51 protein-coding genes and 3 tRNA genes (2 of these 54 running past the window's edge) are annotated in these 55,818 nt (G+C 66.9%); 36 read left to right on the top strand and 18 right to left on the bottom strand.

Going from position 1 to position 55,818, the window contains the following annotated elements; genetic code table 11:
- The 7 genes from VXJ37_RS14605 to VXJ37_RS14575 all read left to right on the top strand — a co-directional run.
- A protein-coding gene (locus VXJ37_RS14605) for a glycosyltransferase (RefSeq protein ID WP_331323750.1) crosses the window boundary here: on the top strand, positions 1–588 show its 3' end. It extends 678 nt beyond the left edge of the window; only the last 588 of its 1,266 coding nucleotides appear in the window; its start codon lies beyond the left edge, outside the window; the stop codon is at positions 586–588.
- Positions 585–1,310 (top strand): D-sedoheptulose-7-phosphate isomerase, encoded by a 726-nt coding sequence (locus VXJ37_RS14600; RefSeq protein ID WP_331323749.1) that lies wholly within the window; start codon positions 585–587, stop codon positions 1,308–1,310. Before VXJ37_RS14605 ends, VXJ37_RS14600 begins: the two co-directional genes overlap by 4 nt.
- Positions 1,307–2,725, top strand: coding sequence for a PfkB family carbohydrate kinase (locus VXJ37_RS14595; protein WP_331323747.1), 1,419 nt, complete (start codon positions 1,307–1,309; stop codon positions 2,723–2,725). The genes VXJ37_RS14600 and VXJ37_RS14595 overlap by 4 nt, the downstream gene beginning before the upstream one ends.
- Positions 2,726–2,761: 36 nt before the next feature.
- Positions 2,762–3,472 (top strand): SDR family oxidoreductase, encoded by a 711-nt coding sequence (locus VXJ37_RS14590; protein WP_331323746.1) that lies wholly within the window; start codon positions 2,762–2,764, stop codon positions 3,470–3,472.
- 87 nt (positions 3,473–3,559) lie between these two features.
- On the top strand, positions 3,560–5,011 hold the full coding sequence (locus VXJ37_RS14585) for an aldehyde dehydrogenase family protein (RefSeq protein ID WP_331323745.1): 1,452 nt from the start codon (positions 3,560–3,562) through the stop codon (positions 5,009–5,011).
- On the top strand, positions 5,008–6,540 hold the full coding sequence (rfaE2, locus tag VXJ37_RS14580) for a D-glycero-beta-D-manno-heptose 1-phosphate adenylyltransferase (protein ID WP_331323744.1): 1,533 nt from the start codon (positions 5,008–5,010) through the stop codon (positions 6,538–6,540). Before VXJ37_RS14585 ends, rfaE2 begins: the two co-directional genes overlap by 4 nt.
- A 45-nt stretch (positions 6,541–6,585) precedes the next feature.
- Positions 6,586–7,551, top strand: a complete 966-nt coding sequence (locus VXJ37_RS14575) for a spermidine synthase (RefSeq protein ID WP_331323743.1) — start codon at positions 6,586–6,588, stop codon at positions 7,549–7,551.
- A 28-nt stretch (positions 7,552–7,579) separates the two neighbouring features.
- Here VXJ37_RS14575 and VXJ37_RS14570 read toward each other — a convergent pair whose 3' ends face one another.
- Complete coding sequence (locus VXJ37_RS14570) at positions 7,580–8,497, bottom strand: LysR family transcriptional regulator (RefSeq protein WP_331323742.1); 918 nt, start codon at positions 8,495–8,497, stop codon at positions 7,580–7,582.
- Between the two features lie 127 nt (positions 8,498–8,624).
- Here VXJ37_RS14570 and VXJ37_RS14565 point away from each other — a divergent pair, with 127 nt between their 5' ends.
- The gene (locus tag VXJ37_RS14565; protein ID WP_331323741.1) at positions 8,625–10,004 is read left to right on the top strand and encodes an MFS transporter; all 1,380 of its coding nucleotides are present in this window, start codon (positions 8,625–8,627) and stop codon (positions 10,002–10,004) included.
- 80 nt (positions 10,005–10,084) lie between these two features.
- Positions 10,085–10,834 (top strand): 3-hydroxybutyrate dehydrogenase, encoded by a 750-nt coding sequence (locus VXJ37_RS14560; protein ID WP_331323740.1) that lies wholly within the window; start codon positions 10,085–10,087, stop codon positions 10,832–10,834.
- A gap of 9 nt (positions 10,835–10,843) precedes the next feature.
- Here VXJ37_RS14560 and VXJ37_RS14555 read toward each other — a convergent pair whose 3' ends face one another.
- Both VXJ37_RS14555 and VXJ37_RS14550 read right to left on the bottom strand, forming a co-directional pair.
- The gene (locus tag VXJ37_RS14555; RefSeq protein WP_331323739.1) at positions 10,844–11,107 is read right to left on the bottom strand and encodes a hypothetical protein; all 264 of its coding nucleotides are present in this window, start codon (positions 11,105–11,107) and stop codon (positions 10,844–10,846) included.
- 167 nt (positions 11,108–11,274) lie between these two features.
- Positions 11,275–11,649, bottom strand: coding sequence for a winged helix-turn-helix transcriptional regulator (locus VXJ37_RS14550; protein ID WP_331323738.1), 375 nt, complete (start codon positions 11,647–11,649; stop codon positions 11,275–11,277).
- A gap of 121 nt (positions 11,650–11,770) precedes the next feature.
- On the opposite strand from VXJ37_RS14550, the gene VXJ37_RS14545 reads away from it, so the two are divergent.
- A complete protein-coding gene (locus VXJ37_RS14545; RefSeq protein ID WP_331323737.1) occupies positions 11,771–12,634 on the top strand; it encodes an SDR family oxidoreductase in 864 nt (287 codons plus the stop codon).
- A gap of 79 nt (positions 12,635–12,713) precedes the next feature.
- Here the strand turns inward: VXJ37_RS14545 and VXJ37_RS14540 are convergent, their stop codons facing one another.
- Complete coding sequence (locus tag VXJ37_RS14540) at positions 12,714–14,198, bottom strand: amino acid permease (protein WP_331323736.1); 1,485 nt, start codon at positions 14,196–14,198, stop codon at positions 12,714–12,716.
- 378 nt (positions 14,199–14,576) lie between these two features.
- Here VXJ37_RS14540 and VXJ37_RS14535 point away from each other — a divergent pair, with 378 nt between their 5' ends.
- The 5 genes from VXJ37_RS14535 to VXJ37_RS14515 all read left to right on the top strand — a co-directional run bounded on the left by VXJ37_RS14535 (position 14,577) and on the right by VXJ37_RS14515 (position 21,127).
- Positions 14,577–16,145 (top strand): DUF222 domain-containing protein, encoded by a 1,569-nt coding sequence (locus VXJ37_RS14535; RefSeq protein ID WP_440589816.1) that lies wholly within the window; start codon positions 14,577–14,579, stop codon positions 16,143–16,145.
- Between the two features lie 173 nt (positions 16,146–16,318).
- Positions 16,319–17,191, top strand: coding sequence for an IclR family transcriptional regulator (locus tag VXJ37_RS14530; protein ID WP_331323734.1), 873 nt, complete (start codon positions 16,319–16,321; stop codon positions 17,189–17,191).
- A 126-nt stretch (positions 17,192–17,317) separates the two neighbouring features.
- The gene (hutU, locus tag VXJ37_RS14525; protein WP_331323733.1) at positions 17,318–19,015 is read left to right on the top strand and encodes a urocanate hydratase; all 1,698 of its coding nucleotides are present in this window, start codon (positions 17,318–17,320) and stop codon (positions 19,013–19,015) included.
- Positions 19,016–19,126: 111 nt separating this feature from the next.
- On the top strand, positions 19,127–20,719 hold the full coding sequence (gene hutH, locus VXJ37_RS14520; protein ID WP_331323732.1) for a histidine ammonia-lyase: 1,593 nt from the start codon (positions 19,127–19,129) through the stop codon (positions 20,717–20,719).
- A gap of 162 nt (positions 20,720–20,881) precedes the next feature.
- The gene (locus tag VXJ37_RS14515; protein WP_159633722.1) at positions 20,882–21,127 is read left to right on the top strand and encodes a hypothetical protein; all 246 of its coding nucleotides are present in this window, start codon (positions 20,882–20,884) and stop codon (positions 21,125–21,127) included.
- Positions 21,128–21,234: 107 nt separating this feature from the next.
- On the opposite strand, the gene VXJ37_RS14510 is transcribed toward VXJ37_RS14515, so the two are convergent.
- Positions 21,235–21,495 (bottom strand): hypothetical protein, encoded by a 261-nt coding sequence (locus tag VXJ37_RS14510; RefSeq protein WP_331323731.1) that lies wholly within the window; start codon positions 21,493–21,495, stop codon positions 21,235–21,237.
- Between the two features lie 203 nt (positions 21,496–21,698).
- Here VXJ37_RS14510 and VXJ37_RS14505 point away from each other — a divergent pair, with 203 nt between their 5' ends.
- Positions 21,699–22,580 carry a fumarylacetoacetate hydrolase family protein gene (locus VXJ37_RS14505; RefSeq protein ID WP_331323730.1) on the top strand — a complete coding sequence of 294 codons (882 nt, stop codon included), beginning with the start codon at positions 21,699–21,701 and terminating at the stop codon, positions 22,578–22,580.
- A 10-nt stretch (positions 22,581–22,590) separates the two neighbouring features.
- On the opposite strand, the gene VXJ37_RS14500 is transcribed toward VXJ37_RS14505, so the two are convergent.
- The 4 genes from VXJ37_RS14500 to VXJ37_RS14485 are packed head-to-tail and all read right to left on the bottom strand — an operon-like array spanning position 22,591 to position 26,073.
- A complete protein-coding gene (locus VXJ37_RS14500; protein WP_331323729.1) occupies positions 22,591–22,983 on the bottom strand; it encodes a universal stress protein in 393 nt (130 codons plus the stop codon).
- A complete protein-coding gene (locus tag VXJ37_RS14495; protein ID WP_331323728.1) occupies positions 22,980–24,563 on the bottom strand; it encodes a tripartite tricarboxylate transporter permease in 1,584 nt (527 codons plus the stop codon). Before VXJ37_RS14495 ends, VXJ37_RS14500 begins: the two co-directional genes overlap by 4 nt.
- Complete coding sequence (locus VXJ37_RS14490) at positions 24,563–25,066, bottom strand: tripartite tricarboxylate transporter TctB family protein (RefSeq protein ID WP_331323727.1); 504 nt, start codon at positions 25,064–25,066, stop codon at positions 24,563–24,565. Before VXJ37_RS14490 ends, VXJ37_RS14495 begins: the two co-directional genes overlap by 1 nt.
- Complete coding sequence (locus VXJ37_RS14485; RefSeq protein ID WP_331323726.1) at positions 25,063–26,073, bottom strand: Bug family tripartite tricarboxylate transporter substrate binding protein; 1,011 nt, start codon at positions 26,071–26,073, stop codon at positions 25,063–25,065. Before VXJ37_RS14485 ends, VXJ37_RS14490 begins: the two co-directional genes overlap by 4 nt.
- 311 nt (positions 26,074–26,384) lie before the next feature.
- On the opposite strand from VXJ37_RS14485, the gene VXJ37_RS14480 reads away from it, so the two are divergent.
- Complete coding sequence (locus tag VXJ37_RS14480) at positions 26,385–27,965, top strand: sensor histidine kinase (protein WP_331323764.1); 1,581 nt, start codon at positions 26,385–26,387, stop codon at positions 27,963–27,965.
- Positions 27,962–28,627, top strand: coding sequence for a response regulator (locus tag VXJ37_RS14475; RefSeq protein ID WP_331323725.1), 666 nt, complete (start codon positions 27,962–27,964; stop codon positions 28,625–28,627). The genes VXJ37_RS14480 and VXJ37_RS14475 overlap by 4 nt, the downstream gene beginning before the upstream one ends.
- 24 nt (positions 28,628–28,651) lie before the next feature.
- Here VXJ37_RS14475 and hutG read toward each other — a convergent pair whose 3' ends face one another.
- Entirely contained in the window at positions 28,652–29,641 is a 990-nt protein-coding gene (gene hutG / locus VXJ37_RS14470) for a formimidoylglutamase (RefSeq protein ID WP_331323724.1), read from the bottom strand.
- Positions 29,642–29,831: 190 nt separating this feature from the next.
- Here hutG and VXJ37_RS14465 point away from each other — a divergent pair, with 190 nt between their 5' ends.
- On the top strand, positions 29,832–31,136 hold the full coding sequence (locus VXJ37_RS14465; protein WP_331323723.1) for a cation:proton antiporter: 1,305 nt from the start codon (positions 29,832–29,834) through the stop codon (positions 31,134–31,136).
- 80 nt (positions 31,137–31,216) lie between these two features.
- Here VXJ37_RS14465 and VXJ37_RS14460 read toward each other — a convergent pair whose 3' ends face one another.
- Positions 31,217–32,659, bottom strand: a complete 1,443-nt coding sequence (locus VXJ37_RS14460) for an NCS2 family permease (protein ID WP_331323722.1) — start codon at positions 32,657–32,659, stop codon at positions 31,217–31,219.
- Positions 32,660–32,770: 111 nt separating this feature from the next.
- On the opposite strand from VXJ37_RS14460, the gene VXJ37_RS14455 reads away from it, so the two are divergent.
- On the top strand, positions 32,771–33,421 hold the full coding sequence (locus VXJ37_RS14455) for a copper resistance CopC family protein (RefSeq protein ID WP_331323721.1): 651 nt from the start codon (positions 32,771–32,773) through the stop codon (positions 33,419–33,421).
- A 76-nt stretch (positions 33,422–33,497) separates the two neighbouring features.
- On the opposite strand, the gene VXJ37_RS14450 is transcribed toward VXJ37_RS14455, so the two are convergent.
- Positions 33,498–34,151 carry an NAD(P)-binding protein gene (locus tag VXJ37_RS14450; RefSeq protein ID WP_331323763.1) on the bottom strand — a complete coding sequence of 218 codons (654 nt, stop codon included), beginning with the start codon at positions 34,149–34,151 and terminating at the stop codon, positions 33,498–33,500.
- A gap of 429 nt (positions 34,152–34,580) precedes the next feature.
- Here VXJ37_RS14450 and VXJ37_RS14445 point away from each other — a divergent pair, with 429 nt between their 5' ends.
- The 5 genes from VXJ37_RS14445 to VXJ37_RS14425 all read left to right on the top strand — a co-directional run bounded on the left by VXJ37_RS14445 (position 34,581) and on the right by VXJ37_RS14425 (position 41,700).
- On the top strand, positions 34,581–35,621 hold the full coding sequence (locus VXJ37_RS14445) for a universal stress protein (protein WP_331323720.1): 1,041 nt from the start codon (positions 34,581–34,583) through the stop codon (positions 35,619–35,621).
- 66 nt (positions 35,622–35,687) lie between these two features.
- Complete coding sequence (locus VXJ37_RS14440; protein ID WP_331323719.1) at positions 35,688–38,489, top strand: PEP/pyruvate-binding domain-containing protein; 2,802 nt, start codon at positions 35,688–35,690, stop codon at positions 38,487–38,489.
- 109 nt (positions 38,490–38,598) lie between these two features.
- On the top strand, positions 38,599–39,729 hold the full coding sequence (locus VXJ37_RS14435; protein ID WP_331323718.1) for a LolA family protein: 1,131 nt from the start codon (positions 38,599–38,601) through the stop codon (positions 39,727–39,729).
- Positions 39,730–39,773: 44 nt separating this feature from the next.
- Complete coding sequence (locus VXJ37_RS14430) at positions 39,774–40,826, top strand: ABC transporter ATP-binding protein (RefSeq protein ID WP_331323717.1); 1,053 nt, start codon at positions 39,774–39,776, stop codon at positions 40,824–40,826.
- Positions 40,816–41,700 (top strand): ABC transporter permease, encoded by an 885-nt coding sequence (locus VXJ37_RS14425; protein ID WP_331323716.1) that lies wholly within the window; start codon positions 40,816–40,818, stop codon positions 41,698–41,700. The genes VXJ37_RS14430 and VXJ37_RS14425 overlap by 11 nt, the downstream gene beginning before the upstream one ends.
- Positions 41,701–41,754: 54 nt before the next feature.
- Here the strand turns inward: VXJ37_RS14425 and VXJ37_RS14420 are convergent, their stop codons facing one another.
- The 5 genes from VXJ37_RS14420 to VXJ37_RS14400 form a co-directional block, all read right to left on the bottom strand.
- Entirely contained in the window at positions 41,755–43,248 is a 1,494-nt protein-coding gene (locus VXJ37_RS14420; protein ID WP_331323715.1) for a C40 family peptidase, read from the bottom strand.
- Positions 43,249–43,431: 183 nt separating this feature from the next.
- The gene (locus VXJ37_RS14415; protein ID WP_331323714.1) at positions 43,432–44,352 is read right to left on the bottom strand and encodes a cation diffusion facilitator family transporter; all 921 of its coding nucleotides are present in this window, start codon (positions 44,350–44,352) and stop codon (positions 43,432–43,434) included.
- Between the two features lie 10 nt (positions 44,353–44,362).
- Complete coding sequence (locus tag VXJ37_RS14410; protein ID WP_331323713.1) at positions 44,363–44,824, bottom strand: metallopeptidase family protein; 462 nt, start codon at positions 44,822–44,824, stop codon at positions 44,363–44,365.
- A 9-nt stretch (positions 44,825–44,833) separates the two neighbouring features.
- The gene (locus VXJ37_RS14405) at positions 44,834–45,838 is read right to left on the bottom strand and encodes a DMT family transporter (RefSeq protein WP_331323712.1); all 1,005 of its coding nucleotides are present in this window, start codon (positions 45,836–45,838) and stop codon (positions 44,834–44,836) included.
- Between the two features lie 80 nt (positions 45,839–45,918).
- Positions 45,919–46,929: a PHP domain-containing protein gene (locus VXJ37_RS14400; RefSeq protein ID WP_331323711.1), complete on the bottom strand. Its 1,011-nt coding sequence runs from the start codon at positions 46,927–46,929 to the stop codon at positions 45,919–45,921.
- A 164-nt stretch (positions 46,930–47,093) separates the two neighbouring features.
- Between VXJ37_RS14400 and VXJ37_RS14395 the strand changes: the two genes are divergently transcribed.
- The 9 genes from VXJ37_RS14395 to VXJ37_RS14355 all read left to right on the top strand — a co-directional run bounded on the left by VXJ37_RS14395 (position 47,094) and on the right by VXJ37_RS14355 (position 52,250).
- Positions 47,094–47,166, top strand: a tRNA-Glu gene (locus tag VXJ37_RS14395).
- Between the two features lie 91 nt (positions 47,167–47,257).
- Positions 47,258–47,331, top strand: a tRNA-Asp gene (locus tag VXJ37_RS14390).
- A gap of 48 nt (positions 47,332–47,379) precedes the next feature.
- A tRNA-Phe gene (locus VXJ37_RS14385) sits at positions 47,380–47,455 on the top strand.
- A gap of 709 nt (positions 47,456–48,164) precedes the next feature.
- Entirely contained in the window at positions 48,165–49,763 is a 1,599-nt protein-coding gene (locus tag VXJ37_RS14380; RefSeq protein WP_331323710.1) for a glycoside hydrolase family 68 protein, read from the top strand.
- Positions 49,764–49,995: 232 nt separating this feature from the next.
- On the top strand, positions 49,996–50,445 hold the full coding sequence (locus VXJ37_RS14375; protein WP_331323709.1) for an Asp23/Gls24 family envelope stress response protein: 450 nt from the start codon (positions 49,996–49,998) through the stop codon (positions 50,443–50,445).
- Positions 50,442–50,633: a hypothetical protein gene (locus tag VXJ37_RS14370; RefSeq protein WP_331323708.1), complete on the top strand. Its 192-nt coding sequence runs from the start codon at positions 50,442–50,444 to the stop codon at positions 50,631–50,633. The genes VXJ37_RS14375 and VXJ37_RS14370 overlap by 4 nt, the downstream gene beginning before the upstream one ends.
- Complete coding sequence (locus VXJ37_RS14365; protein WP_331323707.1) at positions 50,630–51,010, top strand: hypothetical protein; 381 nt, start codon at positions 50,630–50,632, stop codon at positions 51,008–51,010. Before VXJ37_RS14370 ends, VXJ37_RS14365 begins: the two co-directional genes overlap by 4 nt.
- Complete coding sequence (locus VXJ37_RS14360; protein ID WP_331323706.1) at positions 51,007–51,642, top strand: hypothetical protein; 636 nt, start codon at positions 51,007–51,009, stop codon at positions 51,640–51,642. Before VXJ37_RS14365 ends, VXJ37_RS14360 begins: the two co-directional genes overlap by 4 nt.
- Positions 51,639–52,250, top strand: a complete 612-nt coding sequence (locus VXJ37_RS14355; protein ID WP_331323705.1) for a hypothetical protein — start codon at positions 51,639–51,641, stop codon at positions 52,248–52,250. Before VXJ37_RS14360 ends, VXJ37_RS14355 begins: the two co-directional genes overlap by 4 nt.
- Here VXJ37_RS14355 and VXJ37_RS14350 read toward each other — a convergent pair.
- Positions 52,247–54,088, bottom strand: a complete 1,842-nt coding sequence (locus VXJ37_RS14350; protein WP_331323704.1) for a glycoside hydrolase family 13 protein — start codon at positions 54,086–54,088, stop codon at positions 52,247–52,249. The two genes, VXJ37_RS14355 and VXJ37_RS14350, sit on opposite strands and share 4 nt — an antisense overlap.
- Positions 54,089–54,228: 140 nt before the next feature.
- On the opposite strand from VXJ37_RS14350, the gene VXJ37_RS14345 reads away from it, so the two are divergent.
- Together VXJ37_RS14345 and VXJ37_RS14340 are read left to right on the top strand one after the other, a co-directional pair.
- Entirely contained in the window at positions 54,229–55,518 is a 1,290-nt protein-coding gene (locus VXJ37_RS14345) for an ABC transporter substrate-binding protein (RefSeq protein ID WP_331323703.1), read from the top strand.
- A 7-nt stretch (positions 55,519–55,525) separates the two neighbouring features.
- Positions 55,526–55,818: the beginning of a carbohydrate ABC transporter permease gene (locus tag VXJ37_RS14340; protein ID WP_331323702.1), read on the top strand. The gene runs 745 nt beyond the window's last position; the window shows 293 of its 1,038 coding nt (coding positions 1–293); it begins with the start codon at positions 55,526–55,528; the stop codon falls past the right edge of the window.

Genomic DNA, 55,818 nt, shown 5'->3' with positions numbered 1-55,818 from the left:
AAGGGCGTGGACCTGGTGATCCGCTCGCTCCCGTATCTCAAGGCAGCAGGGCTGGAGGACGTTGAGCTCCTGATCGTGGGCGGCGGGGGAGACTCCAGCTCCATGCATGCCGACCCGGAAATCCGCCGCCTCCTAGACCTCGCCGCCGAACTCGGGGTGTCCGGGCAGGTGACGCTGCAGGGCCAGGTGCCCCGGACGGAAATGCCCGGCATCTTCCGCAGCGCCGACGCCGTGGTGTGCGCGCCGTGGTACGAGCCGTTCGGCATCGTGCCGCTCGAGGCGATGGCCTGCGGCGTCCCCGTGGTGGCCGCGGCGGTGGGCGGGCTCCGGGACACAGTGGTTGACCATGCCACCGGCCTGCACGTGCCGCCCCGGGACCCGGAAGCCATCGCCTCGGCACTGTCGCTGCTGCTGGAGAACCCCGGGCTCAGGGCCAAACTCGGCCAGGCCGGCGAGCGCCGCGCCCGCACCCGCTATTCCTGGGACAGGGTGGCTGCGGAAACGGAAAAAGCCTACCAGCTCGCTGTGGCAGGCCTCCACGCCAGCGCCCCGGCCGGCACCGTACCGATGGAAGGAGCCGCACTGTGACTGCCGAATCGTACCTGCGTGACTCGAACCTGCGCGAAGCAGACCTGCGCACCCTGGTCGTGCCGCCGGCGCTGCCGGCAGTGCTGCCCGGTGCCACCTTCGTCGACCCGGCCAGCGCCGACGCCGTCCGCGCCCACCTGGACAACGTGGTCCCGGCACTGGATTCCCTGCGCAGCCAGTCCGGCCGCCTCGCTGCCTGGGGTGTTGAGCTGGCCCAGCGGCTGCTGCGCGGCCACCGCCTCCTGGCTGCGGGCAACGGCGGTTCAGCCGCGGAGGCGCAGCACCTCACTGCCGAACTGGTGGGCCGGTTCGATACCGAACGCGTCCCGTTCTCCGCCATCTCGCTGCATGCGGAATCATCGGCGGTCACCGCGATTGCCAACGACTACGGGTACGACGACGTCTTCGCCCGCCAGGTGCGCGCGCACGGCCGCTCCGGGGACGTGCTGATGCTGTTGTCCACCAGCGGCAAGAGCCCCAACCTGCTGCGGGCAGCGGAAGCGGCGGGCCGCCTGAACGTCACCACCTGGGCCCTCACCGGCGCCGGACCGAACCCGCTGTCCGAAGCCTGCGACGAGGCTGTGATGGTTGATGCCCTGAACGCCAACGCGCAGGAAGGGCACCTGATCGCCTTGCACGCCGTCTGCCGCGCCTTCGACCTTGAGGTCTCCCGGCACACGCCGTCCCTCTTTCCGGGGCCGCCGGCAGGAGGCCGGCCATGAGGATCGTCGTTGTGGGCGATGTGATGCTCGACGTCGACCTGTCCGGTGAAGCCACCAGGCTCAGCCCGGACGCCCCTGTGCCGGTGGTTGACGTGTCCGCCGTTCGCCGCCGCGCCGGCGGCGCCGGTCTGGTGGCCCGCATGCTGGCGCAGGACGGATGGCCCGTGACTTTGGTGACGGTCCTGGGGGATGACGACGCCGGCAGCCAGTTGCGGAAGCACCTCGCCGGAGTGCGGCTCGTGGCGGGCGCCAGTGGGTATCCATCGCCCGTCAAGACCCGGGTCCGGGCAGGTTCCCACCCCGTGGTGCGCTTTGACCAGGGCTGCGAAAAGACGCCGGTTCCCGAGGTCAGCCCCGCCATGCTCCGTGCCGTGGAGAAAGCCGGTGTGGTCATCGTTGCCGACTACGGCAGGGGACTGGCGGCAAACCCCCAGCTCAGGGATCTGTTAGCCCGGCTGGCCGGCCAGGTGCCCATCATCTGGGACCCGCACCCCTCCGGCCCCGAACCTGTGCCCGGTGTAGCCGTGGTGACGCCGAACATCTCGGAGGCCACCAAGGCCGCTCAGGCCGCAGGCGTTCACCTCCCCGTCGCGGAAGACCCTGCCACCGCCGTAGCCGAAGTCCTGCTGGAGCGCTGGCGCAGCCAGGCCGTGCTGGTGACCAAGGGCGAGGAGGGGGCCGTCCTGCTGCGGACGGGGGATGCCTCTTCCCGCGCCGTTCCAGCGCCGCGGGTTGAAGCGGGCGATCCCTGCGGGGCCGGCGACCGGTTGGCGGCCAGCCTGGCAGTGCACCTGCTGGCCGGCCGCGACCTGCCCGAAGCCGCAGCCCTGGCGGTGCATGATGCCGCCGACTTCCTGGCCTCCGGCGGAGTTTCCGCACTGCCTGAAGCCGGCGTCGATGATGAAAAGGAAAGCCACGGCACTGCAAGGGTACGGACCGCGCCGGGACCAGGCCGGCGCACCACCGAACCGCTGCTGCTGGCCCGCTCAGTACGTGAAAGCGGCGGAAAGGTAGTGGCCACCGGCGGCTGCTTCGACCTGATCCATGCAGGACACATCCGGTCGCTCGCAGCCGCCAGGGAACTGGGGGACTGCCTCATCGTCTGCCTCAACTCCGATGACTCCGTCCGGAGGCTCAAAGGCCCGGAACGTCCCATCATCGGCCAGCACGACAGGGCGGAACTGCTCCTGGCCATGGAATGCGTGGACGCGGTCATGGTCTTCGACGAGGACACCCCCGAAGCCGCGCTGGACCGCCTCCGTCCCGACATCTGGGTCAAGGGCGGCGACTACAAGGGATCCCGCCTGCCCGAGGCGGAGCTGGTGGAAAGCTGGGGCGGCCGCTGCCTCACAGTCCCGTTCCACCCCGCCCGCTCAACCACCGGCCTGGCGGACGCACTCGCCAAGGTCAGCTGAACCACCCGAACTTTGTACCCCATTGAAAGGAACACCATGACTGCAGGAACAACTGCCTCCACCACGCCCGGACGCGTCCTGGTAACGGGAGGTGCCTCCGGACTGGGGGCCGCCGTCGTCGACGCCGTCCTCAAGGCGGGCGGCACCCCGGTGGTCCTGGACCGCGACATCAGCAGCGTCTCCGAAGTGAAGGCGTTCGAAGTGGACGTGGCGGACCGCGCGGCCGTGGAACATGCGGTCCGTGAAGCCGCAGAAACCCTGGGCGGCCTCGATGCCGTGGTCACCGCCGCGGGCATCGACCGCTGCGGCAAGCTCGCCGACGTCGAAGCGGCCGAGTGGGAAAAGGTCATCGGGGTCAACCTGATGGGCACGGTTTCCACCGTGCGCGCGGCCCTGCCCTACCTCAGGGAAACCCACGGCCGCGTGGTCACGGTGGCGTCCACCCTGGGCAAGCGTGCCGTGGCCGATGCCACTGCCTACTGCGCCTCCAAGTTTGGTGTGGTGGGGTTCAGCCACGCACTGGCCGCGGAAACCGGCGGTGATATCGGTGTGACCACCATGATCCCGGGCGGCATGAAGACCCGGTTCTTCGACGACCGCACCGAGCAGTACAAGCCGCAGGATGACTCCCGGCTGAACGACCCCGCGAACACGGCCCAGGCCATCCTGTTCGCCCTCAACCAGCCCACCGGCTGCGAGGTCCGCGAAATGCTGATCTGCCACGAGGAAGAGGGCTCCTGGCCCTAAGCCCTGAAGCGGCCGCACCACCTCGTGGCGCCCGCAGCAGGACCACCAGCACCGACATACCCAGCCCTGAAAGGCGGGAGGAACACCATGCCCACCACAGCCACTGAAACAACCGTTGGCCGCGAGACAGTCGAGGGCGCCGGCATCACCATCCAGGATCCCCGGACCGGTGAAGTGCTCTGGACGGTGCCCGAGGCCGGACCCGATGCAGTGAATGACGCCGTGGCCGTTGCCCGCCGCGCCGCGCCGGCCTGGGCAGCAACAGCGCCGGCGGCGCGGGGCGCCGCGCTCCGCGCCGCCGCCAAGGCGCTTGATGCTGCCACCCCGGAGCTCGCCGGCCTGAACGCCAGCGAAACGGGGCGGCCCGAAAACGAGGCGCTCGCCGGCATCGCCGCCGCCGTTTCCACCCTGGAGCAATACGCCGAGCTGGGCCCCGTGCACCGCGGACACAGCCTCCGCGGAAACCGGCTCGCCGCTGATTACACCGTTGCCGAACCGCGGGGCGTCGCCGTCCTGCTGACCCCATGGAACGACCCCGTAGCCGTTGCCTCTGGGCTGATCGGGGCCGCACTGGTCACCGGCAACACCGTCATCCACAAGCCCAGTGAACGCTGCCCCCGCCTGGGGGAGGCACTGGGCGAGGTCCTGGCCCCGGCGTTCCCCGCTGGCGTCTTCCTGACCGTCTCCGGCGGCGCAGCGGTGGGTGCGGCCCTGTCCGAGGCCGAGGTGGACGTGATCGCCCACGTGGGATCCAGCGCCTCCGGTGCCCGGATTGCCCGCGCAGGCGCGCTCACCGGAGCCCACGTGCTCCGGGAAAACGGCGGCAACGATCCCCTGCTGGTGGACCGCGACGTCGACCCCGCATGGGCTGCCGAGCAGGCAGCCATCGGAGCCTTCAGCAACAGCGGTCAAATCTGCACCTCCGTGGAACGGATCTACGTCCACAAGGACATCGCCGCAGAATTCTCCAAGGCACTGGAAGCCGAGGCAGCGATCCGGAACACCAACGGCATGGTGGCCCCGCTGGTTGATCTTCGGATGCGGGATGCAGTCCACACTCATGTCGCAGACGCCCTGGCGCAGGGCGCCCGCGCGGTTGAGGGTGGTGCCCTGCCGGACGGCCCGGGCTCGTTCTACCCCGCCACCGTCCTGCTCGATTGCACCGAAAGGATGCAGGTCATGACCGAGGAGACGTTCGGCCCGGTTGCCCCGGTGCAGGTGGTGGACACGTTCGACGACGGCCTGCACCTGGCATGCAGCGGCAGGTACGGCCTGGCCGCCACGGTCCTGAGCAGCAACATTGCCCATATCCAGCAGGCGGTGGCCGCGCTGCCGGTGGGAACCGTCAAGGTCAACGCCGTCTTCGGCGGTGCCCCCGGCGGTGCGGCCCAGCCCCGCAGCGAGAGCGGTGCCGGGTTTGGCTACGGACCGGAGCTGCTGGACGAGTTCACCCAGGTCAAGGTGGTGCACATCGAAGCGCCACCGGCGCCGCACGGGGCGGAAACAGGATCCATCGTCGAGGTACAGGACCTGCCATGAGCGGCTCCCCGGATCCCGTCGACCTCTCCACCCAGCGGGCGCTGACCGATTGGCTGCCGGGCCGCCTCGCCGCTGAGCAGCCCTCCATCCTGGTGATCGGCGACGTGATGCTTGACGGCTGGTGGAGCGGCAGCATCGAACGGCTGTGCCGGGAAGCGCCCGCCCCCGTGGTGGACATCCAGGCCCGTGAGTCGGTCCCCGGCGGTGCGGCCAACACCGCCATGAACCTCGCCGCCCTGGGGGCGAAGGTCTCCGTTGCGGGAATCATCGGCTCCGACGATGCCGGCGAGGACCTGCGTGCACAGCTTGGCGGCGCAGGCATCGATGTCCAGCACCTGCACGCGCACCCCGAAATGGTCACCACCACCAAGATCCGGATCAGCAGCGGGGGCCAGGTGATGCTGCGCCTCGACGACTCGGCCCGGGCTGTCCCGTCCGACGCCCTCGAGGCGCTCGCAGCCTCGGTGGGCGCCGCCGTCGAACGCCAGGATGCCATCCTGGTGTGCGACTACGGAACCGGCGTGGTGGCGGAACCCGTCCGCACGGCCCTCGCCCATGTCCTTGCCGCCAGCACCGGGGGAAAGCGCCCGCTGGTGGTGGTTGACGCCCACGACCCCCGTCCGTGGGCCGCCTTGCAGCCGGACCTGGTGACCCCCAACGCGCAGGAAACCGCCCGGCTGCTGGACCGGAAGCTGCCCGAGGGCCAGGAACGGGTGGATGCTGTGGGCGCAGAGTCGGCCGCCCTCCTTCAGGGCACCGGCGCCCGGGCCGTGGTGGTCACCCTGGACCGCGACGGTACCGTGCTGTTGACGCCCGACGGCGTGCGGCACCGGACGTGGGCACGGCCGGCTGCGGAGAAACAGGCGTCCGGGGCGGGCGACACTTTCGTTGCGGCCCTGACGCTGGCCCGCGCGGCCGGGCTGCCGCTGACGGCCAGCCTGGACCTGGCCCAGTCGGCAGCCGACGTGGTGGTCCACCAGCCGGGCACCTCAGTGTGCAGCACTGCGCAGCTCAGCCGGTACCTGGAAGCATTCGCCGATACTGCGCTGAGTGAAGAGGAACTGGAGCGGCAGATGGAGCTGCACCGGGCCCAGGGGCAGCGGATCGTGCTGACCAACGGCTGTTTCGACGTGCTGCACAGCGGCCACACCCGCTACCTCAACCAGGCCAAGCAGCTCGGCGACATCCTGGTGGTTGCGCTGAACAGCGACGACTCCGTGCGCCGGCTCAAAGGCGCGGGCCGCCCCATCAACAACGTGGTGGACCGGGCAGCGGTAGTGGCGGCGCTGAGCTGCGTGGACTACGTGACGGTCTTCGATACCCCCACGGCCGCGCCGCTGATCCGCCGGCTCCGGCCCGAGGTGTACGCCAAGGGCGGGGACTACACACCCAACATGCTGGCCGAAACGCCCGCCGTTGAGGAGTACGGCGGCCGGGTGGCCATCCTGGACTACGTGGCTGAACGGTCCACCACCGCAGTGGTGAAGCGCATCCGCGACGGCGAGGGAGCGGCCAGCCCGGTGAACTAGGCCGGTCAATTAGGGTTTAAGCATGACTGAAGCGGGGCACGGGTAATGGGCAAACGCGGAAGGTCAGCAAACCGGGCCGCCCGGTTGGTGCCCGGCGTGGTGGAAATACCGAGGGGCGCTGCGGTAAGTGGTCCCGTAGAGGGCGTGTACTACATCGATACCGGGGACTGCGAGCTGATCGCCGACCAGGACAATTCCACTGGCTGGCTCCTGAAAATCAACGGGGTCATGAGCTCGCACATCGACCTCGCCGATCCGCTGTTCCTGGACTTCGAGTACATGCGGTGGATGGCGGCGCTCATCGAGTCCCGCTGGCCGCCGTCGGACGTTTCCGCCGGGAAGCCGGGCGCCCACAAGCTCCGCGGGCTGCACCTGGGCGGCGGAGCCTGCTCCATGGCCCGGTACTTCGCCGCCGCCTACCCGGATGCCCGGCAGGTGGTGGTGGAACTGGACGGGAAACTCGCCGAATACGTCCGCGGCTGGTTCGACCTCCCCAAGGCGCCCCTGCTCCGCATCCGCGTGGGTGAGGCACGGGCCGTAACGGAAACGCTCACCGCCCAGACCAGGGACTTCATCATCCGCGACGTCTTCGCCGGGGCCCATACCCCGCGCCCGCTCACCACTGCCGAGTTCACGGCCCACGCCAAGCGGGTGCTCGCACCTGGCGGCCTGTACGTGGTGAACTCCGGGGACGCCCCGGACCTGAAAAACGCACGGGAGGATGCCGCCACCATCGCGGCCGCCTTCGAGCACACGGTGATCATCGCCGACCCCGCCATGCTCAAGGGGCGGCGGTACGGAAACATGGTGATGGCCGGCAGCGACGTGCCCATCGAGGACGATCCGCAGCTGCGCCGCCGCCTGTTGGGCGGCGCGGTCCCCGCCCATCTTTGGGACGATGCGCAGGTGCGGGCCTTCGCGGCCGGTGCACCCGTCCGCCACGACCCTCCCCACCCGCACCCTAACCTCGCAAGCTCGGCCAGGGAACCCGGCGGGCGTGGGCCCACGTAGTTATCGTTTTCAGCCTCCAAAACGGCAGTCACGGAGCAGTCGATGAACCTTGGGCCTTGCCCAGGAGCGCTTCGCGGTGCTCCGCCATCCGTTCCTGGAGGGCCTGCACGACGGCGGCCACCGCGGGGCGGCGCAGCGAGTCCGGCCGCAGGACCATCCAGTAGGGGAGCAGTTCGCCGATCTTTCCGGGCAGCAGCCGCACCAGGTCGTCGTGGAGGTCGGCCATGAAGCACGGCAGGAATCCCACACCTGCCCCGGCCCGGGTGGCTTCGACGTGGACGAACACGTTCGTGGAGGTCACGCCGTCGCGCATGGCCGGGACCAGCCGGCGCGGCGCGTCCAGGTCGTCCACCTGCAGCATGGAATCCACGAAGTAGACCAGCGGGTGCTCATTGAGTTCGGCCACCGTGGCCGGGGTCCCATGCTCGGCAAGGTAGGCGCGGGAGGCGTACATCCCCAGGCGGTATTCGCCCAGCCGGACGGCCTCGGCGCGGTGCACCTGCGGCTCGCCCACCACCACTTCTATGTCCAGCCCTGAGCGCTGCTGCAGGGCCCGGCGGGTCATGGTGACCACCTCCACGCTCAGGCCCGGGTGGTCCCGGCGCAGCCGGGCCACGGCAGGGGCGGCGATGTAAGCGCTGAAACCATCCGTCGCGGTCATTCGGACGACGCCGGCAATCGGATCGGGTGCGTGGCCAGCAGGTCCCAGCGTCCCCAGCACCGCCTCCACCTGCTCCGCCGCCCGCACCGCCCGTTCGCCCAGTTCCGTCAGCTCCCAGGCGCCCGCTGCACGCGACAGGACCCGGCCGCCCAGCGACTTCTCCAGGGCAGCGATCCTGCGCGAGACCGTGGTGTGGTTCAAGCCAAGGGCCTGGGCAGCCGTCGTGAACTTTGCCGAGCGGGACACTGCGAGGAGGACCAACAGGTCGTCGGGGTTGGCATTCATATCTGCAATTGTGCACACGTTTGGTGCCGCTTTGGCCATTGAAGTGCATCCTTTGTGCAGCAATACTCATCTGAGTCACTTGTGCTGGAGATCACAGCGCGTGTCAACGTGGACACTAGGAGAAACAATGAGCGTAGAGCAGCGCCCGGCCAACGACGCCGGGCATGCACCCCAAGGATCAGGATTGAAGAGGATTGTTGCCGCCTCCATGGTGGGCACGGTTGTGGAATGGTACGAGTTTTTCCTCTACGCCACTGCTGCCACCCTGGTCTTTGGCAAGTACTTCTTTCCGGCCACGGGCAATGACCTGGACGGAATTATCCAGGCCTTCCTTACCTACGCCGTGGGCTTCATCGCCCGCCCCTTGGGCGGCATAGTATTCGGCCAGATCGGTGACAAGCTGGGCCGCAAGCCCACCCTGCAGCTCACCATCGTCATCATCGGTATCTCCACCTTCCTGATGGGCTGCCTGCCCGGCTTCGCCGACATCGGATACCTGGCCCCCGCACTGCTGGTGGCCCTGCGCTTCATCCAGGGCTTCGCGCTGGGTGGCGAATGGGGCGGCGCCGTCCTCCTCGTGGCCGAACACAGCCCCAACAAGACGCGCGCTTTCTGGTCCAGCTGGCCCCAGGCGGCAGTCCCGGTGGGCAACCTCCTGGCCACCCTGGTGCTCTTCGTCATGTCCACCACCCTCAGCAGCGAGGCGTTCCTGGGCTGGGGCTGGCGCGTGGCGTTCTGGCTCTCCGCGGTAATCGTCTTCGTGGGCTACTACATCCGCACCAACGTCAGCGAGTCGCCCATCTTCCTCGAAGCCAAGGAACTGGTGGAGAAGGAACAGGCCGTCAGCTACGGCGTCTTCGAGGTCCTGCGCAAGTACCCCAAGGGCATCTTCCAGGCGATGGGCCTGCGGTTCGCGGAAAACATCATGTACTACCTGGTGGTCAGCTTCGCGATTGTGTACCTCAAGAGCGTGCAGAAGTACGACACTTCGTCGCTGCTCCTGGCGCTGCTGATTGCGCACGTCGTCCACTTCGCCATCATTCCCCAGTACGGCCGCGTGGCGGACCGGATCGGCCGCAAGCCCGTCTACCTGGCAGGTGCCATCCTCGGTGCCACCTGGCCGTTCTTCGCCTTCCCCATGTTCGACACCCGGAACGCCGTGGTCATCGTCCTGGCCGTCACCATCGGCCTTATGCTGCATGGCCTGATGTATGCCGGGCAGCCCGCCATCATGGCGGAGATGTTCCCCACCCGCATGCGGTACTCCGGCGCCTCCCTCGGATCCCAGGTGACGTCCATCTTCGCCGGTTCGCTGGCCCCGCTGCTGGCCACCCAGTGGCTGAAGGACACCGGTTCGTGGGTGCCCACGGCAATCTACCTGCTGGTGGCATGCGCCATCACTGCCGTCACCGTTCTCACCCTGCGTGAGACCAAGGGCATTGCCTTGGAGGACGTGGACAAGGAAGATGCTGCCCGTGAGGGGCTGTCGATTGCGGTCCGCCGCTGACCTGGCTGCCACTGGACTGATGGAGCAGCTGGACCGGTTGGCCGCACAAGATTGTTTGGCTGCGCAAAAGGAGAACTGCAATGGATAACACGTTGAATGGACGCAAGGCACTGGTCACCGGCGGTGCCAGCGGAATCGGCGCCGCGAGCGTCCGGGCACTTGCCGCACGGGGGGCGAAAGTGGTGGTGGCCGACGTCGACTCCTCCGCCGCGGAGGCCCTCGCCGCAGAGGTGGGCGGCACAGCCTGGGGCGTGGACCTGCTGGACGTCGACGCCCTGGCCACGCTGGGCCTGGACTGCGACATCCTGGTGAACAACGCGGGGATCCAGCGCATCAGCCCCATCGAGGAGTTCGATCCGGCAGACTTCCGCCGGATCCTCACCCTGATGCTGGAGGCGCCGTTCCTGTTGATCCGGGCAGCCCTGCCGCACATGTACGCCAACAGGTTCGGCCGCATCATCAACCTGTCTTCCGTGCACGGGCTCAGGGCGTCGCCGTTCAAGAGCGCGTATGTCTCGGCAAAGCACGGGCTGGAGGGGCTGAGCAAGGTGACTGCACTGGAGGGCGGCCCGCACGGCGTCACCTCCAACTGCGTGAACCCCGGCTACGTCCGCACACCCCTGGTGGAAAAGCAGATCGCGGACCAGGCCCAGGTGCACGGCATCCCCGAGTCCGAGGTCCTGGCCAAGGTGATGCTCACAGAATCAGCCATCAAGCGCCTGGTGGAGCCGGACGAGGTTGCGTCCCTGGTGGCGTGGCTCGCATCCCCGGACGCCGGCATGGTCACCGGCGCCAGCTACACGATGGACGGTGGCTGGTCCGCGCGCTAAGACCACCGCCTAGTCCAACGGCTTGACCAGCCGGTGGTCGTAAAAGAAGATGCCCCGCGCGGTCTTTACGCCCACCGACCTGCGGTCCTGCCACACGACGACCCCTTCGCGCCTGCCGCTGAAGGGGTCGTCGCCTATCACCGTGTCCCCAACGCGGTAAGGACAACGGGGTCCGAGGGCCGCCACTGTCCGGTCCCAGGCCGCCGTAAGGACAGTCCCGAGGCTGACGGGCCGGCCCATCTCCGAAAGATCCTGTGCATAGTCCTTGGCCACGTGACCAACTCCTTCAAGCGGCAGCCCGCCGCCTGCTAACGGTGCTGGTTGGCGGAACGCTCCCAGCGGAGGATGGTCCTCCCATTCCGGCCGCCACCGTATTCCTACGCTAGTCACTATTCACACCAGTCACACCAGTAACAGGTACTCAAGTTTCGGAAGTCCGGCTACCTGCCTGCTCCGGTTCCGTTGACGATCTCCTCTGCGTTCTCGAATGCCCACGCCACCAGCGGTACCAGGAGCGCGCTCAACTCGGAGCCCCGCTCGGTGAGGCTGTAGTCCACCCTCGGCGGGATGACCGGCTGGGCCTTCCTGCTCACCAGGCCGTCGCGCTCCAGTGTCTTGAGTGTCTGTGCCAGCATTTTTTCGCTGATGCCCTCTGCGCGACGCCGCAGGTCGCTCCACCGCTGTTCGCCCTCGGACAGGGCAAGCAGGATCAGGACGCCCCATTTGCTCGTGATGTGGTCCAGCACGACCCGGCTGGGGCACCCTGCCGGGAAGACTCCGTCGTCGAAAGCCAGGGGCAGGGGAGTTGCTTTCATATGTTCAAGCTTACCGAAAGGTGAGTACCTTACTTCAAAGTGCGTACTCTCTTTGGGGAAGTTATCCGGGACCGGGAGGGTTGTGCCCATCGACAGACTGAAACCCCCGAAAGGAATCATTGTGAGCATCGTTGTTACAGGCGCCACCGGACAGTTGGGCCGCCACGTCGTTGAAGCCCTTCTTGAGCGGGGAGTACCTGCCGGTGGGATTGTGGCTGCAGGCCGGTCCGTTGAAAAACTGGCGGGCTTCGCTGACCGCGGTGTGCAGGTGAAGCATATGGATTACGCGGACGCAGCCTCCGTGGCGGCAGCCCTCAAGGGTGCCCGGCGGGTGCTGCTCATCTCCGGCAGCGAAGTGGGCCAGCGCGTGGCACAGCACCGCAGCGTCATCGAAGCCGCCAAGGCGGAAGGCGTGGAACTTTTGGCGTACACCAGCATCGCCAACGCGGACACCACCGGCATGCTGCTGGCCGACGAACACAAGGCAACCGAGGCGCTGCTGCGCGATTCCGGGGTGCCCTTCGTGCTGCTGCGCAACGGCTGGTACCTGGAGAACTACACCGAGCAGCTGCCCGGAACGCTCGCCCAGGGCGTGCTCGCGGGCAGCGCCGGTGAAGGCAAGATCAGCGGGGCCGCAAGGGTGGACTATGCGCACGCGGCCGCCGCGGTCCTGGTGGCCGACGACCAGGCCGGCAAGGTCTACGAACTGGGCGGCGACGACGCTTTCAGCATGGCGGACCTGGCGGCGGAGATCAGCGTGGCAACCGGCACGTCCATCAGCTACAACAACCTGCCCGCGGAGGAGTACGTCGGCGTGCTCACGGGCGTGGGCGTGCCGGAGGCATTCGCGGAGATCCTCGCCGATTCCGACCTGGGCATTGCCCGCGGCGACCTCCTCGTCAGCACGGGCGACCTGCGCCGGCTGATCGGGCGTCCGACGACGTCCCTCGGCCACGCGGTCCGCGCCGCCGCTGCTTCCGCATAGGAGGCCCGAACGGCGAAAGGTGCCCGGACCTTTGGGGGCCGGGCACCTTTCACTTCCCTGCTGTACGGCTTGACCCGACTTACTCGGTGCCGCGGGCGGAATGGAGCACCGGCAGCGGCGACGTTTCGTCCTCAAGGTGGGTCCGGCGTCGTCCGTCACCTTTGATCCACAGCCGGTAGGCCACCACCAGCAGCCCCAGCCATACCGCCCCGACATACAGGGCGATCCGGGTGTCCTCGAAGGCACCCAGGACGGCGATCACCAGCACCATGAAGGCGATGGTGAGCACGGAAGCTGCCGGCCACCACGGTGACGGGAATTCCGACGCCGGCAGGCCCTTCCGTGCGATTTCCCGCTTCATGGCCACATGGGACGCCAGGATCATCACCCATACCCAGACCGTGGCGAAGGTGGCGATTGAGGCAATCACCAGGAATACGTCCTCCGGGATGACAGCGTTGAGGATCACGCCCACCAGCAGGATGCCTGCCATCATGACCACCGTCATCCAGGGGACGCCATGCCGGGATACCTTGCCGAAAGCGGCGGGCGCGTGGCCCTGGTTGGAGAGTCCGAAGAGGATGCGTCCGGCGCCGAAGATGTCGCTGTTGATGGCCGAGAGGGCCGCCGTGATGACCACCGCGTTGAGGATGTGCGGTGCGGCCGGGATGCCCAGGCTGCTGAAGATCTGCACGAACGGGCTGCCGCTGGTGCCCACCTGGTCCCACGGGAAGAGGCTCATGAGTACGCCAAGGGTGAGGACGTAGAACAGCAGCACCCGGACGGGGACGGTGTTGACCGCCTTGGGTATGACCTTCTTGGGATCTGCGGCCTCGCCGGCCGTGATGCCCAGGGTCTCCACGCCGCCGAAGGCAAACATCACCACGGCGAAGGATGCCAGGAGTCCTTCGAAGCCGTTCGGGAACAGCCCGCCATGCCCAACCAGGTTGCCCAGTCCAGGGGCGACCGGGGAATCGGCGGTCTGGAAGCCGAAAACGATGATCGCCGCGCCGCCGGCAATCATGGCGATAATCGCGGCGACCTTGATCAGCGAGAACCAGAACTCAAGCTCGCCAAAGACCCTCACGCTGAGCAGGTTCAGTGCTGCCAGGAAGCAGATGACGGCCAGGATCCAGATCCAGCGGTCCACCTGCGGGAACCAGAAACCCATGTAGATGCTGAAGGCGGTTACGTCGGCGATGGCCACGATCGCCATCTCGAATACGTACGTCCAGCCGGTTACGAAACCGGCGAGGGGGCCCAGGTACCGGCCCGCATACTGGCTGAAGGACCCGGATACCGGATGCCGCACAGCCATTTCGCCGAGTGCGCGCATCACCATGAACACAGCTGCGCCGCCGATGATGTAGGCCAAGAGGACGGCGGGTCCGGCTTTCTGGATGGCCGAGGCCGAGCCGTAAAAGAGGCCGGTGCCGATGGCCGAGCCGAGGGCCATGAAGCGGATGTGCCTGATGTTCAGGCCGCGGTTCAGGGCCTGTCCGACGACGGCTGCCGGTTTTTGCTTTTCCACCGGACGTTCGGTCCGGGTTGGGGTGGGTTGCATAGAGTTACCTTCTCGTCTTTGGGAGGGGAGCCGGTAACCAGCAGACCATTTTCTGCCCTGCCGTGATGAGGCTCACGCGGGGTTGGTGTCTTCGGTTACAGACTGTCTGCGGGTGCTTTTTCGCGGCGCAAATTCATTGGCGCTGCGTTGTTTCCCTTTCGCGCCGGATATTTGGGGTGTGGAAAGGAACCTGCGCAGCGGAAATGCGTACGACGGCGGCGGGCGGCTATTTGGGCTTCGGCGCCCTGGGTTGCACTGTGCGCTGTGGGGGGCCTTGGCGGCACGTGGCCTGCAGCCCGGTCAAGTGACCCCAGCTTGAATGTCAGTGGGTCGTTGGATGATGTGGGTGTGGGAATCAGCGGTGGTTTCGGGGTGGTGTTGGAGGGTGTTTGTGCCTCTGTTGCTGCCCTTGATGCGCTGGTTCTTGAGGACCGGAATCTCGAACATCCTGCGCTGAGTGCTGCGGTTGGAGACATCGACGTGCTGCAGCGGCGGTATGAGTTGTGTCTGGGGCGGTTGGAGGTTGTTGGCCGGTTGGAGGCGCAGCTCGCGGCCGTGAAGGCGCGGGATGTGGCGGAGTGCATGGGGTTGCAGCGGGTTATGACCGCGCCGGATGCCTCCGTGCAGGACCGTACCTACGTGGAGATGTCCGTCGTGGAGGAGATCGCCGGGGTCCTGACCGTCAGCTCTGCCGCTGCGGGGGCGTTGGTGGAGCAGTCACGGCGGGTCTGTTCCCTGCCACTGGTGTTCCAGGCGCTGTCCGCCGGTGCGATGTCCTGGCAGCACGCCCGCGTCGTTGCGGATGAGACCGAGGGCCTCGACCCGACCGGGGCGGCTGCGTTGGTGGCGCATTTCTTCGACCCCGACGCGCCCACCCCCGCCCGGGGCGCCGCCCCCGGTGAGCTCGTCCCCTCACGGTTCAGGGCCAAAGTCAGTGCCTGGCGGGAACGGCACCACCCCGACTCCATCGGGAAACGCCACGCCAAAGGCGCCGCTGACCGGCGCATGGAATACACCCCCGACCGGGACGGCATGGCCTGGCTCTCCCTCTACCTCCCCGGCGACACTGCCTGCGCCATCTGGAACCGCATCACCGCCACCGCCCGCGGACTGCAAAACCCGGCAGAGGACAGAACACTGACCCAGCTCCGCCCCGACATCGCAGCATCCCTCCTGCTCGGCGCCGGAACTGCCACCGAGTTCAGCAAAGTACCCACCCCGCGGGCCGATGTCCTGGTCACCGTGCCGGTGTTCTCCCTGCTCGGCCTTACCGATGAACCCTCCACGCTGGACGGTTTCGGCCCGATCCCGGCCTCCATGGCCCGGAAACTCGTCGCGGACGGGGCGGAGTCGTTCTACCGGGTCCTGATCGACCCCCGCGACGGGGCACCACTGGAGATCGGACGGACAAACTACCGGCTCCCCGAAACCATCAAACGCTGGATCCGGATGCGCGACACCAAATGCACCTTCCCCGGCTGCAGCAACCACACTCCCGACAACGACACCGACCACCTGCAGGCCTGGCACCACGGCGGCAGCACGAACGTCAGCAACCTCGCCCAACTCTGTCCCAAACACCACCGACTCAAACACCACAGCACCTGGACACCGGATCCAGCCACCACGAAAGACCCACCCGGCTGGACCTCACCCACCGGACGGCACTACCAACCCGAACACCCCGACCCCCAACCACCCCACTGGCCGCAATGGCTCCTGCCCGCTGGACTGCAGTCTCCGCAGGCCCAGGGCCTCAACGCCGAACGTCCGGATGTCACCTGCAACGACGTGCCCTGCCTCAATATCCACTGTCCCGAAGCAGGCCTGGCAGACCTCCCGCCCTGGGAACCAGACAATGACAGATACCTCGACCTCGACGACATCCCACCCGACGACCCCCTCTGGGACGAATTCCTCGCAGCATCATTCGCCACACGGGGGTGATTCCACCCGGCGGTGATTCGTCGTGGCGGGGATTCATAGGGCAGCAGCCGGTGAGGTGGTGTCTGGGATGCCAGACGAAAAGAGTCCTAAACCACGCACGGAAGATGGCAATGAAGGCGCAAGCTTAAGTACGGGATACCGGACAGAGCCACGCAGAAAGATCCTTTCACTCCATGAGCACTGCACTAAGCGCCGCAACACGGGGCACCGCGACGCGGGGCCCCGCAGCACCAGAGGCCGAAGCCCAGGCGCCCCGGGCGTCCGCCAAGCCGTCGTCGAAAGTTCCCGCCGCGGAAAATACCCTGCGCATCCTCAAGCTGCTCGCTTCGCGCAGGGGACCCATGGCGGCATCGCAGATCGCCTCCAGCCTGGATCTGCCGCGGTCAAGCGTCTATCACCTGCTGGGGGTGATGGAGGCCAATGGCTTTGTCCTCCACCTGCATGAGGAACAGCGGTACGGGCTGGGCATCAGCGCCTTCGAGCTCAGTTCCGCATATTCCCGGCAGGAACCCTTGTCCCGACTCGGCCGCCCCCTGCTTGCGAGCCTTGTAGACGCTATTGGCGAGAGCGCACATCTTGCCGTCCTGCATGGGCGCGACGTGCTCTACATCGTGGAGGAGCGGGCCAAGAACCGGCCGTCCCTGGTGACCGACGTCGGCGTCCGCCTTCCCAGCCACCTCACTGCCAGCGGCCGCGCCATCCTGGCCGCCCTGCCCAAATCCCAAGTCCGCGCGCTATACCCGAACGCCGCGGCCTTCACCGCCCGGCATGAGGTGGAGGGGGCCATCATGAAGTACTCGGCCCTGTCCTCGCACCTGGACCAGGTCCGCCAGCGCGGATACGCCACGGAACACGGGGAAGTAACCCCCGGCTTTGGCTCCATTGCCGCCGCTGTCACCGACCATCTGGGCTGGCCTACCGCCGCCGTCGCGGTCACCTTCCTGGAGGACAAGCTGCCGGCGGAGGAGTGGCCGGTGCTGGCCGCCCGGGTCCAGAAGGTGGCCGATGAACTCTCCGTCCGCATTCACGGACGCCCCGTCAAATAGGCGCCAGGGGTCGTCTGGAATACCGGACACAACAGCGCGGAAAGCCCTGTAAAGGCCGTGCCTCAGGGGCTTTAGTTGATACAGAAGTTCTTTCCTCCACCAGACAATCACCAGAAGGAGCCCATCATGGCACCCGCCGATTTCACCACCGGTGCCCGCCCGGTCAAAGCAGCCCGCGGCATCGAGCTCACCGCCAAGTCCTGGCAGACCGAAGCGCCCCTGCGCATGCTGATGAATAACCTGGACCCCGAAGTCGCCGAACGCCCCGATGACCTCGTGGTCTATGGCGGCACCGGCCGCGCCGTCCGCTCCTGGGCGGCGTTCGACGCCATCACCCGCACCCTGGAAACCATGGAAAAGGACGAAACCCTCCTGGTCCAGTCAGGCAAACCGGTTGGCGTCTTCCGCACCAACGAGTGGGCCCCCCGCGTTCTCCTCGCCAACTCCAACCTGGTCGGCGACTGGGCCACGTGGCCCGAGTTCCGCCGCCTCGAGGCTGAGGGCCTGATGATGTACGGCCAGATGACCGCCGGCTCGTGGATCTACATCGGCACCCAGGGCATCCTGCAGGGCACCTTCGAAACGTTCGCCGCTATCGCCCGCAAGCTGACCGGCGACGAAAACGGCACCCTCGCCGGCACCCTGACCCTCACCGGCGGCTGCGGCGGCATGGGCGGCGCCCAGCCGCTCGCCGTCACCCTGAACGAGGGCGCCTGCCTGATCGTCGACGTCGACGAGTCGCGCCTGCGCCGCCGTGCCGGCAAGCGCTACCTGGACGAAGTGGAAACAGACCTCGACGCCGCAATCGCCAAGGTCCTCAAGGCCAAGGAGGAGCGCCGCGGCTGGTCCGTGGGCTACGTGGGCAACGCCGCCGAGGTCTTCCCTGAGATCCTGCGCCGCCACAAGGCCGGCGAGCTCACCGTCGACATCGTCACCGATCAGACCTCCGCCCACGACCCCCTGTCCTACCTTCCCGAGGGTATCTCCGTGGACGAGTGGCACCGCGAGGCTGAAGCGGACCCGGAGGGCTTCACCAAGAAGGCCCAGGCCTCCATGGCACGGCACGTCCAGGCCATGGTCGAATTCCAGGATGCCGGCGCCGAGGTGTTCGATTACGGCAACTCCATCCGCGACGAAGCCCGCAAGGGCGGCTACACCCGTGCCTTCGAATTCCCCGGCTTCGTTCCCGCCTACATCCGGCCGCTGTTCTGCGAGGGGCTTGGTCCCTTCCGCTGGGTGGCCCTCTCCGGCGATCCCGAAGACATCCGCGTCACCGATGAAGCGATCAAGGAGCTCTTCCCCGAGAACAAGCACCTGCACCGCTGGATCGACGCCGCCCAGGACCGCGTGGAGTTCGAAGGCCTGCCGGCCCGCATCTGCTGGCTGGGCTACGGCGAACGCGCCAAAGCAGGGCTGCTCTTCAACCAGCTCGTCAAGGAAGGCAAGGTCAAGGCGCCCATCGTGATCGGCCGCGACCACCTGGACTCCGGCTCTGTCGCCTCCCCGTACCGCGAGACGGAAGCCATGGCTGACGGCTCGGACGCCATCGCCGACTGGCCCATGCTGAACGCCCTTCTCAACACCGCCTCCGGTGCCACCTGGGTGTCCCTGCACCACGGCGGCGGCGTCGGCATCGGCCGCTCCATCCACGCCGGCCAGGTCTCCGTCGCCGACGGCACGGACCTCGCCGCGCAGAAACTCGAGCGCCTCCTCACCAACGACCCCGGCATGGGCGTCATCCGCCACGCCGACGCCGGCTACGAGCGGGCACTCGACGTCGCCCGGGAGCGTGGCGTCCGCATCCCCATGCAGGAAAACCAGTAACCGACGTCCGCTCACCACGCCAAACCCCCAGCGATTGCTCCGTCACGGTCGTTTAGAGTCCCTAAAACGACAGTTACGGAGCAGTCGATGGGACCTCTTCAAGGAATTTCAATGACAGCCATTACCCACGAACCGCTCACCGTCACCCTCGGGTCCGTCGGCGTCACGCCCCAGGATGTGCTCGCCGTCGCGCGCCATGATGCGAAGGTGGCCATCGCGCCCGAAGCCCTGGAAACCGTCGCCAAGGTCCGCGCCCACATCGACGACCTCGCCTCCAGCGACACCCCCGCCTACGGCATCTCCACCGGCTTTGGTGCCCTGGCCAACCGCCATATCCCCAATGAGCTGCGCACCCAGCTGCAGAAGTCGCTGATCCGCAGCCACGCCGCCGGCATGGGCCCGGCCGTGGAACGCGAAGTGGTCCGCGGCATCATGTTCCTCCGCGCCAAGACCCTGGCCTCCGGCCGCACCGGCGTCCGCCCCGTGGTCCTGCAGACCATGGTGGACGTCCTCAATGCCGGCATCACCCCCAGGGTCCGCGAATTCGGCTCGCTGGGCTGCTCCGGCGACCTTGCCCCACTCTCACATTGCGCCCTGGTCCTCATGGGTGAGGGAGAAGCGGAAGGGCCCGACGGCGTCACGTACGGCGGCCGTGGGGAGTCACCTGTCGCTGAGCTGCTGGCAGAACACGGCATCGAGCCGGTCACCCTCGCCGAGAAAGAAGGGCTGGCGCTGGTCAACGGCACTGAGGGCATGCTGGGCATGCTCCTGATGGCCATCGCGGATCTTCGCCAGCTACTGTCGACGGCGGACATCACCGCGGCGCTCAGCGTCGAAGCGTTGCTGGGCACCGACCAGGTGTTCCTGCCCGAGCTGCACGCCGCCCTCCGGCCGCACCCCGGCCAGGCGGCCAGCGCGGACAACATGCTGAGGGTGCTCTCGGACTCCCCGATCGTCGCCTCGCACAAGGTGGGGGACTCCCGGGTGCAGGACGCCTATTCGCTGCGCTGCGCCCCGCAGGTCGCCGGTGCCGTCCGCGACACCGTTGACCATGCGGAACTGGTGGCAACCAGGGAGCTGGCGGCTGCCATCGACAACCCCGTCGTCCTCCCGGACGGCCGTGTCAGCTCCAACGGCAATTTCCACGGCGCGCCGGTGGCTTATGTCCTGGATTACCTGGCCATCGCCGTGGCCGACCTCAGCTCCATCGCGGAACGCCGGACGGACCGGATGCTGGACCCTGCCCGTTCCCACGGACTGCCGGCGTTCCTCGCAGCGGATCCGGGGGTGGATTCCGGCCTGATGATTGCGCAGTACACGCAGGCGGGCCTGGTGTCCGACAACAAGCGGCTCGCCGTTCCGGCGTCCGTGGATTCCATCCCGAGCTCAGCCATGCAGGAGGACCACGTGTCCATGGGCTGGCATGCGGCGCGGAAGCTCCGCAAGGCCGTGGAGAACCTCCGCCGCGTCCTGGCCATCGAACTGGTGACGTCGGCGCGTGCACTGGATATCCGCACGCAACTGTCGGGTGGCGTGCTAACGCCGGGACCGGCAGGCTCCGCCGTTGTGGCTGCCCTGCGGGCGGTGGTGGAGGGACCGGGAACCGATCGCTTCCTGTCCCCGGAACTGGAAGCGGCTGACCGGCTGGTCGCCTCAGGTGAGGTGCTTCGCGCGGCGGAATCCGCCGTCGGGCCGCTCGCCTGAAACCGAAGAATCTTCAGCGCCTGCACCGCTTCTGTCCGAAGGGCGGAATTTCCGGCGCCGCGGCCCACCGCGGCGCCGGGAGTGTAGTAGAACTGAAGGTGTAGTGAAAGTCACATCAAAGAAGCTGTGGCGGCAGAACGATACAAAGGGGTAGAAGTTCAAATGAAAGCACGTGGGGCAGTCCTGTCGAGGCGCAATGCCCATTCCGCCGCGGTATCCAACTGGAAATCCCTCCAGGCCGGAGACCGCGTCGAGATCATCAAGCATGCGCATGTGGTGGCAGCCGGGGAAGTGGAAGAGGTATCGCAGAGCGGCAATGTCCTCTGGCTGGTGCCGGCCGGACCGTCAGGCCCGGCGGAGAAGGAACTTTTCCTCAAGTCTGACGGCGTGCAGGTTCGCCGCGGGTAGCCCCGCCGGAAGCCAAAAAATCCCCGCAGTGCCAATGGCCTGCGGGGATTTTTGTTGCCGGTGCCGGGTGCGGGGACACGCGGGACGCGCCGGCGGTTTCGCGGGTGTCAGGCGGCGATGGACTCGTAGGTCTCGCCGAAGGGTACTGATTGGTCAAGGGCTACCGTGTAGCGTCCCGGGTGCAGCCGGGTAACCAGGATGCCGCAGGCGGCGTCCTTGGCCGCGACCTCAATCAGTTCGGCGACGGCCTCTTCCAGTCCGGCGTGGACCTCGCTTGCGCTGGAGAACTCCAGGTTGATGGACCGCAGTGCCGGTCCTTCCGTCTGCCCGGCTGCGGCGGGGACCCGCTCCAATGTGGCTGTAGTCATGTACTGAACTTTCTGTGTTTCGTGCCAGTATGGCTTCGTTATTCTAACTTCTGCCCGGTATATATGTCAGATGTCCGCCCTATATTCGGCTCTTGGCGGCGGTCACAATGCGTTTGTTCGCTGGGTCCCGGGGCAATCGACGACCATGGAAGCGGGGCCCGGCAGGGTCACGGTTCTGTCGATACAGCTGAAGGAGAGTTCGTATGAAGATCATGCGCCTGGGCGAAAGCGGCCGCGAACAGCCGGCCGTGCTGGAGTCCTCAACGGACGGCACCGGCCGGTATTTCAGCCTGCTGCCGCTTACTGCTGATGTGGATGGCGAATTTCTTGCGTCGGGCGGCCTGGACAAGGTCCGGAAGGCCCTCGAAGCGGAGGAACTGCCGGTCCTTGAGGGGGCGGCCGAGCTTCGTGTCGGACCACCGGTGGCCCGCCCGGGTTCCGTGGTGGGCATCGGCATGAACTATGCCGCCCATGCCGCGGAATCCGGTGCGGCCCCGCCCACGGTCCCCGTGGTCTTCCTTAAGCCCACCAACACGGTCACCGGCCCCTATGACCCGGCTCCCCTCCCGCCCCGCTCCTCCCAGTACGACTGGGAAGTTGAGCTGGGCATCGTGATCGGCCGGGAGGCCAGCTACCTCGGCTCCGCGGAGGAGGCCGCGGACTGCATCGCCGGTTACGTCACAGCCAATGACCTCTCCGAACGTGAGTACCAGCTGCCCGGAGCGGCTGGCCAGTGGACCAAGGGCAAGTCGCTGCCCGGCTCGACACCCCTGGGCCCATGGCTGGTTCCGGCAGGGGAGATCGACGGCGGCAACGTGCGGCTGCGCAGCTGGGTCAACGGTGAGCCGCGGCAGGACTCCACATCTGCGGAACTGATCTTTGACGCCGCCACCCTGGTCCACCACTGCAGCCAGTACATGCGGCTGGAGCCCGGCGACGTGATCCTCACGGGTACGCCGCAGGGCGTGGCCCTCAGCGGACGTTTCCCGTACCTCCAGCCCGGCGACGTTATGGAGGTGGAGGTGGAAGGACTGGGCCGCCAGCGCCAGGAATTGTTCCGGACGCCGGCAGCCGTTACGGTTTAGCCGGCTCGGCCTAGCCTGCCTTGACGGCGAGGACCGGGCAGTCAGCTTCCAGCAGGATGCGCTGCGACGTGCTTCCCATGATCAGCTTGCCCACCGGTGTGCGGCGGCGCAGTCCAATCACAATGAGTTCGGCCTTGTGCTCCTCGGCGGCGTCCAGGACTTCGGCGGCGGCGTCGTGGCCCCGGACCGGACGCTTGATCAGGTATTGGATGCCCTCGCCGGCCAGCCGGCGTTCGATGTCCTGGATCCCGCCTTCGGGCGCGAACCGGGTATCCACCGCTGCCTCGCCCTTGGAGGAGTTGATCAGGACCAGCTTGCTGTTGTTCTTCCGGGCTTCGGTGATGGCCTGGCTCAAGGCAGCTTCGCCTTCAGGGGTGGGGACGTATCCCACAACGACGGTCATGGTTGCTCCTTATGGTCGGAATAGACGGCATTGTGGTTCGAGTGGACCGCATCATCGGCGTCCGTGGCAAGAGCCGCTCCGCTGGCAGCAGCAACCGGAGTGTTGCGCCGGATCAGCTTGAAGGCAAAGGGCCAGAGCAGGATAACGGCAATGATGACGTAGATGCCGACGGCGATCGGCTCGCCCAGGAGCCCTGCCGGATCACCCGCGCTCAGCTGCAGGGTCTTGCGGAGCTGCCCTTCAATGCGCGGACCCAGGATCACGCCGAGGACCAGCGGGAGTACGGGCAACCCGAAGCGCCGCATCATGAACCCGAGCGCGCCGAGGATCAGCAGGATCACCAGGTCGAACGCCTGCAGGTTAACCGAGTAGGCCCCCAGCGTGGCGAAGAACAGGATGCCGGCGTACAGGTACGGGCGGGGCAGTTGCAGCAGTTTTGCCCAAAGGGGCGCCAGCGGGAGGTTGATGATCAGGAGCAGCAGGTTGCCGATGAAGAGGCTGGCAATCAGGGCCCAGACCAGGGGGCCCTGGCTTTCGAAGAGCTGGGGGCCCGGCTGGATTCCGTAGGAGGTGAAGGCCGCCAGCATCACTGCTGCAGTGGCGTTCGTGGGCAGGCCCAGCGCCAGCATGGGGGTCAGCGTGCCAGCGGCCGCGGCGTTGTTGGCTGCTTCCGGGCCGGCCACGCCTTCGATGGCACCCTTGCCGAACTCTTCGGGGTGCTTGCTGAGGCGCTTCTCCGTCACGTACGACAGGAACGTGGGGATCTCGGCGCCACCGGCCGGCAGGGCGCCGAACGGGAACCCGAAAGCGGTACCGCGCAGCCACGGCTTCCAGGAACGCTTCCAGTCGGACCTGCCCATCCACGGCTGGCCCACGGGAATGGCATGCAGCGGGGTGCGGCGCAGGTGCGCGGCTACCCACAGGGCCTCGCCGACGGCGAAGATGGCGACGGCCACCACCACGATGTCCAGGCCGTCCGCCAGGAGCGGCTGGCCGAACGTCAGCCGGCGCTGGCCGGTGACCGAGTCCATTCCCACCAGGCCGATGGCGAGGCCGAGGCTCAGGGAAGCGAACCCGCGCAGCCGGGAGGATCCCAGTACGGCGGTGACGGCCAGGAGGGCCAGCACCATGATGGCGAAGTAGCTGGGCGCGCCCAGGCTCACGGCGAACTTAACGACGATCGGTGCACAGACCGCCAGCAGCGCCGTGCCAATGGTGCCGGCCACGAATGAGCCGATGGCCGCCGTCGCAAGCGCCTGCGCCGCCCGGCCCGCCTTGGCCATCTTGTTGCCTTCAATGGCGGTGACCACCGATGACGATTCGCCCGGGGTGTTGAGCAGGATGGAGGTGGTGGAACCGCCGTACATGCCGCCGTAGTAGATGCCGGCGAACATGATGAACGCGCTGGTGGGTTCCAGGGCATAGGTGACGGGAAGCAGCAGGGCTACGGTCATGGCCGGCCCGAGGCCCGGGAGGACGCCGACGGCGGTTCCCAGGATCACGCCGATCACGGCGTAGAGGAAATTCATGGGGGTGAGGGCGGTGGCGAAGCCGTCCATCAGGGAGGACCAGACGTCCATTAAAGGATTCCTTCCAGGAGGCCTGCCGGCAGCGCAATGCCCAGGCCGAGGTAGAAGCCGTAGAAGGTCAGCAGGGACAGCGCCACGGAGATCAGTCCGTCCCGGACATAGCGGCGGCTGCCGAGTGCCAGGACGCTGCCCCAGAACAGGACGGTCCCGGAGATCACCCAGCCGGCCCAGTCAATAAGCAGGATGTTGGCAACGAATGCTCCCGCCAGGGGCAGGACCGTCTTCCAGTCCGCCGGGTGGGTGAGGTCGACGTCCTCGCCGCCCTCCGCTTCGCCTTTGCCGCCCCGCAGCACGTTGATGGCCAGCAGGACCGCGCAGGCCACCAGCATTCCGGCCACGATGAACGGAACGGTTTTGGGTCCCACGGGATCGGACTTCGAATATGGGGTTACCAGGCCGTTGGCGTCCAGGAAGACGACGACGCCGGCCGCCCCGAGCAGGAGTGCGACTCCCAGCTCGGAGCGGCCTTTAAGACCTGTGGCCAGCGGCGTCACGCCAGCCCAAGCTTGGTGAGGACGTCGGCAACCCGCTTGTCCTGCTCGGTGAGGAAAGTCTTGAACTGGTCGCCGGTGATGAAGGCATCAGTCCAGCTGTGCGTTTTCAGCGCTTCCTTCCAGCCATCCGTGCCGTGCATCTTTTCCAGGGCTGCGATCAGGGAGGCCTTGTCCTTGTCGCTGATTCCCGGAGGGGCCACCACGCCGCGCCAGTTGGTGAAGACCAGGTCGATGTTGGATTCCTTCAGGGTTGGCGCATCCACGCCGTCCAGCCGCTTGTCGCCGCTGGTGGCCAGCACGCGGACTTCGCCGGATTCGATCTGCTTCAGGTATTCGCCGGCGCCGGAGGCGGCGAAGCCCAGCTTGTTGCCAAGGATCGCGGGCAGCAGGTCGCCGCCTCCGTCGTAGGCAACGTAGTTGACCTTGGTGGCGTCGATGCCCACGGCGCCGGCAAGCTGCATGGGCAGCAGGTGGTCAGGGCCGCCGGGGGAGGACCCGCCGCCGACGGCGATGGAACCGGGGTCGGCCTTCCAGGCCTTCACCAGGTCATCGATGGTTTTGTAGGGCGAATCCTTGCCCACCATGATGGCGCCGGGTTCCTCGATGAGGCGGGCCAACGGGGTGGTGGAGGTCAGCTTGGACTCGGATTTGTTGGTGTAGCTGGCGCCCACCACCCCCAGTCCCATGAGCATGGCCAGGTCGCCGTTGCCTTTTTCGTTGACAATCCGGGCCAGTCCCACGGTGCCGCCGGCACCGGCCAGGTTGAAGACCTCGGTGTTGGTGGAGATTTTCGCATCATCCAGGACCTTTGCAGCGGCCCGGGCAGTGGTGTCGTAGCCGCCACCAGGGGAGTTGGGGACCATAATCTGCAGCCCGGTGATGGGCCCGGCGGCGGCGCCGGTGCTTTCCGAACCGGTGGAGCTCTTGCCGGTGGCACCGCAGCCGGTGGCCATCAGGGCGATGCCGGCAGCAACGGCGGCAACGCGCAATGCGCGGATCTGGCGCATGTGTTCCTCTTCTCTCAAAACAAATCTGGTCAGCACCGGATGGCTTGCCGTTCCGGTGCCTTGTGGTTCCGATGCTAGGGGCGGCCGTGACGGCGATCACTCTTGTGTACGCAGAGAAAGTTGTGTTCATTGCGTTCACGTTTCCGAAACCCCACGGCGGCCCTGTCGGGGGCTTTGGGATATAGTTCCCGGTACCCACCCCCGGCCTGCTCCCTGCTCCCACACATGCCAAACGGCCAATCAACCGCGCCGGACAACCCGCCTGCCCGCCTCCCGATACCAGGAAGACCATTGTGACTCGACGACGAGGAATGTCCCTTGCCGGGCAGTACCTTCTGCTGCAGTTGCTCATCGTCCTGGCCGTCCTGGTGGGGGTGGTGGCCATTTCGCTGGCCCAGTCCGCGGCGGCCTTCGAACGGATCGAAGGCAGGCGGGCGCTGTCCGCGGCAGAAGCCCTCGGCGGTAATCCCGTGGTGCGCGAACTTCTCCCTGAGTCCCAGGCACGCGGCGGCGCGGTGCTGCCTGCAGTGGCCGAGTCGGTGCGCATTGTCTCGGGCTCGTCGCGGGTAGCCCTGGCGAAGGTGGACCGCACAGTTGTGGCGTCCTCGGACCCCAGCCTGCTGGGTGAGCCGCTGGAGCTCGGTGACAGCAGGGTGATGGAAGGCCGGGCCTGGACCGGAGTGGTGGGCGGAACCCCCGCCCCGCTGTTGTCGGCGCACGTCCCCGTCCTGGATGACACCGGGCGCATGATCGGAATCGCCTCGATCAGCCGCAGTTACCCAACGGTGCTTGAACGGCTGGGCGACGCCGTCCCCAACCTCCTCACCTACCTGGGCGTGGCAAGTGTCCTGGGTGTCGCCGGCTCCCTCCTGCTCTCGCGGCGCGTCAAGCGCCAGACCCTGGGCATGGAGCCGAGTGAAATCACCAGCCTGGTGGAGAACCGGGAGGCAATGCTGCACGGCCTCAAGGAGGGCGTGGTCGCCCTGGACCTGAACGAGAGGATCACGGTGGCCAACCACAGTGCCCGCGCCCTCCTCGGCCTCCCGGGTGACTGTGTGGGCAAGCGCGTGGCGGGCCTCGCCGTCGAACCCGCCCTGAAGGAGGTCCTCACCCGCGAACAGCCCGACCCGGACCGGCTGGTCCTCGTGGGGGACCGGCTGGTGGTGATGAACCGCGTTCCCATCCAGTCCCGTGGCAAGGCGATCGGCTCCGTAACCACGCTCCGCGACCGCACCGAGCTTTCGGAACTGGAACACGAGCTGGGCACCACCCGCACCGCCACGGACACCCTCCGGGCGCAGGCCCACGAGTTCGCCAACCAGCTGCACGTGATCTCCGGCCTGATCCAGATCGGCGAATACGATTCCGTGGTCCAGTTCGTCAACGGCGCCACTGTGGACCGCACCCGGCTCAACGATGAGGTGACCGGCCGCATCAAGGATCCCGCGCTCGCGGCCCTCCTGATCGCCAAGTCCAGCCTTGCCGCCGAACGTGGCGCGGCCCTGCAGCTGGACCCCGCCTCCATGCTGGACAAAGCCGATGATGCATTGTCCCGGGACCTCACCACGGTGGTGGGAAACCTGGTGGACAACGCGTTCGACGCCGTCACCGGGCTTTCCCACGCAGCGGTCCGGGTGCGGGTTGACGGCAGGGCAGGGGGAAACGTGGTGGTCACCGTGCGGGACAACGGCCCGGGCGTTCCCGGCGGATCCACCGACCACATCTTCCGCCAAGGCTTCACCACCAAGGAACCCGGGCCGGCCGGCAGCCGCGGCTTTGGCCTGGCGCTGTCCCGGGCAGTGTGCCGCCGCAGTGGCGGGAACCTGACGGTGGCCAACGATAATGGGGCTGTCTTTACTGCTGTGCTGAAACGAGGAAAAACCCAGCCATGATCAAGGTCCTGATCGTCGATGACGACTTCATGGTGGCCAAGGTGCATGCAGGCTTCATCCAGCGCACCCCCGGCTTCACGGTGGTGGGCGCGGCACACACCGGAGCGCAGGCCGTTGTGGAGACGCAGCGCCTGCAGCCGGACCTGGTGCTGCTGGACATCCACCTGCCGGACATCAACGGCCTGGACCTGATGCAGCGCCTGCGGGGTGTGGCACCGGAACTGGACGTGCTGGTGATCAGCGCCGCCCGCGAGGTCGAAACCGTGCGGAAGGCCCTGCGGGGCGGCATTGTCCACTACCTGATCAAGCCGTTTTCGCAGACCGACCTTCAGGAGCGGCTGGAGCATTACCGCAGCGCCTACCAGAGCCTTGACGCGTCCAAAGATGTGGCTGAACAGTCGGATGTCAACAGGGTGTTCGGCCTGGACCGCGCCGAACGCCCATTGCCCAAGGGCTGCAGCATCGAGACGCTGCGGCTGGTGGAGGCTGCGCTGAATGCTGCAGCCGGGGATGTTTCCGCGGCAGAAATGGCCGAGGAACTGGGCACGTCCCGGGTCAGCGCGCGCCGCTACCTGGAATACCTGCATGACGAGGGCACCCTGGACGTCCGGCTCAAGTATGGCGTGGGACGGCCGGAGCGGCGCTACGTGCTGAAGGCCTGACTCGGTTCAATACGGCCCCGCGGGTCAGCGCAGCAGCGCGTCAACCAGCCGGGCGGCGGTTTTGGCAGTGCGGCCGTCAATGTCGAATTCAGGGTTCAGTTCCGCCACGTCCACGTGCAGCAGCTTCCCGCTCCGCGCCACCTGCCGGCACACGGCCGAAATGACGGGCAGCGGCACCCCGTATGCCGCCGGCGCGCTGACCCCGGGCGCCACCGCGGCAGGCAGCACATCGAGGTCGATGGTCAGGTACAGGACGTCGATGTCCGCCAGGAAGGATGCCACGAAGTCCCGGACCCGGTCCGCTTCGCAGTCCTCGTCCAGCAGGTACCGGACGCCCAGCTTCTCCGCGGTGTCGAACAGGACCCGGGTGTTGTTCGGCTCCGAAATGCCGACGACGGCGTAGCGGAATTCGCGCCCCGCGTCCGCTTCCGCGCAGGCCATTTGCAGGAACGGAGTTCCCGAGCTGGCCACGGGCTCGTCACGGAGGTCAAAGTGCGCGTCAAGGTTCAGGACACCGAGGCGCTGTCCGCTTTGGACAGGCGACGAGGCACTGACGCCAAGGTAGCTTGCATAGGCGGTTTCGTGGCCGCCGCCCAGCACAACTGTCTGGTGGCCGGTGTCCAGCAGGGCGGCCAGCGCCGGGCCAAGCCGTTCCTGCCCGGCTTCCAGATCCCCGCCTGACACCACCACGTCGCCAACATCTGCCACGGTGCGCTCCAGATGGAATGCCAGCGGGGCGAGGGCTTTCCGGAGGGCTGCCGGTGCAGCGGCGGCACCGATGCGGCCCTTGTTCCGGCGCACGCCCTCATCGCTGGCGAATCCCAGCAGGGCTGCGGGCTTACGGGCAGCTGGTGTGGCTGGTTCCCCGTCCGGTGCCGCTTCCACCCCGGCCGGTCCCGGCGCACTGTTGATGTCCACCGCCTGCCACCAGCGGCGGTGGGCGGGCCCGTCGCCGTCGAACCTTCCGCTCCAGGGCTGGGGCGGGACATCAACGGCGGGGAGCTGGAAGGACATGCCTCAAGCTCACCGCATGCCGGACACGAAAACCAGCAGCGCCGCCGTCGTGCTGTCCGGAATCCAAGAACGTGGGAGGGGGCAGGTCCCGCCGGGAGGGGCAGGGGATAGGGTGGGACCAAGTCCGCGCCGCAGCAGCGAGGCGCGCTGCCCCGGACCCACGCCCCAACCCAGGCTGGAGAACTGCCCTATGTTTGAAGCCCCGGACATCCTCTTTGCCGCGGCCGGCCTTGCCGTCTTTATTGCCGCAGTGCTGCCCAAGCTGCTGCGTGACATGCCCTTCTCCATGCCCATGGTTTTCCTGGGCGCCGGGATTGGTGCGTTCGCGTTGATCCCCTCGCTGCCTGACCCCAACCCGGTGGAGCACAGCAACTTCGTCATGCACCTCGCCGAGGTCTGTGTGATCATTTCGCTGATGGGTGCAGGGCTCGCGCTGGACCGGCCGGTAGGGCGCAAGCGCTGGTCCACCACATGGCGGCTCCTGGGGATTGCCATGCCGTTGTGCATCCTCGGCCTGACACTGCTGGGAATGTGGTTCCTTGGCCTGGGACTGGGCGCGGCGCTGCTGGTGGCCGCCAGCCTTGCCCCCACGGACCCCGTCCTGGCGTCCGAGGTCCAGGTGGGCGAGCCCGCGGACCAGGACGACCGCGCCGACAAGGAGGACGAGGTCCGCTTTGGCCTCACCTCGGAGGCAGGCCTCAACGACGGGCTCGCTTTCCCGTTCGTGTACCTGGCCATTGCCATCAGCATCGCGGGGGCAGACCCGTCCGCCTGGTTCGGTGAGTGGTTTGGGTTCGATGTGGTGTGGCGGTTGGCCGTAGGACTCCTGGTGGGCTTCCTGACGGGGAAACTGCTCGCCATGCTGTTCTTCTCCGCACGTGCGGACAGCCTGAGGCTGTCCAACCACTCCGAAGGTTTCGTGGCCCTGGCGGCAACGTTCCTGGCCTACGGGCTGACCGACATGGTGGAGGGCTACGGGTTCATTGCCGTGTTCGTCTGTGCCGTGACCATCCGGGCGGCGGAGCGCACCCATGGCTACCACCGTGTGCTGCACTCCTACGTGGAGCAGCTGGAACGGCTCCTGACCGTCGTGATCCTGGTCCTGCTGGGCGGTGCCATCGCCCGCGGGTTGCTGGCCGGGATCGGGCCTGCCGAGGTGCTGGTGGCCCTGGCCTTCCTGCTGGTGGTCCGGCCGCTCGCGGGCTGGCTTGGCCTGCTGGGCGGCAAGACTGGCCCGCGTGAACGGATCGCCCTGTCCTTCTTCGGCATCCGCGGCATCGGTTCCCTCTACTACCTTGCCTTTGTGCTGGGCGAAGGGCACTTTGTTGACCAGGGGCGCTGGCTCTGGTCCTTCATCGGGCTGGTGGTGGCACTGTCCATCGTGATCCACGGGGCCACCACGTCCCCGCTGATGAACCGGCTGGACCGGCTGCGGCAACGGAAAGCCCTGGCGGTGTCCGGGGACGAAGGACTCGCGCCGAACACCCCGGTCTAGGCGCAGGCCATGCAAACTCCCGGGGTAAACGGAAGGGCTGGTGCGGCAGACGCCGCACCAGCCCTTTCCGCGTGCAGGGGTTACTTCATGCCCAGTGCGGCCTCGATGGTTCCGATGGAGAAGAACAGCAGGAACGCGGCGGCCACGGCCCACATGAGGGGGTGGATCTCTTTGGCGCGGCCCTGGACGGTCCGGATGATGACGAAGCTGATGAAGCCGGCACCGAGGCCGTTCGCGATCGAGTAGGTGAACGGCATCAGGGCGAAGGTCAGGAACGCCGGGATGGCAATGCCCCAGTCCTGCCAGTCGATCTTGCCCACCTGGGACACCATCATGAAGCCCACCACCACCAGGGCCGGGGCCACGGCCTCGAAGGGCACCAGGTTGATCAGCGGGGTGAAGAACATGGCCACCAGGAACAGCAGGCCGGTGACGATGGAGGCGACGCCGGTCCGGGCACCTTCACCGATGCCCGCGCCGGCTTCAACGTAGATCTGGTTGGAGGACACGGAGGCGCCGCCGCCGATGATCGCGCCGAGGGCGTCCACCTGGAGCACACGGTCGACGTCGGGGATGTTGCCGTGCTCATCCACCGTTCCGGCCTCGTTGGCCAGGCCCACCATGGTGCCCATGGCGTCGAAGAAAATGCTGAGCAGGATGACGAAAGCCAGCAGCGTGGCAGCGACAAACCCAAGGTGACCGAAGGCGCCGAACGGGTTGGCTTTGCCAATCAGGGAAAGGTCCGGGGCGGCCCAGCCGGAGAACGCGGGCGCCACCAGGGACCAGCCCTGCGGGTTGAAGTTCTTGCCGTCGAAGCTGGGCCCGATGTGCAGGGTCATCTCAAGGATCACGGCGAGCACCGTGGACGTGATGATGCCGATCAGGATGGCGCCCTTGACCTTCCGGACCACCAGGGCGATGGTCAGGATCAGGCCGAAGACGAAGACGGCGGTGGGCCAGCCCAGGAGCTTGCCTTCGAAGCCCAGGCCAACGGGCACGGTGGTGCCGGCGACGTCCGGGATACGGCGGACGAACCCGGCATTGACCAGGCCGATCAAGGCGATGAACAGGCCGATGCCCACCACGATGGCGGTCTTGAGCCCCTCCGGCACGGCCTTGAAAACGGCGGTGCGGAAACCCGTGAGGACCAGGATCAGCATGGTCACGCCGGAGAGCACCACCAGGCCCATCATGTCCGGCCATGTAAGCCCGGGGTTGGTGGCCACGGTGACGGCGACGAACGCGTTCACACCCAGGCCGGTCGCCAATGCGAAGGGATGCCGTCCCCACGCTCCCATGAGGATGGTCAGGATGCCTGCCACAAGTGCGGTCACGGCTGCCACGGCCGGGAAGCCGAGCGTCGTGCCGTTGGAGTCCGGCCCGGACAGGATCAGGGGGTTCAGCACCACGATGTAGCTCATGGCGAAGAACGTGGCGAAACCGCCGCGGATCTCGCGGGAAAGGTTGGAACCGCGCTCGGTGACCCTGAAATACCGGTCCAGGGCAGAGCCTTGCTTAAGCATTAGTCCTCCGGGGGAGTGTGTGGGGATACCTGCATCCTAATGGTGCGGCCCCGGGCGGGCCGCCAAATTCGCCTAGTCTGTAAGGAAGCCAACACAAGGAGCAGCCCAAACATGCGCCCAGTCCGCCCCAAGTTGCTGAGCCTGGCGCTCGGTTTCCTTGTCCTTGCCGCCGCAATACTGGGCCTGGCCGGCCCGGCGTCCGCCCACGATACTGCGGAGTCCACCAGCCCTGCGCAGGGGGCTTCGCTGGCGGCACCGCCGAATGACGTCTCCGTGACCTTCAGCGACAAGCCGCTGGGCATTGGTTCGTCATTCTCGGTCAAGGATGCCGGCGGCACCGAATGGGCTGACGGGCCGGTCGAGATCGTCGACAACGTGGCCAGGCAAAAGCTGCGGTCCGGTGGCCCCGCCGGCATGTACACGGTGGCTTGGCGCGTGGCCGGCTCCGACTCGCACCCCATTGAGGGAACGTTCACCTTTACGGTCGCCGCCGGTGCTGTCCAGCCGGGCGCTGCCCCCTCCGGAACGCCGGCAACGGGGGTTCCGACGACGGCCGGCGCCGTTCCGGGAATGGGAACCGCGAAGCCTGGGGTGACGGAGGAGCCGTCCGAACCTGCCGGCGCAGGGGAGCCCTTCCAATGGAGCATCGTGATTTTCGCAGTTGTCGCCGTGGGGCTTTTGGTGGCCCTTGGCGTGATGGCCCGGCGCCGCCTGACCGACGACGGGGATGACGGGGACGTGGGGGAGAAGGGCCGGGAGTAGGCCCGCAGGCAGGACCGGACGAAGGTCCGGCAGGCCGGGCCCGATGGAGGAGGCCCGGCAGGTTGCGGGAAGATCCTCAGCAGGTCAGCACCGCAAAGCCGCCCGATGCCGGGAAAGAGCTGTTGGAGCGCGGGCCGGCTGACAATTGCCCGCTGTCCGGATTGACCTTGGCGGAGATGGCCTGGCCCACGGTCTTGGCCTGGCGCAGCACTTCCTTTGGCGAGGGCGTGATCAGCTCGCCCACGCCCACCAGGTAGATGCCGATGGCCCGCATCGCTGCTGCCACATTGCGCCCAACGGCGATGCCGAAATCATTGAGCATGCGGCGCAACTGGCTGTGGGCGCAGCGGGTCAGCACAATGTGGTCGGCCACCAGGATTCCTGTGGGCGTGTGCACCTGCCATTGCGGTGCGGTGCCCCCTTCAGGTCCTTCAAGCATGGTGAGCTGGACGGCGCGCGTGCTGTTCCGGACGTCCACGCTGTGGCTTGCCGCGTAATTGCGCAGGTGCCGCAGGATTTCGTTCCGTTCCCGGAGGGTGTCGCTGTCCGCCGCGTCACAGCGCTGCAGCGAGGACGTATTGGCGGGATGGCCGGTACCAAGGATGTCCAGGCCGTCCACCACAATGGACTCCACCCCGTGGCGGCGCAATTCCGCGGCCACGGCCAGCCCGGACAGTCCCGTGCCAATGATGACAGTGGTGGTCTGTTCGGTCCCGGCATCCCCAGGCATGCTTGACACTACAGTTTCCCTCCCTTGAAGCTTTCGGCGGTTGCCGGCGTCCTCGCCGGCGCGCGGTCCCGATACCCCCAAAGTACGGACGCAGAGCATGGCCGGGACCGTTCTGGCAGGAAGTTGCAGTTGGCGTCCCGGACCAACAATGTCCTGAAGACTACAGAACAAATGCGGCGGTGGATAGCCCCATCAGGAAAACATCCCGGGTGGCGTCAAGACGCCTTCCTCATTGCTGTGGAAAGGCTGTGGATAACGTTTCGCTATCCCCTTCTGGGCAGGCTTGCTAAGGCGTGGGGCGCGGAGAATAGTGGGAAACGGGAACGGTCCTTTCCTGCCGGCAGCGCCGGTGCCGCGAGTGCGCGGGGAACGGTCCGTTTTCTGGCAGAATAGCCGCAACATCAGGCGTATCGCGAGGAGGCGGCCCCCATGGGCTCACGAGAGTTGCATCCGGATCCGGCCCGGGACGGTGGCAGTGCCTCTTCCGCTCCCCACGGCATCGTGGTGGGCGTGGACGGCTCGGACCACGGCCAGTGCGCCCTGGTGTGGGCCGCCCGCGAAGCCCAGCGCCGCCGTCGGCCGCTCCATATCGTCACCGCCTATTCAGTGCCGATCTTCGCCGCCTCCGGCCTGGACGGGGGTTACGCCACGGTGGATGACTCCGTCATCCGCGAGGGGGCCGAAGCAATCGCCAGGCAGGCCCTTGAGAAGGTTTCCGGGTACGACGTCGAGGTCACCTCATCCGTGGAGAACGGTGACGCCGCCGGAGTCCTGCTGGAAATCTCCGAAACCGCCGAGCTGCTGGTGGTGGGCACCCGGGGCAGGGGCGGTTTTGTGGGCCGGCTCCTGGGATCGGTCAGCAGTGCCCTGCCCGCCCACGCCAAATGCCCCACGGTGACAGTCCCGCTGTTCTGTTCGGACCGCCTGGGCGAGACCATTGAGGACCGCCGCGTCAAGGCTGAGCAGGCCAAATCCGGGCACCGGCCGGTGGAGAACGTGGTGGTGGTCGGCGTTGATGGTTCCGAGCAGGCGCGCGTCGCGGTCCTGGAAGCCGCAGACCAGGCGGAACGCCTGGGTGCTTCCCTCCGCATAGTCTGCGCCGTTCCCCAATACAGCGGCTCCCTTGCCTGGGTTCCCGCACCCATGGACCGCAAGGCCCTGTTTGACGACATCCGGGTCACCCTTGACGCAGGCATGTCCTGGCTGCGCAGCCACTACCCGCATCTGCAGGCCGGCTACGAACTCAAGGATGGATCCCCCGTTGACGTGCTGGTCGAGGAAAGCCGGCACGTTGAACTGGTTGTAGTGGGCACCCGCGGCCGCGGCGGCTTCACCGGCATGCTCCTGGGCTCAACGTCTGATGGCGTGCTCCACCACGCGAAGGGCCCGGTCATGGTTGTTCCGGACCGCGAGGACGCCAGGCTGGCTGACCGCGCCCGGTTTGGCCCCATCCTGGGCGACGCCGCCTGACGCCCACCGTTACCCACCGGGCTCCAGGGCCGTCCGGACCCAGGTATTTTCGGACCTAAGGCAGGCATGGAACAGCAAGGGCCAGCGTTGGCCGGCACCACCACTGACACCGCGCTGGTGCTGGAATTGGGCCGTGTCGACGCGGGGATGCTGGCGCAGGTGGGCGGCAAGGCCGCCAACCTGGGAGAACTGCTGTCCGCCGGTTTGCCTGTTCCGGACGGGTTCTGCGTGACCACCGCGGGTTATCGGCAGGTAACCGGCGCTCCCAACGCCCCGCTTCCTGCGCTGGCCGGGGTCTACGCTGCGCTTGCCGCGGGTGGCGGTGGGTTGGGGCCGGACCAACTGGAGGAACTGGCTGGCACGGCGCGCGCAGCGGTCCTGGCAGCTCCGGTCCCGGCGGCGGTTTCCGCGGCCGTGGAACGGGCCTACGCCGCCATGGGCCCGGATGTTCCGGTGGCTGTGAGGTCCTCCGCCACGGCCGAGGACCTTCCGTTCGCCAGCTTTGCCGGGCAGCAGGATACCTACCTCAATGTCGTGGGGGCGCCGGCGGTGCTTGACGCAGTCCGCCGATGCTGGGCGTCGCTGTGGACGGAGCGGGCAACCGCCTACCGGGCCAGCCTTGAGATCGATCCGGCCGGCGTGGCCCTTGCGGTGGTGGTCCAACATATGGTGGATGCTGCTGCGGCGGGAGTGATGTTCACGGCAAACCCGCTCACGGGCAGCCGCAGGCAGGTGGCCATCGACGCCACCCCGGGCCTCGGTGAGGCTGTTGTCTCCGGCGCAGTCAATCCGGACCATTTCGTGGTGGACGCCCTGACCGGTGCGGTGCTGGAACGCGAGGTCGGGGACAAGAGCGTGGAGGTAACGGCGCTTCCCGGTGGCGGAACCGGAGCCAGGGCAGTGTCCGCCGCGCGGGACACCGCCTGCTTGGCGGACAGCCAGGTTGCCGCGCTGGTGCGGCTGGGGCTTCAGGCGCAGGAGCATTTCGGTGCCCCACAGGACACCGAGTGGGCTATCGACCGGGGCGGCAATCTGTGGCTAACCCAGTCCAGGCCGATCACCACCCTGTACCCGGTCCCCCGGAGCAACGGTGCGGCGGGCAATGTCCGGCATCGCGGTTCCCCGGCCGGCGGTACCCGGGCGTACCTTTGCTTCAGCCTGGCGCAGGGGCTTACCCGGCCGCTCACGCCCATGGGGCTCGCGGCTGTCCGCCTCATCGCATCCTCGGTAGCGACAGCCGCAGGATTTCCTGTTCCTGATCCCCGACGCGGACCGTCACCCTACGCTGAAGCCGGCCAGCGGATCTACGTCGACTTCACCACCCCCATCCGCAGCAGCATTGGCCGCCAACTCGTTCCCCGGGTTTTCGACATCATGGAGGCACGGACGGCAGCGGTCATGCGGCAGTTGTTCGAGGACCCGGCCTTTTCCGTAACCACGCGGACGCCGTTCGGCCTGCTGCACCACGTCGTGCCTGTGGCAGCCCGGGCGAAAGTGCCAGGCACTTTGCTTCATGCCCTGGTCCGGCCGGAACCTGCCCTCCGGCGGGTGGAGCGGTTCACGCGGGAATTCGAGGCGTCGCTGGGGCCGGGGGCAGGCGCCGGGCCCCTGGCACGACTGGACCATGCCGAGTTACTCCTTGGCTCACGCCTCTTCGGAATCGTCCCGGCCATCCTTCCCCTTCCCGCGGTGGGGTTCGCCATGTTGGGCCTTGCGGGAAAACTGTTGGGCGGGACGGCGTGGAACGAACTGCAGCCGGTGATCCGCGGACTGCCGAACAATGTCACCACGGAAATGGACCTGGAGCTGTGGGACCTGGCAAAGGCCATCCGCGACGACCCCCAGTCCCGTGCCGTCCTGATCGCCGGCCGGCCCGATGTCCTCGCGGCTGCGTTCCACGCCGGGGAGCTGCCCGCGCGCCTGGACGCCGCACTGGCCAGGTTCCTCGGCGCCTACGGGCACCGGGCCGTGGGCGAGATCGACCTCGGGCTGCCACGCTGGTCCGAGGATCCCGCGCACATTTTGGGCATCCTTGCCAATTACCTCCGGCTAAAGGATCCGGCCCTGGCGCCTGACGTCCAGTTCAGCAAGGCCGCCGAGGAAGCGGAAGCACAGGTGGACCGGCTCGTTGCCCAGGCCGCGGCGCGCAGCAGGATCAGGGGAAGGCTGGTGCGGGCCGCCCTGGACAGGGCACGTTTATTCGCCGGCCTGCGCGAACTGCCCAAATACCATCTGGTTCTTGGCCTCGCGGAAATCCGGCGCCAACTGCTCCTGGTGGGCGCGGAGCTGGCACAGTCGGGCAGGATCGACAGCCCTGACGACGTGTTCTTCCTGGACTTTGGCGAAGTCCGCCAGGCAGTGACCGGCAATGCTGACCACGGGACCCATGGCCCGGACCTTCGTACCCTCGTTGCCGCACGGCAGCACGACTACGAGCGGGAGCTCAGGCGCCGGCGCATCCCCAGGGTGCTGCTCTCGGACGGCACCGAACCCGAAGCGGTGCGCACCGCCGTCGGACAAGCGGCGGAAGGGACCCTTGCAGGCAGCCCCGCGTCGGCCGGAACGGTGACCGGTGTGGCCCGTGTCATCCTGGATCCTGTCGGAGCACGCCTTGAGCCGGGTGAAATCCTGGTGGCCCCGTCCACCGATCCCGGCTGGACCCCGCTGTTCCTGACCGCCGGAGGGCTGGTGATGGAGATGGGGGGCGCCAATTCACACGGCGCTGTCGTGGCCAGGGAATACGGCATCCCCGCCGTCGTTGGGGTCCCGGATGCCACCAGCGCAATTGCCACCGGGCAAAGAATAACGGTCGACGGCGGTGCGGGAACCGTGGTGCCGGAACCTTCCCCAACGTTCCATGACGGGTAGTTGGGAGGGCCACCCAGACCCCCAGGTTCGGGCGTAGTCTTTACCTATGGGCTCCGACAAGCTGGACTCCAGCGGACAGTCGCAACAAACGCAAACGCAACCTGCACGGATGCACGGTGATGGCGCACGGCGCCGCCGGCCGTGGCTGCGGTGGCTGCCTGCCGCGGTGGCCCCGGTGGTTATTGCCGCGGCCTCACTCGCCGGGTCCCTGCCGGCAGGCGCCAGCAACCCATTGCCGGCCAAGACACCTGCCCAGGTCCTGGAACTCGCAGCGGGCCATCAGGTGCGCGCGTTCTCCGGGACCGTCGAACAGTCTGCAGACCTGGAGCTGCCGGAGCTGCCTGCAGCCGGAAAGCCTGCAGGGCCTGCGGCCCCTGGCAGCGTGGCTTCGGTGATTGAACTGCTCTCCGGCAAGCACAGCGCCCGCCTCTTCGTGGACGGCAAGGACAACGCCCGCATCCAGGTGATGGATCAACTCGCCGAACGGGACGTGGTCCGCCACGGCAGTGACGTCTGGTTCTATTCCTCCAAGGACAACACGGCAGAACATGCCACGCTGCCGGCGCACGTCCAGGACCCAGCGCAGCCGAAGGAGCATCAGGGGGCCGGCGTGCACACACCTGCCGACATTGCCCAGCAGTTCCTGTCCAGGATTGACCCCACCACTGCCGTTTCAGTGGGACCGGACGTTTCCGTAGCCGGACGGGCCGCCTACAACCTGCTGATCGAGCCACGCACTGACGGCACCCTGGTGGGCAAGGTGGCCATCGCCGTCGACGGCGAAAACGGCATGCCCCTGTCCGTCCAGGTGACGGCACGCGGAGCAGGCACGCCGGCATTCGTTTCCCAATTCACCAGCCTCTCGCTGGAGGCGCCGGACGCGTCCGTCTTCGCCTTCACCCCGCCGCCGGGCAGCACGGTCAAGGAACTTCCGGTTCCGGATAAGCCCCACGATCCCTCCGGCGCCCACACCCCCGGAGCAATGCACGGCAACGCCAAAGGCAACGTATCCGTGACCGGAACGGGATGGGAGACCGTGGTGGGCACCCTGCGCGGTTCCGCTTCGGCGGCAGGATCCCTGCTGAAGGACCCGCTCCTGTCCCAGGCCGCCGTCGCCGTCCCCGGCGGACGGCTGCTGTCCACCGCCCTGCTCAATGTTCTGATCACCGACGACGGCAGGATCTTCGCGGGAATGGTGCCGGCGGAGAGGCTGCAGTCAGCAGCAGCAGCGGCCCAATAAGTGGTGGCCGAACGGGCAGTGGCCGCGGGGCAGGGACCAAACGGATGAGCGGCGCGTTGTCCGGCGGACTGGCCATCGAGACCCGCGGCCTGAGCAAGCACTTTGGCCGGCAGGCCGCCGTCGACCATGTGGACCTGGCCGTCCCGCACGGGACGGTCTTCGGGTTCCTTGGCCCCAACGGCTCCGGCAAGACCACCACCATCCGCATGCTGCTGGGCCTTGCAGCCGCGACCTCAGGGACGGTCAGCCTGCTTGGGCAAGCGATGCCGGACAAGCTCCACGAGATACTTCCGCACGTTGGTGCCCTGGTGGAAGGGCCGGCCTTCTACCCCTTTCTGTCCGGCGCTGCGAATCTTCACCGGCTGGATGCTGCAGGCCCCCACACCGTGCCCTCCACGCGCAGGGCACGCGTGGAGCGCGCCTTGGAGCGCGTGGGTCTGGAACACGCCGCGGGGAAGCGGGTACACGCGTATTCCCTGGGCATGAAGCAGCGGCTGGGCATCGCCAACGCGTTGCTGTCGCCACGGGACCTGCTGGTACTGGACGAACCCACCAACGGGCTGGACCCGCAAGGGACGCGGGAAGTCCGCAACCTGGTCCGCTCCCTGGCGAATGAGGGGACCACGGTTTTTGTGTCCAGCCACCTGCTGGCCGAGGTGGACCAGATGTGCACGCACGCTGCCGTCATGAGCGCGGGCAGGCTGGTGGCCCAGGGCCCCCTTGCTGAGCTGCGGCAGGCCGGGAACGCACGGCTCCGGTTGGTGACGCCCGACGGCGGTATGGCCCGGCAGGTCCTGGCCCGGTTGGGCCTGGCGCCAAAGCCCGCACAGCCGGGAGCCGGCCAGCCCAGGCCCCAACAGGTTGAACCCGGCGGCCCCGCACCGGGACTGCCGGGCGGCCTGCGGCCCCAGCCTGACGGCGAGACCGTCGTGGCGGCGCTCGGAGCCGATGCCAAACAGCAGGCGCTGCTCCCCGAGGACGTCGTGGCGCAGCTGGTGCAGGCCGGTGTGCGCGTCCGGGGCTTCGCCGTCGAACGTGAAAGCCTTGAGGACCGCTTTGTTGCCCTCACCGGGGAAGGATTCGACGTTGCCCAGTAGTGTCCCCGCCGACGTACCCGAAGCCGCAGGAACTGCCCGGCAGGCTGCAGCGCCGCGCAGTTCCGGGCTGTCCCTGCTCGGGTCGGAACTCAAGGTCCTGTTCGGCCGCCGGCGGACATGGGCTCTGCTCCTGGCTCTCGCTGCAATTCCGGTGCTCATAGCCATTGCGGTCAGGGTCTCCTCTGCGGTGCCGCCGGGCCGCGGGCCTGCCTTCCTGGACCGGATTACCCAAAACGGGCTGTTCGTGGCCTTCACCGCCATGCTGGTGTCGGTTCCGTTGTTCATGCCGCTCGCGGTGGGGGTGGTGGCCGGGGACACGATTGCCGGGGAGGCGAACCTGGGGACCCTGCGCTACCTGTTGGTGGCGCCGGCCGGGCGGGTGCGGTTGCTCCTGGTCAAGTACGCGGGCGCCCTGGCTTTCTGTATCGTCGCCCCGTTGACCGTGGGCGTCGCGGGGGCTGCCATCGGCGCGGCGCTCTTCCCCGTAGGTCCGGTGACGCTGCTCTCCGGCGGGGTGGTGCAACCGCCCGAAGCGGCCCTCCGGATCGTGCTGATCGCCGCCTACCTGGCAGTATCCCTGGCCGGCTTGTCCGCAATCGGACTGTTCCTGTCCACCATGACAGTGGTTCCGGTGGGGGCGATGGCAGCCACCGTGGTGGTGTCCGTGGTCTCCCAGGTCCTGGACCAGCTGCCGCAGCTGGAGTGGCTGCACCCGTGGCTGTTCAGCCATTACTGGCTTGGTTTCGGGGATATGCTGCGCCAGCCCATGGTGTGGGATTCCTTCGGCAGCAACGCCCTGCTGCAGGCCGGCTACGTGGCAGTGTTCGGTGCGCTCGCCTACGGCCGGTTCGTCACCAAGGACATTTTGAGCTGACGACGGCGGAACGGCCTGCTTCCGCAGACCACCCCCGGCAGCTCACCCCCCAGCTCAGTAGCGGGCTGCGTAAGGGTAGAGGTCCATCCCCACCATTGAACTGATGGATGAGACGGTGATGCCTTCCTGCGGGTTGAGTGCCTGCACCACCTGGCCGTTCCCGAGGTAGATGGCCACATGGTAGAAGTTTGGCGCCGAACCCCAGACCAGCAGGTCGCCGCGGCGGGCCTGCGAGATCGGCACGTGTACCGGGGCCGCCGCATATTGCTGGGACGCCGTGCGCGGAAGGTACATGCCGGCGGCGGCGAATGCGTTCTGGACCAGTCCCGAGCAGTCGAAGCCGTATACGCCCGTCCCGCCCCACTGGTAGTAGTACGGCGCGCCGACCTTGCCCAAGGCAACGGAAATGGCTACATCGTAGGTGCCTGAACCGGTCGAAGGAGCAGGGGCGGGCGCGGGCGCCGGGGCAACCGGAGCAGGCGCAGCCGGAGCAGGCGGGGCCGGTGCGGGTGCCGGATCAGCCGGGGGAGCAGGCGCGGGGGCCGGGGCAACCGGGGCAGGCGCTGGATCTGCTGGTGCGGGTGCTGCGGGCGCGGGGGGCGCGGCTGGGGCGGGTGCTGCAGGGGCCGGAGCCGCAGGGGCGGCGGCCTGCCCGGAGTTGGTTTGCGCGGCCGGCTGGTTCCGGGCCCCCGGGTTTTGGGCAGCGCTGTCCTGGGCCGCCTTGTCCTGGGCCGCCTTGTCAGCGGCGGCGGAAAGCGCGGCGAGGCGTGCCTCTTCACGTTGCCGGTCAAGGGCATCCACACGGGCTGACTCCAGCGCCGCCGTGGTGTTGCGGAGCTGTGCCAACTGGTCCACCAGGACGGTCCGCTGTGCTTTGGCGTCGGCCACCGCTTTGACCTGCGCAGCGTTTGCCTGTTCAGCCTCGGACTTTCGCTGCTCCGCAGTTTTCGCCGCATCAGCGGCAGCCTTGGTGGCATCGTCAGCCGCTGCCGTGAGGGAACGGTAAGCGGTAGCGGCGGCGTCAGCAGCATCAAAGGCGCGGCTGCGGCTTGCCGAGAGAGCCTCAAGCGTGGCGGCCTGCTGCATGCTCTCGCCCCCGCTCGCCAGGGTTCCAAGGGTGGGGTTCAGGCCGCCGTTGCGGTACAGGTCGCCGGCGAGCTGCCCCACCTGCTTCCGGGTCTTGTCCTGCTGCTCGCGTGCGGACGCGGCCTTGGCGGAGGCAACGGATGCCGCCTCGGTCCTCTGCTGCAGCTCCACCAAAGCTTCGCTGTAGGCATTGTTGGCCTGCATCGCCACCGCGAACGCCGCCTGCTGGGAGGTGGCCGCGTCAGCCAGAATCCCCTCGATCCTGGTGACCTCGTCGGCCGTAGCGGACTCGCTGGCCTTGGCCGCGGCAATGTCCTCGGGTGAAGGAATTTCCGGCGACGCCGGAACGGCCAGGGGAGAGGACATCGCCGGTACGGCGGCTGCCGGTGTTGCCACAGATGCAAAGAGTACGACGGCGGCGCAAAGCACGGCCGTCCTGCGGCCCGATCCGGATAAAGCCATCTGCAGAGTCCTCGCAACGGTAAGGCTGGGAGTGAGGTTCTGGATGCGGCACGACGGTGCCCCTCAGCTGCTCGCCAGCAGTCTGAGGTTACGTGAGGCTTTGCACATTGGCAACAGCAGTCACATCAATAACATAAACCACAACAATGTGATTCGCGGCGGAATATGCGGGGGTGTGTCGGCCTAGGCGTGTTGATGTGCTTCGTGGTCCGAGTGGCTTGCAGGCTCCAGCTGGAACGTGCAGTGGTCAGTGTCGAAATGCGAGCCCAGGCAGGTGATGAGCTTGTCCAGCAACTGGTCGGCACCCCGGGCGTTGAGCACCCCGTCCTCCACCACCACGTGGGCAGAGAACACCGGCACCCCTGAGGTGATGGTCCAGATGTGGATGTCGTGCACATCGGTCACCCCGGCCACCGAAAGGATGTGCTCACGGATCATCTGCACCTCCACCCCTTTTGGGCTGGCCTCCAGCAGCACGTCCACCACGTCGCGCAGCAAACTCCATGCCCGCGGCAGGATCATCAGCGCGATCAGCACGGATGCGATGGTGTCCGCCGCCTGGAATCCGGTCAGCATGATCACCACGGCGGCGATGATGACGGCCACCGAGCCCAGGAGGTCGCCGAGCACCTCCAGGTAGGCGCCGCGGACGTTCAGGCTCTCATCCTGGGCCGTGCGCAGGATGAGGAGCGAGGCCAGGTTGGCCACCGCGCCCAGGACGGCGGCGAAGAGCATGATGTCCGTGTGGACTTCCGGTGGCGCACCGAACCGCCGGATCGCCTCGGTGAAGATGACCACGGAGATCACGATCAGGATCAGGGCGTTGGCCAGGGCTGCCAGGACTTCGGCGCGCTGGTAGCCGTAGGTCCGCTGGTCGCTGGCGGGGCGGCCGGCAATCCACGCGGCCAGCAGTGCGATGGTGACGCCGGCTGCGTCCGAGAGCATGTGGCCGGCGTCGGCGAGCAGGGAGAGGGAGCCGGAGAACGCCGCGCCCACAATCTGGATCACCACCACGCCAAGGGTGATTCCCAGGACGGCCACAAGGCGTTTGCGGTGCCGTCCCGTGGCGGTGATCCCGTGGCTGTGGCTGTGGTCGTGTCCCATGGCTACAAGGCTAGCCCCAGCCCAGCTCGTGCAGCCGCGTGTCGGAAATGCCGAAGTGGTGGGCGACTTCGTGCACCACAGTCACGGCCACCTCGTGGATCACGTCTTCCCGTGAGGTGCAGATCTTCAGGATCGGTTGGCGGAAGATTGTTATCCGGTCCGGCAGGGACCCGGCGTCCCACCATGAGTCGCGTTCCGTTAGGGGAACCCCCTCATACAATCCCAACAGCACGGTGTCCGGGTCTTCCCCGGGGCCGGGAATGTAGTCATCGTCGATGAAGACCGCAACGTTGTCCATGGCCTGGGCCAGCTTTGCGGGGATGCTGTCCAGTGCATCCCGGACAGCCGATTCGAACTCGTCCGGTGACAAGGTGAAGCCTGGTGCCTGTCTGGGGCGGGGCCGGTTCCCGTCCCCGGGTCCGTCAGGCGGCGGGGGAATAATGGGCAAACCCGGCGGGAGGGTGGCTGGCATATTCCGACTTTAGCGCCGGAGGGGCCGACGGCCCCTTTCTTTCCGGGGCCTTTCCGCCGTCCTGTCAGTCCCGGTCCTGCGCCGGGTCAGCCCCACTCCCGCCAGGCACACCAGGCCGCCCACCAGGCCCCAGATGGTGGGAATCTCACCCAGCAGCAGCCAGGAGATCAAAACGGTGGTGCCGGGAACCAGGTACGTGGTGGCTGCCAGCTTCCCGGCGTCCACCAGGGATAACGCGTAGGCCCAGGTGGTGAAGGCGATAGCTGTGGGAAAGACGCCCAGGTACACCAGCCCGAGTGTGGCCTGAACTGGGGCAGCCTGGACTTCGGATGCCAGCTGCCCTGCGAAGGGCAGGCAGCACAGCGCTCCCACCACAATCCCGAACCAGGTGGCCTGGGCCGCCGGGAATTTCCGCACCACCGGCTTCTGGATGATGACGCTGACTGCGGCGAGCACCGCGGCAAGGAGGCAAAGCGCCACGCCGGCCAGGTCCGCCGTCGAACTTTCCCCGGGGGTGCGCGGCTGTCCGGAACCAAGGGCGATGAGCGCGACTCCCGCAAATGCCACGGTGCTGCCAATGAGCAGCCAGCGCGGAAATCCCTCCTTGAGGAAGATGCCGGCCATGATGGCCACCAGGATTGGGTTGACGTTGATCAGCAGGGCACTGGTGCCGGCATCCAGGATGTGCTCCGCAGCATTCAGCGCCACGTTGTAGCCGCCAAACCACATCACCCCGTAAGCCAGGATGGGAAGCCACTCCCGGCCCGTAGGCAACAGCCGGGTCCTGAGCAGTTGCGGCACCACCACAAAGGCGAGGGCGACGGCGGCAATCCCCAGCCGGCCCAGCGTCAGCGAGCCGGGTGAGAAGTACGGGCCGATGGCCCTGATGCCCACGAACGCCGACGCCCACAGCACAACTGTGACCACCATGGCCGCCACGCCAAGGGCCTTGACAGGTGCAGGGGGCACCGATGGTGGGGTGAGGGGTTCGCGGGCGGGACTGGTTGAAGGCATAAGAACAATCTACGGCTGGACGGGATGCCGGGCTGGCGGAAAATGGCCACGCCGGTCCCAGCCTCTGCGCGGACTTCCGGTCAGCCTGCCCAGGCAAGCAGCTTGTCCACAGGCCAGGTGGTGATGATCCGGTCAGCCGGGACGTTGTTGCGGGCCGCACGCTCCGCGCCGTACTGCAGGAAGTCCAGCTGCCCCGGTGCGTGGGCATCGCTGTCTATCGAAAACAGGCAGCCTGCCTCCAGGGCCAGCTGGATCAGGGCGTCGGGCGGGTCCTGCCGCTCCGGCCGGGAATTGATCTCGACCGCCACATTGTGTTCCGCGCACGCCGCAAACACTTCCACGGCATCGAATTCCGACGGTGGCCGGGTTCCCCGTGAGCCCTCCACCAGGCGCCCGGTGCAGTGTCCCAGCACGTTGGTCCGCGGATCCTGAATGCCGCCCAGCATCCGCGTGGTCATGGTTTTCCGGTCCGCGCGCAATTTTGAGTGGACACTGGCCACCACAATGTCCAGGCGCTCCAGCAGTTCCGGCTCCTGGTCCAGCTCGCCGGACTCCAGGATGTCCACTTCGATTCCGGTGAGCAGCCTGGTACCTCCGGCTTTGCTGTTGATGCCGGCCACCACATCAAGCTGATCCCGCAGGCGCGCGGCAGAGAGGCCGTTGGCGATGGTGAGGTTGGGGGAGTGGTCCGTCAGCGCCAGGTACTCCCTGCCCAGCACCTCCGCCGCCGCCAGCATCAGTTCTATGGGGGAGCCGCCGTCGGACCATTCGCTGTGGCTGTGCAGGTCGCCCCGGAGCGATTCCCGGAGGTCCGAGCCCCCGGAGGCCAGCGGCTGGGCACCCTTCTCGCGAAGGTCTGCCAGGTAGTCGGGGACCTGCCCATCAACGGCCTGCCGAATCACCGCATAGGTCCGGTCGCCGATCCCCTTCATGGACTTGAGCCGGCCGGTCCGGGCACGCGCCGCCACCTCGTCCGGACCAAGGGGGCCGATCGCCGCGGCAGCCTTGCGGAAGGCCTGGACCTTGAATGTGGCCGCGCGTCCGCGCTCCAGCCAGAAAGCAATCTCGTTGAGCGCTGCTACGGCATCCATCCGTCCATCTTTACCCGGACGGGGGCCCAGTGGCGCGGTTTTTCGTGGATTTTGGATTATTCCCGGTTAGCCCCTATAGTTTTAGAGTCCAGTTCGGAGAAACGCGAAGGACAAAGACGAAAAGCCCCGCTTGACGCCTTTTATTTTGCTCCGAACGGGTTCTGGCCCCCATCGTCTAGCGGCCTAGGACACCGCCCTTTCACGGCGGCGGCACGGGTTCGAATCCCGTTGGGGGTACGCAAGGAACTGGTCAAGCAGACTGAAAAAGTCTGGTAGGCTGGAAGCCTTGAAAAAAAGCGGTAGAGATACTGCAAAGCAAGAAACGCAAGGCCCTGTAGCGCAGTTGGTTAGCGCGCCGCCCTGTCACGGCGGAGGTCGCGGGTTCAAGTCCCGTCAGGGTCGCTCTGATTGTTGGAAGAAATTCCGGCTGTCATGGTGACTAGTCACCTAGGCTCTGTAGCTCAGTTGGTAGAGCGTTCGACTGAAAATCGAAAGGTCACCGGATCGACGCCGGTCGGAGCCACCACTGGGAAGCATCAGTTCTTCGGAACTGGTGCTTTTCTTCATTTAAACCCCCTCCGTCGGTTGCTCCGTACTTGTCGTTTAGCGGCCCCTAAACGACAAGTACGGAGCAGTCGATGGCCTGCGGCGAGCCCTGTCCGCCAACACGGAGGACCCGGTTCCCGGCGACGCGCGCGTTCCCTTTCCGGACCCACTTTTCCAGGCGTGGCTCCGCTTTGGGCGCCCCCGCCCGTGGCGAGAACTGGCGCGCAACCGACGGGGTTGCTTCGGTCCGAAGCCGCTGCTGGTCCCAGGGCAGGACGTTTCCTTCCGATGTTTCCCCACGCATACCTGGCAAACCGCTGTGGCGCCCGTAACACCGGCCGCCTGCCCAGGGGAACTGCCCATCCGGCGTCGAAACAATTGACCGGTGCCAAACCGTTGTGGCACGCGCGCGCGTTGGGCTGCGTAAGCGTTTGCATGCTACTCGCCGGTAGCCGGATTTCCCTCTCGAAACACGTTTGGAATCCTCCGCACGCTCCGCCTAGCGTGGAGGCCGGCTGAGGGAAAGCATGCTTTCTTTTTGGCCCGGGGCCCTACCCAGGCCCCGTATTTCCCCGACACACAACGGCGTCCCCGGTGACGCCTGCGCTGTTGCCGGGTGCGTTGTTGTCCGGGGCCCGGGCCTCGGCCCGTCTTCCACGAACAGTCACAACTCCGCGAGAAGAGCAACAATGCACAAGCACCCCCAATCACGCCGGACGCTGCGGTGGCGTTCCGTCGCCGCAGCCCTGGCGACGGCCGTCGCAGCATCGGCGTTCCTGGCCGTCCCGTCCGCCCAGGCCAACGAGCCGTCGGACCCGCCGGCAACCCAGCAGCTGCCGGCTCCCACTCCCGGCTTCGCCCTCCCCACCAAGCACACACAGCAGGCTTTCGATCCGGCGTCGGACTTCACCTCCAAGTGGACCCGCGCAGACGCCAAGCAGATCATGGCGCAGAGCGACCCCACCGTCGCTCCGGGGCAGAACTCCATGAGCCCGGATGTGACCATGCCGGAAATCCCCGAGGATTTCCCTGCCATGAATGACGACGTCTGGGTCTGGGATACCTGGTCCCTCACGGATGAGAACGCCAACCAGATCAGCTACAAGGGCTGGGATGTCATCTTTTCCCTCGTTGCGGACCGCCATGCCGGTTACGGCTTCGACCAGCGCCACTGGAATGCCCGCATCGGCTACTTCTTCCGCAAGACCAACGCCGACCCCGCCAAGGACAAGTGGAATTACGGCGGCCACCTCTTCCTGGACAACACTTCCATCGGCAACACCGAATGGTCCGGGTCCACGCGCCTCATGCAGGGTGACCACGTAAACGTCTTCTACACGGCCACCACCTTCCATGACGTGGCTGAGCGCAACGCCGGCGGCGGGGGGATCGCTCCCGACGCGGCCATCGCCAAGGCGCTGGGCAACATCCACGCCGACAAGAACGGCGTCACGTTTGACGGTTTCCAACACACCAAGCTGCTGGAGCCGGACGGCAAGATGTACCAGACCAAGGCGCAAAACCCCGGTTTCGCCTTCCGCGACCCGTACACGTTCGTGGATCCGGCCCACCCGGGCAAGACGTACATGGTGTTTGAAGGCAACACCGCCGGAAACCGCGGCGACTACCAGTGCAAGGGCGACGACCTGGGGTACCGGCCCGGCGATCCGAAGGCTGAGAACCTCACCGACGTCCAGAACAGCGGAGCGTACTACCAGACCGCGAATGTCGGTTTGGCGGTGGCGGACAACAAGGACCTGACCAAGTGGTCCTTCCTGCCGCCCATCCTTTCCGCTAACTGCGTGAACGACCAGACTGAACGACCGCAGATCTTCATCCAGAACGAAAACGGCAAGAACAAGTACTACCTGTACACGATCAGCCACCAGTTCACCTACGCGGCCGGCATGCGCGGTCCCGACGGCGTTTATGGCTTCGTTGGCGACGGTATCCGTTCCGATTTCCAGCCCGTGAACAACAGCGGCCTGGCGCTCGGCTCGCCCACCGACCTCAACCTGCCCGCCAACAACCCGAGTGGCAGCATCTCGGGCCAGCAGAATGGCCGCCAGTTCCAGGCCTACTCGCACTACGTACAGCCCGGTGGCCTGGTGCAGTCGTTCATTGACAATGTCAACGGCGTCCGCGGCGGATCGTTGTCACCCACGGTGAAGATCAACTTCAGGAACGGCGTCACCCAGGTGGACCGCAGCTTTGGCCGGAACGGCCTTGGCCCGTTCGGTTACCTGCCCACTAATGTCAGGGTTGGCGGGGAAGGCCTCTACAAGTAAGAGGGCCGGCATGAATTAGTACCGCGGCAGCACCGCATTGCCGCTGCCGCGGTGCCGCCCAGGCGGGGATGTCCTTGGGGACGTTCCCGCCTGGGCCGTTTAATGCTCCTCCTGGCTGTGCCGCCAGTTATCCCGCCGGCTCGCGGCCTTTCCTTTGCGGCCCCCGGGGAGTTTCCAGCCCACGTGCCGCAGCCTGGGGATAGGGTGGAAGCAACAGAAGGGGGAGTGCCTGATGGAATACCAGAACCCACAACCCGTGGTGCCAGACCGCCCTGCCGCAAGACCGGTTCCGGGCGCGGGCCGGACGGTGATTTCCGAGACTGCAGTGGCCAAGGTTGCGGGTATCGCTGCCCGGGCGGTACCGGGAGTCTATTCGCTGGGTTCGGGTCCGTCCCGAGCCCTGGGCGCCATCCGGGACGCCGTGGGAAGTTCAGACCATGCCGCGGGCGTCCACGCGGAAGTGGGGGAAACGCAGGTGGCCGTGGACATCACCCTGGTGGCGAGCTATGGAACCCCCCTGCACTCCCTGGCCAATGAGGTCCGGGCCGCCGTTTACCGTGCGGTTGAGGAACTGGTGGGGCTGCAGGTCATCGAAGTGAACGTCGAGATCACGGACGTCTACGTGCCCCCGCCGGTCAAGCCAACTTCATCGGCTGCCCCTGAACGGGAGGCGCTCCTGTGAACCTCACCGTTGCCGGTACGGCCATGGGGGCCTTCGTCGCTTTCATGTCCCTGCAGTTCGGGCTTTGGGGATTCCTTGTCTCCCTTCTTTTCATGGCCATCGGTGCCCTCCTGGGGCGCGCTGCCGAAGGAAAGCTGGACTTGCGGGGCGTGTTCGACGCCATCACCGGCCGGCGCTCGTCCTCATGAGCTCGCCCGCGCCCGTTGTTCGTGGGCAGGCGCTCAGCGGCCACAACCGGATCAGCACCCAGGCATTGACCAGCCTTGCCAGGGCAGCGGCGGCACAGGCCCTGGGCATTGACGCCGAGGACGTGCGGGCAGACTGGACGGACGACGACGGCCTGCTGGCTTTGTCCCTCGTCGCCCCCATCAGCATCCCGCCATTGCAGTCCGTCGTTCGGGAGCCGGCGCGGCTTGAGGCGGCAGGCGGATCCATCTGGGAGCGTACGGTCAGGGCCAAGGCAAGCATTAGGGCAACAGTTTCTGAACTGAGCGGTTCCAGGCTGAGCCGCGTCGATATCCGCATCAGCGGTGCCAGGGTCAACACGGGAGGGCGGGTGCGGTGAGCAGCAGCGTGGACAACCGCCGCGCGGACAACGGGTCGCGGAGGAATAACGGGCCGGATATGCGCAGGGTCCTCTACCGCGAAACGCATTCTTCCCGGGCCGCCGTCTCGGTCGCGGCCGCCGCCCTGGTCTTGGTGCTGGCCGCGTATGGTGTGCTGGAATCCGGCGTTCATGCCGTTGGCCAGCCCGCGTGGCTGATTGAACCGCAGGTTGCGGCCCAGCGCATCGTGGACCTCCCGGCCGGCATCACCCCGCTGTTGCTGGCGGCCATCGGGGGAGTGCTGGCCATGCTGGGCCTGATTTTCCTCCTGAACGGGCTCCTGCCCGGGAAGCGGGCCCGTCATTTGCTGGCGGGCGCGGGCGTCGAAGGTTTGCCGGTGGTGGTGGATGATGAGGTCATCGCGTCCTCGCTCGCACGCCGTGCCCGGCTGGCCGCGAACGTCACACCCGAACAGGTCATGGTGGTCGTCTCCCAGCGGCAGGTGCTGGTGAATGTGCGCCCCACGTCCGGTATCCCCGTCGACCAGGACCGGGTGTTGGATGCTGTCCGCGACGAGCTGGACCACATGCTGCTGGAACCGGCGCCGGTTCCCCGCGTCATTGTTGCCCCGTCGGGGGTGATCGGAGCATGAACAGCACCCCTGCACTCCTGAACCGCATCCTCCTTACGGTGCTTGGACTGCTCCTCCTGGGATCGGGCCTGCTGCTGGTGCTGCTTGCAACCGTTCCCGCGGTGGCCCCCTGGTGGCACTCCTGGTCCGCGGCCGCCTGGGCCGGCATCACCGAGCTTTTCAGCTCCACCCGCTTCCCCGGCGGCCCGGAAAGCTGGCTGTGGATCGTGATGGCGCTGGCCCTGCTGGCCCTGATGGGACTCATGGTTGCCTGGATCGCCCAGCAGGGGAAGGGACGGTCAAACCTGCTGGCCGCCGAATACGATCCCGGCGAGGCTCCCGGTGACGTCCGGATCGGTGGCGGGGTAGCGGAACAGGCACTCAAACAGGCCCTCGAGGGACGGCCGGACCTTGCCGGCGCCACCATCACCACCTACAGCGTGAAGGGCTCGCCGGCGCTGAAGGTGAGACTCCTGCCACGGCAGGGCGTGGCTCCGCACCTGCTTGCAGCCGAGGTGTCCGAACTCATTCGTGCTCTTGAATCCGTTGTGGGGAAGGAAATTCCCGTTCTCATCCACATCGGCGCGGGCGCCCGGACCCGTTTCGGCCGAGCCGAGCGCGTCCGCTAAGCGGGTCCAAGCTTCTGCCGCTCCTGCGGTTGCTGCCTGCTCTGCAGATATACAGTGCAGTCCACGGGTACCTCCCGCATGGCGGCCCAGTCCCCGGCGGGCTCCGGACCGCTGGAAAGGACGACGGCGCAGCCGTCCGGCACGGGGGCGGAAGCAAAACCCATGTTGGACAGCACCACCACATCCCCGTTTCGGAATGCGAGCAGTCCGCTGTCCGGCGCGTGTTCGTCGGTCCACTCCACGCTGCCACTGCCCAGGCCCTTGGCGGACCTGAATGCCAGGGCGGCACGGTACAGCTCCAGCGTTGAACCTTCCTCGCCGTCCTGCTGGTCCGCTGCCAGGGGGCCGAAGCTGTCCGGCTGGGGCAGCCACGGCGCGGGAGCCTCCGCAGAAACGGTCCCGGAGAAACCAAAACCAGGCTGGCCCGCGGCCCATGGCAGGGGCACCCGGCAGCCGTCGCGGCCAATCTCTGCGCCATGGGTCCGGAAAAATGTCGGATCCTGCCTGGCTGCGTCGGGAAGAGTGGTGTGTTCCGGAAGGCCCAGTTCCTCGCCCTGGTACAGGTATGCCGAACCAGGCAAGGCCAGTGCCACCAGGGTGGCGGCGCGGGCCCGCGCAAGGCCAAGGGCGGCATCGGGTTGTTCGTCCCCGGGGCCGATGCCCTTGGGGAAAGTGGTGGGGTCCTTGAGGCCGAACCGGGTGGTATGGCGCACTGTGTCGTGGTTGCTAAGCACCCAGGTGCACGGAGCGCCCACTGATGCTGCCGCTGCCAGCGACGCGTCAATGGCATCAGCCATGCGTTCTGCGTCCCAGCCGGCCAGCAGGAAATCGAAGTTGAACGCCTGCTGCATCTCATCGGGGCGGACGTAGCGCGCCAGGCGCTCTGCGGGTTCCACCCAGGCTTCCGCCACCATCATGCGGTCCCCGCCGTATTCGGCCAGGACGCGGTTCCAGTCACGGTAGATGGCGTGCACCCCGTCCTGGTCGAAGAAAGGCGACGGAGGATACATGGGTGAAACTGCCCTGTGTGGTTCTTCGGCGTCCGTATGGGCGCCTGGCGCGTCCCCCGGACGGTGGCTTTCCCGCCCCGGAACGGAAGTCCCCTCCACCATCGCCGCCACACCGTCCCAATCCGGAAGTCCCGGCTCCTTGACCAGGCCGTGGGCAACGTCCACGCGGAAGCCGTCCGCGCCGCGGTCCAGCCAGAACCGCAGCACCGAGCGCATCTCCTCCCGGACGTCCGGATTGTCCCAGTTGAGGTCCGGCTGTTTGGTGTCGAAGAGGTGCAGGTACCACTGGCCCGGTGATCCGTCGGCCTCAGTTACCCGGCTCCATGCCGGCCCGCCAAACACCGATTTCCAGTTGTTGGGCGCCCTTTTTCCGTCGCCGGTTCCCGGCACCTGGTCCTTGCCGTCCCTGAAGATGTACCGTTCCCGTTCCGGGCTCCCCGGGGCTGCGGCCAGCGCTTCGCGAAACCACTGATGCTCGTCCGAGGTGTGGTTGGGAACCAAGTCCACGATGACCTTCAGGCCGCGGCGGTGAGCCTCCTGCAACATCGCGTCGAAGTCGGCCAGGGAACCAAAAAGGGGGTCAACCTGTCTGTAGTCCGCTACGTCATACCCGCCGTCGGCCTGCGGAGACTTGTAAAACGGGGACAGCCAGACGGCGTCCACACCGAGTTCTTCAAGGTAGGGGAGGCGGTCCGTGACGCCCCGCAGGTCGCCCATCCCGTCGCCGTTGCCGTCCGAGAAGGACCGGGGGTAGACCTGGTAGACCACTGCATCGGCCCACCATGCAGAAGGTGTGTGACGGGGTGGGGGAACGGTCGGGTCGGGCATTTGGTTCCCCTCTGATAACTTTTTGATGTAAACGCTTGCATTCCTGACAGCAACCTTACTAGTGTGATGGTCACCACATCAACCTCACCTAGCAAGCGCACTGTCGACTTACTTGTCACTCAGCGAGGAGCTTCAAGCTAATGAAAACCCCGAGATTCCTGCTTCCGGCTGCCACTGCCGGCATTCTGGCCCTTACGTTGTCCGCCTGCGGCGGCGGAGGTGGAGGGGGCACCACGGGTGGTGGAGGCAGCGACGCCGAAGCCAACCTCGACGGCCGCGGCCCCATTACGTATGTACAGGGCAAGGACAACAGCAACGTAGTCCGCCCCCTGGTTGATAAGTGGAATGCTGCCCACCCGAACGAAAAGGTCACCTTCAAGGAACAGACCGACCAGGCAGACCAGCAGCACGACGACCTCGTGCAGCACTTCCAGGCCAAGCAGTCCGACTACGACGTCGTGGATGTGGACGTCGTCTGGACCGCCGAGTTCGCAGCCAAGGGCTGGCTTCAGCCGCTGAAGGACAAGATGGCGATCGACACCAGCGCCATGCTGAAGCCGACCGTGGACAGCGCAACCTACAAGGGCACCCTTTATGCAGCCCCGCAAACCTCGGACGGCGGAATCCTGTACTACAGGAAGGACCTGGTGCCCAACCCGCCCAAGACCTGGGACGAGATGATGAGCATGTGCTCCATCGCCAAGCAGAACAACATCGGATGCTACGCAGGCCAGTTCAGCAAGTACGAGGGCCTCACTGTGAACGCTTCCGAGGCCATCAACTCTGCCGGCGGCTCAGTCCTCGATAAGGATGGAAAGCCCAGCCTCAACACCCCCGAGGCCAAGGCCGGCCTTGAAAACCTGGCGAAGGCCTACGCTGACGGCAATATTCCCAAGGAAGCCATCACGTACAAAGAAGAGGACAGCCGCCAGGCATTCCAGAGCGGTAAGCTCCTGTTCCTGCGCAACTGGCCCTACGCCTTCAACCTGATGACCACTGAAGGTTCTTCCGCCGTCAAGGACAAGACCGGGCTGGCTGCGCTTCCGGGCAAGGATGGCCCCGGCGCCTCCTCGCTCGGCGGTCACAACCTTGCCACCAGCGTGTACTCCAAGAACAAGGCCACTGCGCTGGACTTCATGAAGTTCATGACCTCGGCGGAAACCGAGAAGTTCTACGCTACGCAGGGCTCCTTGGCCCCGGTCCTCGGATCGCTGTATGAAGACCAGGAACTCGTCGCCAAGCTGCCTTACCTTCCGGTCCTGAAGACGTCCATCCAGAACGCTGTTCCGCGTCCGGTAACGCCCTTCTACCCGGCTGTCACCAAGGCAATCCAAGACAACGCCTACTCCGCTATCAAGGGAGAAAAGCCAGTGGAAACCGCACTTTCTGACATGCAGAAGTCCATCGAATCCGCGAGCGCGGGATCGTAGTTCTGCCATGGCAACCGAACTAGGCCCGACGCCGGTCAAGGCACCGGCGTCGGGCGGCGCCCCCGCCCATCACGCCCCCAAGGGTGTGGGGGAAGACAACAGGATTGCCAGCCAGGGCCGCTGGGCGTCCTGGTTGCTCGCCCCCACCATCATCGCTCTGGCCACCGTCATTGTTTACCCCATTGTCAGCGCCATCGTCATGTCCTTCCAGAAGGACGCAGGCCTGGACCCGGCCACCGGCCTGTTCACGGCCGGCGGCCCGGCGGGCATCCAGAACTATGTGAACTGGCTCGCGCAGCA

The organism is Pseudarthrobacter phenanthrenivorans (genome assembly GCF_036455295.1).
In the GTDB taxonomy this organism is placed as follows: domain Bacteria; phylum Actinomycetota; class Actinomycetes; order Actinomycetales; family Micrococcaceae; genus Arthrobacter; species Arthrobacter phenanthrenivorans_C.
Note: the sequence above shows the minus strand (reverse complement) of the source record. Positions and strands in the feature narration are given on the sequence as shown.

Bases quoted from the DNA above. Each gene is read 5' to 3' on its own strand.
- VXJ37_RS14590 (WP_331323746.1), top strand. From the start codon at position 2,762: ATGACTGCAGGAACAACTGCCTCCACCACGCCCGGACGCGTCCTGGTA.
- VXJ37_RS14595 (WP_331323747.1), top strand. From the start codon at position 1,307: ATGAGGATCGTCGTTGTGGGCGATGTGATGCTCGACGTCGACCTGTCC.
- VXJ37_RS14585 (WP_331323745.1), top strand. From the start codon at position 3,560: ATGCCCACCACAGCCACTGAAACAACCGTTGGCCGCGAGACAGTCGAG.
- VXJ37_RS14495 (WP_331323728.1), bottom strand. From the start codon at position 24,563: ATGGACGTCTGGTCCTCCCTGATGGACGGCTTCGCCACCGCCCTCACC.
- VXJ37_RS14500 (WP_331323729.1), bottom strand. From the start codon at position 22,983: ATGACCGTCGTTGTGGGATACGTCCCCACCCCTGAAGGCGAAGCTGCC.
- VXJ37_RS14420 (WP_331323715.1), bottom strand. From the start codon at position 43,248: ATGGCTTTATCCGGATCGGGCCGCAGGACGGCCGTGCTTTGCGCCGCC.
- VXJ37_RS14465 (WP_331323723.1), top strand. From the start codon at position 29,832: ATGTTTGAAGCCCCGGACATCCTCTTTGCCGCGGCCGGCCTTGCCGTC.
- hutH (WP_331323732.1), top strand. From the start codon at position 19,127: ATGACAGCCATTACCCACGAACCGCTCACCGTCACCCTCGGGTCCGTC.
- VXJ37_RS14450 (WP_331323763.1), bottom strand. From the start codon at position 34,151: ATGCCTGGGGATGCCGGGACCGAACAGACCACCACTGTCATCATTGGC.
- VXJ37_RS14375 (WP_331323709.1), top strand. From the start codon at position 49,996: ATGGAATACCAGAACCCACAACCCGTGGTGCCAGACCGCCCTGCCGCA.
- VXJ37_RS14445 (WP_331323720.1), top strand. From the start codon at position 34,581: ATGGGCTCACGAGAGTTGCATCCGGATCCGGCCCGGGACGGTGGCAGT.
- VXJ37_RS14410 (WP_331323713.1), bottom strand. From the start codon at position 44,824: ATGCCAGCCACCCTCCCGCCGGGTTTGCCCATTATTCCCCCGCCGCCT.
- VXJ37_RS14570 (WP_331323742.1), bottom strand. From the start codon at position 8,497: ATGAATGCCAACCCCGACGACCTGTTGGTCCTCCTCGCAGTGTCCCGC.
- VXJ37_RS14505 (WP_331323730.1), top strand. From the start codon at position 21,699: ATGAAGATCATGCGCCTGGGCGAAAGCGGCCGCGAACAGCCGGCCGTG.
- VXJ37_RS14355 (WP_331323705.1), top strand. From the start codon at position 51,639: ATGAACAGCACCCCTGCACTCCTGAACCGCATCCTCCTTACGGTGCTT.
- VXJ37_RS14480 (WP_331323764.1), top strand. From the start codon at position 26,385: ATGTCCCTTGCCGGGCAGTACCTTCTGCTGCAGTTGCTCATCGTCCTG.
- VXJ37_RS14510 (WP_331323731.1), bottom strand. From the start codon at position 21,495: ATGACTACAGCCACATTGGAGCGGGTCCCCGCCGCAGCCGGGCAGACG.
- VXJ37_RS14540 (WP_331323736.1), bottom strand. From the start codon at position 14,198: ATGCAACCCACCCCAACCCGGACCGAACGTCCGGTGGAAAAGCAAAAA.
- VXJ37_RS14430 (WP_331323717.1), top strand. From the start codon at position 39,774: ATGAGCGGCGCGTTGTCCGGCGGACTGGCCATCGAGACCCGCGGCCTG.
- VXJ37_RS14405 (WP_331323712.1), bottom strand. From the start codon at position 45,838: ATGCCTTCAACCAGTCCCGCCCGCGAACCCCTCACCCCACCATCGGTG.
- hutG (WP_331323724.1), bottom strand. From the start codon at position 29,641: ATGTCCTTCCAGCTCCCCGCCGTTGATGTCCCGCCCCAGCCCTGGAGC.
- hutU (WP_331323733.1), top strand. From the start codon at position 17,318: ATGGCACCCGCCGATTTCACCACCGGTGCCCGCCCGGTCAAAGCAGCC.
- VXJ37_RS14530 (WP_331323734.1), top strand. From the start codon at position 16,319: ATGAGCACTGCACTAAGCGCCGCAACACGGGGCACCGCGACGCGGGGC.
- VXJ37_RS14460 (WP_331323722.1), bottom strand. From the start codon at position 32,659: ATGCTTAAGCAAGGCTCTGCCCTGGACCGGTATTTCAGGGTCACCGAG.
- VXJ37_RS14380 (WP_331323710.1), top strand. From the start codon at position 48,165: ATGCACAAGCACCCCCAATCACGCCGGACGCTGCGGTGGCGTTCCGTC.
- VXJ37_RS14550 (WP_331323738.1), bottom strand. From the start codon at position 11,649: ATGAAAGCAACTCCCCTGCCCCTGGCTTTCGACGACGGAGTCTTCCCG.
- VXJ37_RS14345 (WP_331323703.1), top strand. From the start codon at position 54,229: ATGAAAACCCCGAGATTCCTGCTTCCGGCTGCCACTGCCGGCATTCTG.
- VXJ37_RS14435 (WP_331323718.1), top strand. From the start codon at position 38,599: ATGCACGGTGATGGCGCACGGCGCCGCCGGCCGTGGCTGCGGTGGCTG.
- VXJ37_RS14365 (WP_331323707.1), top strand. From the start codon at position 50,630: ATGAGCTCGCCCGCGCCCGTTGTTCGTGGGCAGGCGCTCAGCGGCCAC.
- VXJ37_RS14565 (WP_331323741.1), top strand. From the start codon at position 8,625: ATGAGCGTAGAGCAGCGCCCGGCCAACGACGCCGGGCATGCACCCCAA.
- VXJ37_RS14400 (WP_331323711.1), bottom strand. From the start codon at position 46,929: ATGGATGCCGTAGCAGCGCTCAACGAGATTGCTTTCTGGCTGGAGCGC.
- VXJ37_RS14560 (WP_331323740.1), top strand. From the start codon at position 10,085: ATGGATAACACGTTGAATGGACGCAAGGCACTGGTCACCGGCGGTGCC.
- VXJ37_RS14415 (WP_331323714.1), bottom strand. From the start codon at position 44,352: ATGGGACACGACCACAGCCACAGCCACGGGATCACCGCCACGGGACGG.
- VXJ37_RS14575 (WP_331323743.1), top strand. From the start codon at position 6,586: ATGGGCAAACGCGGAAGGTCAGCAAACCGGGCCGCCCGGTTGGTGCCC.
- VXJ37_RS14515 (WP_159633722.1), top strand. From the start codon at position 20,882: ATGAAAGCACGTGGGGCAGTCCTGTCGAGGCGCAATGCCCATTCCGCC.
- VXJ37_RS14485 (WP_331323726.1), bottom strand. From the start codon at position 26,073: ATGCGCCAGATCCGCGCATTGCGCGTTGCCGCCGTTGCTGCCGGCATC.
- VXJ37_RS14440 (WP_331323719.1), top strand. From the start codon at position 35,688: ATGGAACAGCAAGGGCCAGCGTTGGCCGGCACCACCACTGACACCGCG.
- VXJ37_RS14350 (WP_331323704.1), bottom strand. From the start codon at position 54,088: ATGCCCGACCCGACCGTTCCCCCACCCCGTCACACACCTTCTGCATGG.
- VXJ37_RS14475 (WP_331323725.1), top strand. From the start codon at position 27,962: ATGATCAAGGTCCTGATCGTCGATGACGACTTCATGGTGGCCAAGGTG.
- VXJ37_RS14455 (WP_331323721.1), top strand. From the start codon at position 32,771: ATGCGCCCAGTCCGCCCCAAGTTGCTGAGCCTGGCGCTCGGTTTCCTT.
- rfaE2 (WP_331323744.1), top strand. From the start codon at position 5,008: ATGAGCGGCTCCCCGGATCCCGTCGACCTCTCCACCCAGCGGGCGCTG.